This is a genomic window from Microscilla marina ATCC 23134, assembly GCF_000169175.1.
Classification (GTDB): domain Bacteria; phylum Bacteroidota; class Bacteroidia; order Cytophagales; family Microscillaceae; genus Microscilla; species Microscilla marina.
Genome location: NZ_AAWS01000045.1, coordinates 1 through 57,671, shown reverse-complemented (window position 1 = coordinate 57,671; position 57,671 = coordinate 1). Strand labels below are relative to the sequence as shown.

The 57,671-nt window shown below is 39.5% G+C and carries 53 protein-coding genes and 1 CRISPR repeat array (1 of these 54 running past the window's edge); of the genes, 31 read left to right on the top strand and 22 right to left on the bottom strand.

Annotated features, from left to right (window positions below):
• Window positions 1-27, bottom strand: partial view of a hypothetical protein gene (locus tag M23134_RS28930; protein ID WP_045114555.1) — the 5' end (the start) only. It extends 468 nt beyond the left edge of the window; the window shows 27 of its 495 coding nt (coding positions 1-27); the start codon lies at window positions 25-27; its stop codon lies off the left edge, out of view.
• A gap of 165 nt (window positions 28-192) precedes the next feature.
• Here M23134_RS28930 and M23134_RS28925 point away from each other — a divergent pair, with 165 nt between their 5' ends.
• Complete coding sequence (locus M23134_RS28925; RefSeq protein ID WP_157558702.1) at window positions 193-885, top strand: hypothetical protein; 693 nt, start codon at window positions 193-195, stop codon at window positions 883-885.
• Window positions 886-1,138: 253 nt separating this feature from the next.
• Here the strand turns inward: M23134_RS28925 and M23134_RS28920 are convergent, their stop codons facing one another.
• The 3 genes from M23134_RS28920 to M23134_RS28905 form a co-directional block, all read right to left on the bottom strand.
• On the bottom strand, window positions 1,139-1,633 hold the full coding sequence (locus tag M23134_RS28920) for a hypothetical protein (protein ID WP_002702457.1): 495 nt from the start codon (window positions 1,631-1,633) through the stop codon (window positions 1,139-1,141).
• A 608-nt stretch (window positions 1,634-2,241) separates the two neighbouring features.
• A CRISPR array of direct repeats spans window positions 2,242-2,930; the repeat unit is 30 nt; unit sequence ATATTAATCGCACCATATAGGAATTGAAAT.
• A 356-nt stretch (window positions 2,931-3,286) separates the two neighbouring features.
• Window positions 3,287-3,718, bottom strand: a complete 432-nt coding sequence (locus M23134_RS28910) for a hypothetical protein (protein WP_002702454.1) — start codon at window positions 3,716-3,718, stop codon at window positions 3,287-3,289.
• A gap of 399 nt (window positions 3,719-4,117) precedes the next feature.
• Complete coding sequence (locus M23134_RS28905; RefSeq protein WP_002702451.1) at window positions 4,118-4,690, bottom strand: SH3 beta-barrel fold-containing protein; 573 nt, start codon at window positions 4,688-4,690, stop codon at window positions 4,118-4,120.
• A gap of 437 nt (window positions 4,691-5,127) precedes the next feature.
• On the opposite strand from M23134_RS28905, the gene M23134_RS28900 reads away from it, so the two are divergent.
• A complete protein-coding gene (locus tag M23134_RS28900; protein WP_002702446.1) occupies window positions 5,128-5,409 on the top strand; it encodes a hypothetical protein in 282 nt (93 codons plus the stop codon).
• A 168-nt stretch (window positions 5,410-5,577) separates the two neighbouring features.
• On the opposite strand, the gene M23134_RS28895 is transcribed toward M23134_RS28900, so the two are convergent.
• On the bottom strand, window positions 5,578-6,075 hold the full coding sequence (locus M23134_RS28895) for a hypothetical protein (protein WP_002702444.1): 498 nt from the start codon (window positions 6,073-6,075) through the stop codon (window positions 5,578-5,580).
• Between the two features lie 421 nt (window positions 6,076-6,496).
• Here M23134_RS28895 and M23134_RS28890 point away from each other — a divergent pair, with 421 nt between their 5' ends.
• The 3 genes from M23134_RS28890 to M23134_RS42280 are packed head-to-tail and all read left to right on the top strand — an operon-like array spanning window position 6,497 to window position 7,164.
• Window positions 6,497-6,739 (top strand): hypothetical protein, encoded by a 243-nt coding sequence (locus tag M23134_RS28890; RefSeq protein ID WP_002702440.1) that lies wholly within the window; start codon window positions 6,497-6,499, stop codon window positions 6,737-6,739.
• A gap of 42 nt (window positions 6,740-6,781) precedes the next feature.
• On the top strand, window positions 6,782-6,961 hold the full coding sequence (locus M23134_RS42285) for a hypothetical protein (RefSeq protein WP_002702437.1): 180 nt from the start codon (window positions 6,782-6,784) through the stop codon (window positions 6,959-6,961).
• Between the two features lie 38 nt (window positions 6,962-6,999).
• Entirely contained in the window at window positions 7,000-7,164 is a 165-nt protein-coding gene (locus tag M23134_RS42280) for a hypothetical protein (RefSeq protein ID WP_002702435.1), read from the top strand.
• Between the two features lie 229 nt (window positions 7,165-7,393).
• Here M23134_RS42280 and M23134_RS28880 read toward each other — a convergent pair whose 3' ends face one another.
• Window positions 7,394-7,612 (bottom strand): hypothetical protein, encoded by a 219-nt coding sequence (locus tag M23134_RS28880; protein WP_002702433.1) that lies wholly within the window; start codon window positions 7,610-7,612, stop codon window positions 7,394-7,396.
• Window positions 7,613-8,045: 433 nt separating this feature from the next.
• On the opposite strand from M23134_RS28880, the gene M23134_RS28870 reads away from it, so the two are divergent.
• Window positions 8,046-8,333, top strand: coding sequence for a hypothetical protein (locus tag M23134_RS28870; RefSeq protein ID WP_002702430.1), 288 nt, complete (start codon window positions 8,046-8,048; stop codon window positions 8,331-8,333).
• A gap of 275 nt (window positions 8,334-8,608) precedes the next feature.
• Here M23134_RS28870 and M23134_RS28865 read toward each other — a convergent pair whose 3' ends face one another.
• From M23134_RS28865 to M23134_RS28850, 4 genes are all read right to left on the bottom strand, one after another.
• A complete protein-coding gene (locus M23134_RS28865) occupies window positions 8,609-8,863 on the bottom strand; it encodes a hypothetical protein (protein WP_002702428.1) in 255 nt (84 codons plus the stop codon).
• A gap of 408 nt (window positions 8,864-9,271) precedes the next feature.
• Window positions 9,272-9,502 carry a hypothetical protein gene (locus M23134_RS28860; protein ID WP_002702427.1) on the bottom strand — a complete coding sequence of 77 codons (231 nt, stop codon included), beginning with the start codon at window positions 9,500-9,502 and terminating at the stop codon, window positions 9,272-9,274.
• A 61-nt stretch (window positions 9,503-9,563) separates the two neighbouring features.
• On the bottom strand, window positions 9,564-9,779 hold the full coding sequence (locus tag M23134_RS28855) for a hypothetical protein (RefSeq protein WP_002702425.1): 216 nt from the start codon (window positions 9,777-9,779) through the stop codon (window positions 9,564-9,566).
• Between the two features lie 5,431 nt (window positions 9,780-15,210).
• Window positions 15,211-15,570, bottom strand: coding sequence for a hypothetical protein (locus M23134_RS28850; protein ID WP_002702419.1), 360 nt, complete (start codon window positions 15,568-15,570; stop codon window positions 15,211-15,213).
• A gap of 423 nt (window positions 15,571-15,993) precedes the next feature.
• On the opposite strand from M23134_RS28850, the gene M23134_RS28845 reads away from it, so the two are divergent.
• The 3 genes from M23134_RS28845 to M23134_RS28835 are packed head-to-tail and all read left to right on the top strand — an operon-like array spanning window position 15,994 to window position 16,991.
• Entirely contained in the window at window positions 15,994-16,299 is a 306-nt protein-coding gene (locus M23134_RS28845; protein WP_002702417.1) for a hypothetical protein, read from the top strand.
• 36 nt (window positions 16,300-16,335) lie between these two features.
• The gene (locus M23134_RS28840) at window positions 16,336-16,614 is read left to right on the top strand and encodes a hypothetical protein (RefSeq protein ID WP_002702414.1); all 279 of its coding nucleotides are present in this window, start codon (window positions 16,336-16,338) and stop codon (window positions 16,612-16,614) included.
• On the top strand, window positions 16,611-16,991 hold the full coding sequence (locus tag M23134_RS28835; RefSeq protein ID WP_002702413.1) for a hypothetical protein: 381 nt from the start codon (window positions 16,611-16,613) through the stop codon (window positions 16,989-16,991). The genes M23134_RS28840 and M23134_RS28835 overlap by 4 nt, the downstream gene beginning before the upstream one ends.
• Before the next feature lie 56 nt (window positions 16,992-17,047).
• Here M23134_RS28835 and M23134_RS41890 read toward each other — a convergent pair whose 3' ends face one another.
• Together M23134_RS41890 and M23134_RS28830 are read right to left on the bottom strand one after the other, a co-directional pair.
• Window positions 17,048-17,191, bottom strand: coding sequence for a hypothetical protein (locus M23134_RS41890; RefSeq protein WP_198144980.1), 144 nt, complete (start codon window positions 17,189-17,191; stop codon window positions 17,048-17,050).
• Between the two features lie 114 nt (window positions 17,192-17,305).
• Window positions 17,306-17,530 (bottom strand): hypothetical protein, encoded by a 225-nt coding sequence (locus M23134_RS28830; protein WP_002702412.1) that lies wholly within the window; start codon window positions 17,528-17,530, stop codon window positions 17,306-17,308.
• A 137-nt stretch (window positions 17,531-17,667) separates the two neighbouring features.
• Between M23134_RS28830 and M23134_RS28825 the strand changes: the two genes are divergently transcribed.
• The 3 genes from M23134_RS28825 (at window position 17,668) to M23134_RS28815 (ending at window position 19,283) form a co-directional block, all read left to right on the top strand.
• Window positions 17,668-18,105, top strand: coding sequence for a hypothetical protein (locus M23134_RS28825; protein ID WP_002702410.1), 438 nt, complete (start codon window positions 17,668-17,670; stop codon window positions 18,103-18,105).
• Between the two features lie 62 nt (window positions 18,106-18,167).
• On the top strand, window positions 18,168-18,581 hold the full coding sequence (locus tag M23134_RS28820; protein WP_002702408.1) for a hypothetical protein: 414 nt from the start codon (window positions 18,168-18,170) through the stop codon (window positions 18,579-18,581).
• A gap of 411 nt (window positions 18,582-18,992) precedes the next feature.
• Window positions 18,993-19,283 carry a hypothetical protein gene (locus M23134_RS28815; protein ID WP_002702404.1) on the top strand — a complete coding sequence of 97 codons (291 nt, stop codon included), beginning with the start codon at window positions 18,993-18,995 and terminating at the stop codon, window positions 19,281-19,283.
• A gap of 14 nt (window positions 19,284-19,297) precedes the next feature.
• Here M23134_RS28815 and M23134_RS28810 read toward each other — a convergent pair whose 3' ends face one another.
• The 5 genes from M23134_RS28810 to M23134_RS28790 form a co-directional block, all read right to left on the bottom strand.
• Window positions 19,298-20,002, bottom strand: coding sequence for a histidine kinase (locus M23134_RS28810; protein ID WP_002702402.1), 705 nt, complete (start codon window positions 20,000-20,002; stop codon window positions 19,298-19,300).
• A 212-nt stretch (window positions 20,003-20,214) separates the two neighbouring features.
• Window positions 20,215-24,918, bottom strand: coding sequence for a PKD domain-containing protein (locus M23134_RS28805; RefSeq protein ID WP_075164083.1), 4,704 nt, complete (start codon window positions 24,916-24,918; stop codon window positions 20,215-20,217).
• Window positions 24,919-25,323: 405 nt separating this feature from the next.
• On the bottom strand, window positions 25,324-26,088 hold the full coding sequence (locus tag M23134_RS28800) for a hypothetical protein (protein ID WP_002702398.1): 765 nt from the start codon (window positions 26,086-26,088) through the stop codon (window positions 25,324-25,326).
• 47 nt (window positions 26,089-26,135) lie between these two features.
• Window positions 26,136-26,693 carry a Pvc16 family protein gene (locus M23134_RS28795; RefSeq protein ID WP_002702396.1) on the bottom strand — a complete coding sequence of 186 codons (558 nt, stop codon included), beginning with the start codon at window positions 26,691-26,693 and terminating at the stop codon, window positions 26,136-26,138.
• Window positions 26,694-26,706: 13 nt separating this feature from the next.
• Window positions 26,707-28,179, bottom strand: a complete 1,473-nt coding sequence (locus tag M23134_RS28790) for an ATP-binding protein (RefSeq protein ID WP_002702394.1) — start codon at window positions 28,177-28,179, stop codon at window positions 26,707-26,709.
• A 207-nt stretch (window positions 28,180-28,386) separates the two neighbouring features.
• Here M23134_RS28790 and M23134_RS28785 point away from each other — a divergent pair, with 207 nt between their 5' ends.
• The 6 genes from M23134_RS28785 (at window position 28,387) to M23134_RS28760 (ending at window position 36,388) form a co-directional block, all read left to right on the top strand.
• Window positions 28,387-29,715: a hypothetical protein gene (locus M23134_RS28785; protein WP_002702393.1), complete on the top strand. Its 1,329-nt coding sequence runs from the start codon at window positions 28,387-28,389 to the stop codon at window positions 29,713-29,715.
• Window positions 29,705-30,274, top strand: coding sequence for a hypothetical protein (locus tag M23134_RS28780; protein WP_157558701.1), 570 nt, complete (start codon window positions 29,705-29,707; stop codon window positions 30,272-30,274). The genes M23134_RS28785 and M23134_RS28780 overlap by 11 nt, the downstream gene beginning before the upstream one ends.
• A 6-nt stretch (window positions 30,275-30,280) precedes the next feature.
• Window positions 30,281-30,772: a hypothetical protein gene (locus M23134_RS28775; protein WP_002702391.1), complete on the top strand. Its 492-nt coding sequence runs from the start codon at window positions 30,281-30,283 to the stop codon at window positions 30,770-30,772.
• 30 nt (window positions 30,773-30,802) lie between these two features.
• On the top strand, window positions 30,803-32,008 hold the full coding sequence (locus M23134_RS28770) for a serine hydrolase domain-containing protein (protein ID WP_045114551.1): 1,206 nt from the start codon (window positions 30,803-30,805) through the stop codon (window positions 32,006-32,008).
• Window positions 32,009-32,166: 158 nt separating this feature from the next.
• Entirely contained in the window at window positions 32,167-35,169 is a 3,003-nt protein-coding gene (locus M23134_RS28765; RefSeq protein WP_002702387.1) for a lantibiotic dehydratase, read from the top strand.
• 13 nt (window positions 35,170-35,182) lie between these two features.
• On the top strand, window positions 35,183-36,388 hold the full coding sequence (locus M23134_RS28760) for a serine hydrolase domain-containing protein (protein WP_002702385.1): 1,206 nt from the start codon (window positions 35,183-35,185) through the stop codon (window positions 36,386-36,388).
• Between the two features lie 30 nt (window positions 36,389-36,418).
• Here the strand turns inward: M23134_RS28760 and M23134_RS41450 are convergent, their stop codons facing one another.
• Window positions 36,419-36,685, bottom strand: coding sequence for a hypothetical protein (locus M23134_RS41450; RefSeq protein WP_045114550.1), 267 nt, complete (start codon window positions 36,683-36,685; stop codon window positions 36,419-36,421).
• Between the two features lie 1,663 nt (window positions 36,686-38,348).
• Between M23134_RS41450 and M23134_RS41445 the strand changes: the two genes are divergently transcribed.
• Window positions 38,349-39,464, top strand: a complete 1,116-nt coding sequence (locus M23134_RS41445; protein ID WP_157558700.1) for a triple tyrosine motif-containing protein — start codon at window positions 38,349-38,351, stop codon at window positions 39,462-39,464.
• Between the two features lie 435 nt (window positions 39,465-39,899).
• On the top strand, window positions 39,900-40,370 hold the full coding sequence (locus tag M23134_RS28745) for a helix-turn-helix domain-containing protein (RefSeq protein ID WP_002702377.1): 471 nt from the start codon (window positions 39,900-39,902) through the stop codon (window positions 40,368-40,370).
• 220 nt (window positions 40,371-40,590) lie between these two features.
• Here M23134_RS28745 and M23134_RS28740 read toward each other — a convergent pair whose 3' ends face one another.
• The 4 genes from M23134_RS28740 to M23134_RS28725 all read right to left on the bottom strand — a co-directional run bounded on the left by M23134_RS28740 (window position 40,591) and on the right by M23134_RS28725 (window position 43,100).
• A complete protein-coding gene (locus M23134_RS28740; protein WP_157558699.1) occupies window positions 40,591-40,848 on the bottom strand; it encodes a hypothetical protein in 258 nt (85 codons plus the stop codon).
• 47 nt (window positions 40,849-40,895) lie between these two features.
• Complete coding sequence (locus M23134_RS42275) at window positions 40,896-41,609, bottom strand: transposase (RefSeq protein WP_045114548.1); 714 nt, start codon at window positions 41,607-41,609, stop codon at window positions 40,896-40,898.
• 86 nt (window positions 41,610-41,695) lie between these two features.
• On the bottom strand, window positions 41,696-42,034 hold the full coding sequence (locus tag M23134_RS42270) for a hypothetical protein (protein WP_232296843.1): 339 nt from the start codon (window positions 42,032-42,034) through the stop codon (window positions 41,696-41,698).
• Window positions 42,035-42,584: 550 nt separating this feature from the next.
• Window positions 42,585-43,100 carry a hypothetical protein gene (locus M23134_RS28725; RefSeq protein WP_157558698.1) on the bottom strand — a complete coding sequence of 172 codons (516 nt, stop codon included), beginning with the start codon at window positions 43,098-43,100 and terminating at the stop codon, window positions 42,585-42,587.
• Between the two features lie 877 nt (window positions 43,101-43,977).
• Here M23134_RS28725 and M23134_RS39070 point away from each other — a divergent pair.
• The 11 genes from M23134_RS39070 to M23134_RS28670 all read left to right on the top strand — a co-directional run.
• A complete protein-coding gene (locus M23134_RS39070; protein WP_002702362.1) occupies window positions 43,978-46,677 on the top strand; it encodes an NHL domain-containing protein in 2,700 nt (899 codons plus the stop codon).
• Window positions 46,678-46,827: 150 nt separating this feature from the next.
• Entirely contained in the window at window positions 46,828-47,298 is a 471-nt protein-coding gene (locus M23134_RS28715) for a hypothetical protein (protein WP_075164085.1), read from the top strand.
• On the top strand, window positions 47,268-48,266 hold the full coding sequence (locus tag M23134_RS28710) for a transposase (protein WP_157558697.1): 999 nt from the start codon (window positions 47,268-47,270) through the stop codon (window positions 48,264-48,266). Before M23134_RS28715 ends, M23134_RS28710 begins: the two co-directional genes overlap by 31 nt.
• A 552-nt stretch (window positions 48,267-48,818) precedes the next feature.
• Window positions 48,819-49,097: a hypothetical protein gene (locus M23134_RS28705; RefSeq protein WP_002702356.1), complete on the top strand. Its 279-nt coding sequence runs from the start codon at window positions 48,819-48,821 to the stop codon at window positions 49,095-49,097.
• Complete coding sequence (locus M23134_RS28700; protein WP_045114546.1) at window positions 49,085-49,726, top strand: TauD/TfdA family dioxygenase; 642 nt, start codon at window positions 49,085-49,087, stop codon at window positions 49,724-49,726. Before M23134_RS28705 ends, M23134_RS28700 begins: the two co-directional genes overlap by 13 nt.
• 35 nt (window positions 49,727-49,761) lie before the next feature.
• Window positions 49,762-50,283, top strand: a complete 522-nt coding sequence (locus M23134_RS28695; protein WP_002702353.1) for a glycine-rich domain-containing protein — start codon at window positions 49,762-49,764, stop codon at window positions 50,281-50,283.
• Window positions 50,284-51,087: 804 nt separating this feature from the next.
• Window positions 51,088-52,527 carry a DNA phosphorothioation-dependent restriction protein DptF gene (gene dptF, locus M23134_RS28690; RefSeq protein WP_002702347.1) on the top strand — a complete coding sequence of 480 codons (1,440 nt, stop codon included), beginning with the start codon at window positions 51,088-51,090 and terminating at the stop codon, window positions 52,525-52,527.
• A gap of 116 nt (window positions 52,528-52,643) precedes the next feature.
• Window positions 52,644-52,859: a hypothetical protein gene (locus M23134_RS28685; protein WP_002702345.1), complete on the top strand. Its 216-nt coding sequence runs from the start codon at window positions 52,644-52,646 to the stop codon at window positions 52,857-52,859.
• 2 nt (window positions 52,860-52,861) lie between these two features.
• Window positions 52,862-53,548: a hypothetical protein gene (locus M23134_RS28680; protein ID WP_002702343.1), complete on the top strand. Its 687-nt coding sequence runs from the start codon at window positions 52,862-52,864 to the stop codon at window positions 53,546-53,548.
• Window positions 53,523-54,350 (top strand): DNA phosphorothioation-dependent restriction protein DptG, encoded by an 828-nt coding sequence (dptG, locus tag M23134_RS28675; RefSeq protein ID WP_045114545.1) that lies wholly within the window; start codon window positions 53,523-53,525, stop codon window positions 54,348-54,350. Before M23134_RS28680 ends, dptG begins: the two co-directional genes overlap by 26 nt.
• A gap of 6 nt (window positions 54,351-54,356) precedes the next feature.
• Window positions 54,357-57,671: hypothetical protein (locus M23134_RS28670; RefSeq protein WP_002702340.1), on the top strand; the 3,315-nt coding region annotated here is incomplete at its 3' end.

Below are 57,671 nucleotides of genomic sequence, written 5' to 3'. Positions count from 1 at the left end.
GGGTAGCGCGTTATGTGTAGTACTCATAGTGTTTTACTGTTTTTGCCTACTAAATTACAAAAAAGTTATCAAACCCTAATTCACTCTCTATCATACACTTAAATGTATCTATCCTAAAAAAAAGCCCCAAAAACGAGCACTTGTTTCTCTTAGCTTTCGCCTTGTTTAAAAATCAAAACAATGCAAACATTGATGAAACAAATCACACGCAAACACCTGGCAGTAATGCTGGGCTTGTTGTTATTGGGGACCAGCCTGGTGGTAGGCTGCAACAAAATCATCCGGGTAAGCAGAGCCCCAGATGAAAAACTTAGCCCCGAAAAAATGGTATTGCCTCGCTTTGTGGCAAACAAGCTCACCCAAAAACTACGGGAGGTGTTACCCGATACTTTTGCCCGCCTGGAAACTAACCAGGTGCTGCCCCTGGGCGACACCAAAACCATGCTCATTGAGGGCAAATATGCCGTAGGTGGCATCCAGTTTCTGGAGAAAGAAGGCAGAGTTGGTGTAGCAGTTTCTTATGACCTGGAACAGTTCTTTGCTTTTGTGGCAGCCAAACTCAAAAAAGAGCTCACTGTTAACGGCAAGACAAGCCCGGAGATCATAGAAGCCCTGGGTTTGTCGCTGGACATTTTGTTTGCTTATTACGAAACCAAAGCGAAAATACCCGTGCAAGGCAAGCTCAACACAGTTTTTCCGAACTCAGCAGCCGCCACTGCCCAGGTGTTTTTATCTCAGCTTCGCTTGCTTTACTTTCAGATAGTAAGCCGGGGTGATGGTAATGGGGTAATACTTAAAATGGGTTGGAATGCAGAGGTGTTTGAAGCCTTTTTGACCGATGTGTTGGCGGGGAAATATAAAGTAAAAATAGTAGAGAAGGAGTAAACACCACCAGTTGAGTTGCCTCTCCCTAAAGCAAAAAAAACTTGAAGGAAAGTAGATTAACATCTACCTATCCTCCAAGATTCTTCAATCAGCTATGTACTACAAACATACTTTTATTTTTAGTAATTTAAAATTGGGCAGCTCTTTTTTTAGAGCAGTTGGGGGGGTGAATGTTGCGCCTGTTAAACCAGCCAACAACAAAACGCTGGCAAACATAAGGAAGCAAGCAGGCGCAAGCCTGCATGCAGGTTGTTTAATTTATGTCAAGGCTCAAAGGAGTATTTGACACTCTTCTTGCTCCATACTTTATTTTGATTTGCCCTAAGCTTTTACCTGATGACCAGGATTTCTGACTTGCATGTCGCCAGTACCAGGCTTGCTTTTTCTTTGCCCAAAAAAAGCCTGCTTTTTTCAGCGTTTCTTTATGGGCACGGGTATCACCTGTCACCCAAATCCAGTTCCCCACCAGTTCAAAAATAAGAGGAAGATGGCATACCTTAAGATACATGTCCATAAACATTTGATCAATTTCTCCCTGCTCTTCTCCTCTTTTGAATTGCTCAAACCGTCCTTCAGTCTCCATCAAATGGGCAAGTACCTCATATTCGGCATTAATCATTTTAATCGGGGTATCATCTATACCAGGGTGGAAGTCAGGGTGATGTTGTTTACACAACGTCCGGTAGGCAATTTTCAGCTCCTGCTTGTTAGATATTTGCTCAATGTTGAAATAATTGATAGATTGCATTTCAATTTGTTTTATAAACCCGTTACTCAAGCTTGAAGGGGAGAGTAACGGGTTTCTTATTGTACCATTATTTACAGAACAAACATAAAACACAAGCTGTTGTATATCAAGTACTTACCGGTTTATTACTGCTTGTTTTTATAATTAAAAACAGCTTTATTTATAAGGTAAAAGATTTGAAGATATGGAGGGGTTTAAGGGCTAAGGGTAAGGTAAAGGACAAGGAGTGAGCAGTTAGTTGCCCTAAAGCAAAAAAACTTGAAGGAAAGTAGATTAGCATCTACCCATCCCCCAAGATCCTTTAACCAGCTATGCGTTGCAAAGGTACGCTTTTTTTGGTAAAAAAAAATAACACTGCCGTTTTTTTTAACATTTTAATCAAGTAAAAACTTTTTAAAATTAACTGTTGCCAAGGGATTGGATATAGGGACATACAAAAAAGGTTTTTTTTAAGAAGTGGCTTTATAGAAAAAATACAACACATCACCAAGTGTCGTCGCTCTTCAATGATACGATTAGAGACTGACGACATTTTTGCCCACTGTTACAGGTTTTTTTAAAAAAAATGTTATGTTTACCGTACAAACACGCACTCCTGCAAATTGAACATATTAATCGCACCATATAGGAATTGAAATTTGACAAGGTTTGATTTTTCGCGGGCAAGTGCCTTATATTAATCGCACCATATAGGAATTGAAATATCGAGGGGGTTTGAGGGGTTTCATTCATTGTTTTATACAAATCGCACCATATAGGAATTGAAATCCACTACTATAATGCTTGGAGTTATTTGCGGCTTCTATATTAATCGCACCATATAGGAATTGAAATCAGAGCGAATGGAGGGGTCACCTGACAGGCTCGATTATATTAATCGCACCATATAGGAATTGAAATACAGTATCAAGTATTGGGCAGCGGCAACGCCCCGGATATTAATCGCACCATATAGGAATTGAAATTGTATAGGTATATACAAAACTGCCTTGACATCAAACATATTAATCGCACCATATAGGAATTGAAATGAGTCTGTAGCGGAGCACAGCCCTGCCACATCACCATATTAATCGCACCATATAGGAATTGAAATAGCTTGCTTGAACAACTTTTCCGTCTACAGTAGTAAATATTAATCGCACCACTTAGGAATTGAAATCTTTGGCACAACGTATTCTCGCTCGTTCTGGTGACCAATATTAATCGTACCATGTAGGAATTGAAATTAGGCCTTGAAGTACACGACCACCTCCCAGCCACGCGCATATTAATCGCACCATATAGGAATTGAAATATATCTTGAACAACGCCTGCTGTAGTGTTGGTGAGAGTTCTTTTTTTGGAATAACATCCATCTGACTAAGTAGGGGTAGGTATTGGAGGTATGGCTACCTGGAAACTTTCTTGTTCGAATTGACTCACATCTGAGCCTACTAACCTCCAGGGCAGGGCAGAAACAACAAATCCGGCAGGTTTATCAATTAAATAATCGATCAGGGTTCAAGCTAATTGAATATTTATTTAAGGTAAAAGTTAGAAAAAATCCTGAATGGGGGATGTGTATCAAATTATCTAACATTGACAATATTTCTCAAAAGTGAAGAGCTCCCTGGATTGCATCTGGTTACATTGCAAATCAGGCAATACATACTATTGATCACATTCCTGAAGCCACTTCACCGCATGAACTTTGGCCGCAATAGGCATGATATGCAAGCAACCACTGGGGAACAGTTTATTCAAACGGCGTGAGAATCCAAATTGATAAATTACGTTTTCAGGAAAGGTAAAGGCAACGTAGTGTTTGCAGCCTATGGTTTTGGTCATTTTAGGAATCCATTCATTGACCACCCAATCAATGTCTTCGGGGCTTGCTGAAAAATGTTGTAAGTCTAAAAACCACTTGCCCACTTGGTATTTTTTGGCATGTTGCCCCACTTCTTGTAATAAACCTTTGAAATCTTTTCTGGGACAATGTCCTTTGCTTTTAATAATGAAAATCCCTTCTGAAGCCATTAAATCAGCGCTGATGTAGTTGCTTCTATAAATATCGGTCACCTTAATGTTTGCTGTAGTGTTCATTGCGAATGATTAATCGTCAAATTTTGTATTAAGTAGTTGATTTGATAATTGGCAAAGATCAAACAAAGAATATAAGCAACTGACTATTAAGTATTTAAATTAATAAGAACAAGTGTTAAAGAACCATTTAGAGAATAAAATTCCCTATTTGGGAATAAAAAGTTAAGCTTGGGTCTTTATTGGTAGAAGGTGGAGGCGGCAAACCTCTGGGAAAGATGATTTTTGTAGAGGAAGAATGTATGATGACAAATGTAAAAGCATCACACATCATTGTTTTAAGGAGTGAGTCCATGCTTCAAAAGAAGTTTGCATAATTTAGTCGTTGTGCTAAACCACTATATTAGCAAACTGCCCCATTTTATTCAACAATCAGCAATATACGCTAATAAAAACTGGAGTCTAAAACTCCAGTTCCTCCTCCTGATAATATAGCCTGAATATTTCGCCCTCTTGCAGGCTAAAGTTCCAGTCAGCCTCAAGGGTTGCCAGTTCCTGCATCAGCTCGCTTACCTTTTCCTGAGTTGCCCAATAACCTGCTTCACGCAGGGCTTTCTTTAGGTGCAGGGTAGTCAGTATTTTATGTTGGTTAAAGTAAGCCGTGGCCTGTTGTTTCACTACCTCATAGCTTAGTTTTTTGAAGCGCAGGGTGTGGTATTCAAACTCTTCGTTTACCGGGTTCAGCTCAAATAAAACATTCAATTCTTTTAATCGGTCGATGTGCAGTTTACGCCACTCTCCTTTGTCGAGGTCGTAATAATTAACCCAACCTTGGTCTTTGGGTGGGTTATACTCTGCCCCGTTTGGGTGATCCTTGGCCGGGATCAGGCTAAAGTTTAAAGTTGCTTTCCGCACGTTTAAGGTGCCATCTAACTTGATGTAGGCGACCTGTGCGATGCCTTTTCTTAAATCTTGTGTTAACTCCTCCTTAGTAAGGGAGTTGGTAGGGTTGATTTCAATGGTTGTTAAGGTCATTGTAGTAAGCGTTTTGGTTGTTGTTGTTGATTAATTAATTTATAAACCAAAGTACGACAAACATACATCCACTATCAAGCACTTAATCCCTTGATAACGAGGTGAATAAGATTAGTTTCAAAAGCGTACTTTTTGCCCCAAAAGCTGCCGTTTTGCCCCCAATATGTCCTTGCTTGCCCCAAAACACCCCTGGTTTTTTTATGATTTGATCAAATACAGCTACCACGTAGGCTCACCATTGCACTAATCCTATGCAAACCGCCCCAAACCTGCCCAAAAACGGCACTTTTAGAAGTACACAAAACGCCTCAAAATATCACTTTCTGCAAACTCTATTACATCATAATTACTTGTGCCACAGTGAGTTGCTAAGGGCACACAATTAGTCGTTCTTTGTATCATAATAATTAAAGAAGCAAACAAAAACATTAAAAAAGATGAATCAGATAAAACAAAGAACAATAGTAGCACTAAGCAGCGGAACAGTTCAAATTACCCTCAACGGAAAGATTGAAAAAGCCACCTTAAACCTTGATTTGATTCCAGCTAAAAAGCAACAGCAAATTGGTAAAGAAAAACACCAAGGCAAGCAGCTCACCTTTTACAGCCTCAGCGAAGAAAAATGGAAAGTAATTGATTTTGAACAGGTAAGCGAAATAAGAGTTCTTACCTACTTTACCCAGACAATGCCTGTAACCATTTTCAAAAAATTAAAATAGCATCAGACAAAACCAAGCCTTCGCCCTATCTCTACAGGTGGGGCGTTGTTTATTGGGGCAAACTACGGGCAGGTTGCTAATGGCCGTTCGTTTTTTTATCTTTTTTGGTTGCTCTAAAGCAATGCCCCACTGACTTCGTGTAAAATCAGTGGGGCTTTTTTTGTTGGCTTATATTGCATCCACTCTTTCTATTGAAAAGTCAATCACTGCCATGCAAGGCTTTTTCTCCCAGAATGCTTTCCCGTAATGGCTGATCAAATAAGTTTTAACGCTCTCCGCTGAGTCAGTCAAGTCATAAGCACCAGTTGAATAATTTTTATACCAATACTGGTTTCTTGGGTAGTTATATTGATCTACAGCCTTGAATACCTTAGAGTCAATATAATTTATATCCAGGAGACTCAGGATATGGCAAAACTTCCGAACCTTTAGAGTGGTCAGTTTAATAATCAAGGAAAGGTTGGTTCCTTCAATGGGCATTGATAACTGATCATTTAATTGAGCGAACAAGTCCTCCTGAACTTGTAGAATGTTTTCTCTGTTTTCATGTTGAATTTGTTCCCAACCAATGATTGGCAGGAAAATCCGTGAGATTTTCTGTCGTCCAATTATTTTATTGAACAAATCAAGCGAAATGCTTCGGTTTTGAATAGTTATATGATCCATGTATTCTCGTTTTATTTAGTAGTACGTTTAACTTTAATTATGAACCAAAGTACGACAATACCCTGCCCACTATCAAGCAATTAAATCACTGATAAAGAGGCGAATAAGGTTAGTTTCAAAAACGTACTTGTTGCCCCAAAACCAGCTAAAACACCCTCAATATGTCCTGATCTGCCCCAAAACACCTGCACTGTTTTTATCATTTATTATCATTTGCCTATAGCATAGCTACTCTATTGCATTATGGTAATCTAAACTGCCCCAAAACCGCCCACAAATGGCACTTTTAGAAGTACACAAAACACCTCAAAATATCGCTTTTCGTAGACAATATTACGCCATAATCACTTGTACCACAGTGAGTTGCTAAGGACACACAATTAGTCGTACTTCGTGATATAAATTATTAGAAAACAAGAAAATGAAAACAAGAAAAAGATTTCGAATACCCGGAAGAACCGTTTTTGACTGGAACCTGGAACAGCACCAGGTAATACTTGACATGGGCAAAATTCATGAAGGGTTGCTGAAGGTGACCCACGAACAACTTGGCTTCACCTGGTTACCCATCAGTGTGGTTCGAAACATAGAACCACTCAGCACCAGAAACTACAACATCGAAGTAAACCGGGATTACTGGAAGGATATTTTTTGGATGGGTTAAACCACCGAAATATGATTTTAAAACAACAAACCAAGCCTAAAGATGAGTTACGATAAAATACTAACCGAAGCGGATAAACTTAGCAGCAACGAACTACTCTGGCTAATTGCTGACCTTAACCACATGCAAAAAGTGAAGGAATACGATGAAGTACGTCCTAAGCTTCAGGGGCATACTAAAGGTGTGGTGTTGTCTGAAAAAACGAACTTGGTTTTATTCTGACTGACGAGCCGGAATACGATGAAGGAAAACTTCAGCTGATGGCAGAACCTTATGGAGATAAAATGATTTATGCCTTGTATACCCTGCACGGTATCGAAATTAAACACCTGTTTACCTTAACGGATGGCAGCTTCGATTGGGAGAAAAAACTGGCTCCGAAAATCAGACTGTTTTTTGAAAAAGGGGCAGCAGCATTTGAATAATAAGGAAGGAACCGGGAGCCTCCCTCGATGAGTCGGCTTCCAGGTTCTGATTTTTCGGGGGAGTCTTGCTTTGGGCAGGAGCAAAAACGAAACCCTATATCAGGTTTCGTTGACTGGTGTGATCGGTAAAGCAGGGGTAACAAAAAAATGTAAATAAGAGATAACACTTTTTGATTGCTTTCTGAATATATAAACGAGGCTGTATGACCAACCTCGTTTTACTGCCAACCTACCCCTCTTTTTTAGCCACTTCTTCCGCTTTTGCGATGCGATAGTTGAGCTGTCTCAACTCCTCAATCATCAGGGTTAAAAATTCCACTTGTTTTTCCTGTACCGCTACTTGCTCAATGGCTTTGGTAGCTTCAAGTGCTTTTTTTACCTGGGCTAGTTCAATGGCTAACTCATTTCTTCTTTCTATTATTACCCAGTATGCTTCGTTTGTAATCATGGCTGTTTTATTTAGTAATGCGTTTAACTTTAATTATGAACCAAAGTACGACAAACATACATCCACTATCAAGCACTTAAATCGCTGATAACGAGGTGAATAAGATTAGTTGCAAAAGCGTACTTTTTGCCCAAAAAGTTGCCGTTTCTCCCCCAATATGTCCCTGCTTGCCCCAAAACGCCCCTGTTTTTTTTCTGATTTGATCAAAAGCTCCCATCTGGTAGTTGCTTGATTGCACTACTCCTATGCAAATCGCCCCAAACCCGCCCATAAATGGCACTTTGCCTAGTGTAAAAAATGCCTCAAAATATCGCTTTTCGCAAGTTGTATTACATCATAATTACCTGTGCCACAGTGAGTTGCTAAGGGCACACAATTAGTCGTTCTTTGTATCATAATAATTAAAACAACCCCCAAACAAGATTAACAACAGATGAAACCAACGAATTTAAACCCCACGATATTAAAAAGTTTTAAAGCAACCGAAAGCTTTTATAAACACCAATATCCCAACCACAAAATAAGCCAGGAAGTATTTACAAAGGCTTTCATTCAAGGAATGAAAGAGGCAGCTAAAATGACCCCTGAAAAATTTAATACAATCAAAGAAGAATACATCATGGGCGGCAAAAAACTGGAAAACCTAGCCTCAAAAGCCAACAAAAACAAGCTAGATAAAAGAAGCTTTACCAGAGGGTTTGTTTCTGGATTTACTGCATAAAACCTACCCCCCCTTAAAAACTATTACCTGGACTAAAGACCTCCACCACCTCATCAACCCAAAAAAAAACTTCACTTTTAATTTTTCCGTTCTATGAATGCATCGTGATCAGTCAAAGCATTGCTGACCAGAGGCACGCAGCCACCGAACAGGTGGGCAAGCATCAAGGTTGCCTGAAGATGTTTTTTGAAGAAGAGTTGGGGGATGGATAACAAGCGTTGGTTTGTGATAGAGGCTGGACTGGATCATCAACCAGCCCCTTGATTTTGTCTGGGTTAGTTAATGCTATGGTCAAAATATGGGTGAGGCATCAATTCCCGAATATCGTTGTCCTTTACAAACTCATAATACTCAAGAACTCTTTTTCGGTCGCTGGATGAATGAAGAATATGCGTCGTAAGTTCGCCTGGTAATTCTTTTTCCCGGTTGAGCCTGAGCGCATCCACATATAATAATACCCCTGTATCGTTTAATTCATTGTTATCATCAAAGAAAACGAACTGTTTGAACATTAACTGGTCTTTTTTCATTTTGTCACATTATTTATCATTTACTGCCCGTTTTTGCGTGCACACCATAAATATACAGCATAAATCTGTATTTTTTATGCGCTACTTATTGAAAAGGAGTCAGGGTTTTATTTGTAATGCCAGGCAAGCACCAAACCCAGCAGTTAAGTTGAATTACCGCTGGGTTTACTTGATGACGCTTACTTTTACTACAAACTACCTTTGGTGCATTCAGTAGCGATTTTGTTTACCCAAGCGATGCCTGTGAAATAAACACCTACCCAGACCCAGAGGTGAGTGAGGCGTTGGGTGCTTACGCAAGTAGCTGAGTAATTGTCGTTCGTTGTGTTAATTCTACCTTTTTATGGTTGAACCTATCCAAAGCAAAACCCCACCAACTTCATAAAATTTGGTGGGGCTTTCTGTTGATTATTTTACTTCACGATTTGCTTCGGCAAGTTGCTCGGCTTGTTCCATTAGGAGGTGGAGTTCTCCATCCAGTCTATCGATGATCTCCAGCTCTTTTTCATAAAAGGCGACATCTACCAATGTGCGGGAATCTTTGGCGTGTTCCAGGGCTCTTTCGGCAAGCAGGCGTTCCTTGCTGAGCTCTTCGCTTCGTGTGGTCAGCAAGGCATACAGTTCTTTCTGGGTATTCATTTGATCTCTGTTTTATAGTTTGTATAAAAACACCGGGACAAAGCCGCCCTGGTGGTGTTAATTATTCACTGCCTTTGGCACCAGCAGTCACTAGTTTTGATTTGAGTTTCATCAACTCAAATACTGCCCGATCGACATTACTTAGTTCAATTTCGCAGCAATCAGCCTCATTGCTCTTGCCTGCCTTTACACAGGCTTTGAACTCCTGACTCGTGGCTGCTTTATGCTGTTGTAATGCTTCAATTTGGGCTTCTACAATTTGAATGGCGTTGTCCATGTCGTTGTTTTATTTAGTAATTAATTTATAAACCAAAGTACGACAATACCTTGCCCACTACCCAGTACTTAAACCCTTGATAGCGAGGCAAATAAGATTAGTTACCAAAGTGCACATTCTGCTCTGAAAGCTACCAAAAGGCTCCCCAATATGTCCTCATTTGCCCCAAAACACCTCCACTCTTTTCACCATTTGTTATTATCTGCCCATAGCATTGCTACTCTATTGCACTATGGTAATTGAAACTGCCCCAAACCCGCCTGGAAATGGCACTTTACGGGGGGCACAAAACCACTTCAAATATCGCTTTTCGCAGATAGCATTACATCATAACCTTTTGTTTAACAGCGAGTTGCTAAGGGCTGATCATTGCTGGCACTTTACGCTGAAGTTATTGATTAACAAAACATAAAACAGATGGAAAATTTAGATTATACCAATTACGATGGAAAGAGAGCCATCAGGCTCTTTTTCTTTGCTGCTGGTAGCCGTGCGACACTTTAGGCATAGACTAAAACCCTGGCACTAACCAGACTCTTGGCATTAAACTATTCAAGGTAGCCGTACCACACTTTCTAATCCAATAGGCACCTTGGAACCAGACTCTTGGCATTGAACTATTCAAGGCGGACACGTCACACTTTTAGAGCTGGTAAATATATTTACTTTGACAAGACTCTTGGCATTGAATTATTTAAGGTAGCCACCACACACTTTGAGCACCAGCGGACATTCCGGTATTGACAAGACTCTTGACATTGAATTATTCAAGGTAGCCGTGCAACACTTTAGGCACAGACTAAAACCCTTGTATTGACAAGACTCTTCACATTGAACTATTCCAGGTAGCCACCACACACTTTAGGCACAGACTAAAACCCTGGTATTGACAAGACTCTTGACATTGAATTATTCAAGGTAGCCGTGCGACACTTTAGGCACAGACTAAAACCCTGGTATTGACAAGACTCTTCACATTGAACTATTCCAGGTAGCCACCACACACTTTAGGCACAGACTAAAACCCCGGTATTGACAAGACTCTTGACATTGAATTATTTAAGGCAGCCACAACACACTTTAGGCGTAGACTAAAACCCTGATATTGACAAGACTCTTCACATTGAACTATTCCAGGTAGCCACCACACACTTTAGGCACAGACTAAAACCCCGGCATTGACAAGACTCTTGACATTGAACTATTCAAGGATGGTACATCACACTTTTAGAGCTGGTAAATATATTTACTTTGACAAGACTCTTCACATTGAACTATTCAAGGCAACCACAACACACTTTAGGCACAGAATAAAACCCCGGCATTGACAAGACTCTTGACATTGAACTATTTAAGGCAGCCACATCACACTTTTAGAGCTGGTAAATATATTTACTTTGACAAGACTCTTGACATTGAACTATTCAAGGCAGCCACAGCACACTTTCTAATCCAGCAAGCACCTCGATATTGATAAGACTCTTGGCATTGAACTATTCGAAGCAGCTCTCCTACACTTTAGGCACAGACTAAAACCCCGGCATTGACAAGACTCTTCACGTTGAACTATTCAAGGCAGCCACCACACACTTTAGGCACAGACTAAAAACCCCGGCATTGACAAGACTCTTGACATTAAACTATTCAAGGATGGCACAGCACACTTTTAGAGCTGGTAAATATATTTACTTTGATAAGACTCTTGACATTGAACTATTCAAGGCTGCCGTACCACACTTTCTAATCCAGCAGGCGCTCCGGCACTAACCAGACTCTTGGCGTTGAACTATTCAAGGCGGCTACGTCACACTTTTAGAGCTGGTAAATATATTTACTTTGACAAGACTCTTGACATTGAACTATTCAAGGCAGCCACAACACACTTTAGGCACAGACTAAAAACCCCGGCATTGACAAGACTCTTGGCATTGAACTATTCAAGGCGGACACGTCACACTTTCTAATCCAGCAGGCATCCTGGTATTGACAAGACTCTTCACATTGAATTATTCAAAGCAGCTGTCCTACACTTTCGGCACAGACTAAAACCCCGGTATTGACAAGACTCTTGACATTGAACTATTCAAGGTAGCCACAACACACTTTAGGCACCAGCGGGAATTCAGGCATTAACAAGACTCTTGACATTGAACTATTCAAGGTAGCCACAACACACTTTAGGCACAGACTAAAACCTCAGGATTGACAAGACTCTTGGCATTGAACTATTCCAGGCCGCTGTACCACACTTTCTAATCAAGTAGGCATCCTGATATTGACAAGACTCTTGACATTGAATTATTCGAGGCAGCCACAACACACTTTCTAACCCAGCAGGTGCTCCGGCATTGACAAGACTCTTGATATTAAACTATTCAAGGATGGTACAGCACACTTTCTAATCCAATAGGCACCCTGGCATTGACAAGACTCTTGACATTGAACTATTCAAGGAGGGCACATCACACTTTTAGCAACCAACGAGCATCCCTGCACTAACCAGACTCTTAGCATTGAACTATTCAATGGAGCCACATCACACCTTTAGCGCCAACGAGCATCCTGGCACTAACCAAACTCTTGGCATTGAATTATTTAAGGTAGCCACCACACACTTTGAGCACCAGCAGGCATCCTGGTATTGACAAGACTCTTCACATTGAATTATTCAAAGCAGCTGTCCTACACTTTCGGCACAGACTAAAACCCCGGTATTGATAAGACTCTTGACATTGAACTATTCAAGGTAGCCACAACACACTTTAGGCACAGACTAAAACCCCGGCATTGACAAGACTCTTGACATTGAACTATTCAAGGTAGCCACAACACACTTTAGGCACAGACTAAAACCTCGGCATTGACAAGACTCTTGACATTGAACTATTCAAGGATGGTACAGCACACTTTCTAATCTAATAGGCATCCAGTATTGACAAGACTCTTGACATTGAATTATTCGAGGCAGCCACAACATATTTTTTAACCCAGCAGGTGCTCCGGCATTGACAAGACTCTTGATATTAAACTATTCAAGGATGGTACAGCACACTTTCTAATCCAATAGGCACCCTGGCATTGACAAGACTCTTGACATTGAACTATTCAAGGAGGGCACATCACACTTTTAGCAACCAACGAGCATCCCTGCACTAACCAGACTCTTGGCATTGAACTATTCAATGGAGCCACATCACACCTTTAGCGCCAACGAGCATCCTGGCACTAACCAAACTCTTGACATTGAACTATTCAAGGCAGCCGTACTACACTTTCTAATCCAGCAGACACCCCGGTATTGACAAGACTCTTGACATTAAACTATTCAAGGGGGCACAGCACACTTTTAGAGCTGGTAAATATATTTACTTTGACAAGACTCTTGGCGTTGAACTATTCCAGGCAGCCGTACCACACTTTAGGCACCAGTGGGAATCCAGGCATTGACAAGAGTCTTGGCATTGAACTATTCAAGGCAGCCGTACCACACTTTCTAATCCAGCAGACACCCCGGCATTGACAAGACTCTTGACATTGAATTATTTAAGGCAGCCACAACACACTTTAGGCGTAGACTAAAACCCTGATATTGACAACACTCTTCACATTGAACTATTCCAGGTAACCACCACACACTTTAGGCACTAACAGGCACCCCGGTATTGACAAGACTCTTGACATTAAATTATGCGAGGAGGGCACAGCACACTTTTAGAGCTGGTAAATATATTTACTTTGACAAGACTCTTGGCGTTGAACTATTCCAGGCAGCCGTACTACACTTTCGGCACAGACTAAAACCCCAGGATTGACAAGACTCTTGGCATTGAACTATTCCAGGCAGCTGTACCACACTTTCTAATCAAGTAAGCATCCTGGTATTGACAAGACTCTTGGCATTGAACTATTCAAGGCAGCCGTACCACACTTTAGGCACCAGCGGGAATCTAGGCATTGACAAAACTCTTGACATTAAACTATTCAAGGGGGCACAGCACACTTTTAGAGCTGGTAAATATATTTACTTTGACAAGACTCTTGGCGTTGAACTATTCCAGGCAGCCGTACCACACTTTAGGCACCAGTGGGAATCCAGGCATTGACAAGAGTCTTGGCATTGAACTATTCAAGGCAGCCGTACCACACTTTCTAATCCAGCAGACACCCCGGCATTGACAAGACTCTTGACATTGAACTATTCCAGGCAGCCACAACACACTTTTAGAGCTGGTAAATATATTTACTTTGACAAGACTCTTGGCGTTGAACTATTCCAGGCAGCCGTACCACACTTTAGGCACCAGTGGGAATCCAGGCATTGACAAGAGTCTTGGCATTGAACTATTCAAGGCAGCCGTACCACACTTTCTAATCCAGCAGACACCCCGGCATTGACAAGACTCTTGACATTGAACTATTCCAGGCAGTCACAACACACTTTTAGAGCTGGTAAATATATTTACTTTGACAAGACTCTTGGCGTTGAACTATTCCAGGCAGCCGTACCACACTTTAGGCACCAGTGGGAATCCAGGCATTGACAAGAGTCTTGGCATTGAACTATTCAAGGCAGCCGTACCACACTTTCTAATCCAGCAGACATCCTGGCACTAACCAGACTCTTGACATTGAATTATTTAAGGGGGCACATCACACTTTCTAATAGAGCAGGCGCTCCGGCATTGACAAGACTCTTGGCGTTGAATTATTCAAGGCAGCCACCACACACTTTAGGCACAGACTAAAAACCTCGGCACTAACCAGACTCTTGGCATTGAACTATTCAAGGGGGCACAGCACACTTTTAGAGCTGGTAAATATATTTACTTTGACAAGACTCTTGGCGTTGAACTATTCCAGGCAGCCGTACCACACTTTAGGCACAGACTAAAACCCCGGAATTGACAAGACTCTTGACATTGAACTATTCAAGGTAGCCACAACACACTTTAGGCACTAACAGGTACCCCGGCATTGACAAGACTCTTCACATTGAACTATTCGAGGCAGCTACACCACACTTTCTAATCCAGCAAGCACTTTCATTTTGACAAGACTCTTGACATTACACTATTCAAGGCAGCCACATCACACCTTTAGCGCCAACGAGCATTCTGGCACCAACCAGACTCTTGATATTGAACTATTCAAGGCAGCTACACCACACTTGCAGCACCAGCAGATGCTCCAAGAAGTATTTTCAATAACTTTTGACCCAACAAAATGTGGCAAAAACTGACGGCTCAGTTTAGATTCTGAAGTTCAGAAATTCTTCAAGGCTTAACAAAGTATTCCTGCCAGGATTATTTCTGGTGGGAATGCCTTTGTCAATTCCTCACAAGTCCAGTACAAACAGCTTTTTGGTTTCTTACCAGGAAGACAAAAAACGAAACCGGGTATTAGGTTTCGTTGGTAAATTGGGGTTGATTGACTACTTCCAAAAAAAGTAATATACATCACCCTTTCTCCTGGTTAACCGCCATTTACTTTTATAAGAAGCCGCTGCCCTGCCAGTAAGCTTTAGGCATAATTTAGCAGAGCTGTTATACATCTTTGCGTAATGAATCACTCTGTTTCTCTGCTCTTCCGGAATAGCCTTTATTGTGGAAATAGCTTTGTCTGAGCGTAAAGCCTCAGCTGCTCTGATAACCCAAAGAGCATAGGCCGCTGTGCCGTAGTCTTTAGGAACCTTAATTACCACAGGGTTTTCGATGATGTGTCTTTCAAATATGCTTGACTTAGCTCTTAAGCAAGCTTCTTTTACACTTTTACCAAATATTTTAACTTCCATGTTGTTCTTGTTTTATCCTTTAATTATGAACCAAAGTACGACAAACAAACGCCCACTACCCAGTACTTAATCCCTTGATAGTAAAGCAAATAAGATTAGTTATCAAAGTGCACATTACGCCCTCCAAACCAGCTAAACCACCCCCAATATGTCCTCATTTGCCCCAAAACACCTCCACTGTTTTTACCATTTGTTATCATTTGCCTATAGCATCGCTACTCTATTGCACTATGGTAATTGAAACTGCCCCAAAGCCGCCTAAAAATAGCACTTTTAGAAGCGCACAAAACCACTTCAAATATCGCTTTTCGCAGACAGTATTACATCATAATATCCTGGGCAAGAGCGAGTTGCTAAGGGTGTGCAATTAGTCGTGTTTTGTATCATAATAATTAAAACAGTAAACCAAAAGATTCAATACCAATGGAAAATTTAGCGCATATCGCCCTTGAAAAATTTAAAATGTATCAAAGGTATTTTGACCGAAAGCAACTCCCATATCAACTCAATCAGGCAGACTTTACCGCTGGGTTTAATGCTGGGGTAAGCAAGGCAGCAGCTACCGACAAAGTTGCTTTACAAAAAATGCTGGATGAGTTTATCCTGAACGCTCAGGAACTGGACACCCTTGCTTTGAAAGAAGCAGACAACAGTCACCCCTCTCTGGATAAAATAAGTTTTACCAAAGGTTTTGTTGCAGGTTTTACCGAGCAAGGCATCAGTAATTAAGACCTAAGGAATAACTACTAAAAAAACACCATAAAAATGAGCACACAATCACCCACAAACATTTTTGACCAGAATTTGGTCACCCAATGGGTAGCAATGGATTTAGGAAAAATTCAGGAGGGCATTATCAAAATAAGCCACGAAGCTCACGGCTACGCCTGGCTACCCGTTACCGTTATTCGTAATCCCCGGCTTTTGACAGGAGTAACCTCTGATAACCAGGGGGAGGGGGTTTATCGCATCGAAATCAATCAGGATTATTGGGAGGACATTTTTTGGATAGATCATTTGTTTTACTTAAACCGGAAAAAATGAAATACGCTACCATCATAGCCGCCGCCGAAAAACTGACCGACGAGGAGTTAGGCTACCTCATTGCCCGGTTGGATGATATGCTGAGTGCCCGCTACTACCACCAGGCAGACCAGGTGCCTCAACCACAGGAATACCAAAAAGAGGTCATTCCGGCTTCAGATAGTGCATCAGGGTTTATTCTGGAGGAGTTTAGTGAATACACCCAGGGGCATTTGTACCTGATGTGTCTGCCCAACGGCGACTGTTTCAACTACGCCCTGTTTACCATTACCGAACAGGGCATGGAGGATATTTTTATCCTCGTAGATGGCAAACAGGATTGGCAGGAACAGCTTGCCCCCAAGATTCAACAGTTTTTTGGGCAGGCGAGCACCTAAAGCAAGATAAAAACGAGGCTTTACAACACATAAAGCCTCGTTCAATCATTTTAATACTAATAAAAGTCCCGGTCGCTCACCCCAAAGTCTTTGTCTCCGTAGTTAGGTTCCCACCCCCAGGGATCAAACCCTTCCTCTTCTTCTTCGGTACTCCATTTTATGTCGGTTGGGGTTGCTTTTTTCAGTAGGTTGTTTGACATTTGCATTGGCTTTATCTTTTAAAGTTAAAAACAACGGGTTTGGGAGCTGTTACCTTCCAAGCCCTTTTTTATTATACCTCTAAGTACCTCAATCTTTGGGGAACTATCCAGTACTTAATCGCTGAATCGCAAGCCAAATAAGCTTATCCGCCAAAACGTAGACTTCGCCTCCAAACCAGCTAAAATGCCCCATAAACTGTCTTCGTTTGCCTGAAATTCCCCCACTTTTTTCAACGTTTGCCTGTATTCCTCCATTCTGTAGCTCCCTGTTGCATTATTGCCCGCATAGTTGCCTGAAACCCGCCCAAAAATGGCACTTTTCCGGGCACAAAAACTCACGCTAAAAATCGCTTTTGCCAGATAGTATTACATCATAATTACCTCGCCCACAGTGGGTTGGCAAGGGGGTAAGATTAGTCGTACTTCGTGCTGTAATTATTTATTAATCAACCCATTAAGCCAAACAGAAACAACCTATGGGAGCAACAAATTTTGAACGCTACGCCTTCGGGAAAACACTGGAAGAAGCTTACCGCAGGGCTTACGAAGAGGCCGAAGATTTTACCGGGATCATCGATGGGGAGAGCGGAGACCTCAACTCCAAACCAGGCTGCATAGAAGTAGCCGTACCCGAAGGGGTGACCCCTGCCAGGTACCTGCGCTGGATTGAAAAAGCAGATCAGGCTTTTACGGGCTATGGCATTAGCCAAAAGCAAAAAGACAAGCTGCTGGGCTCCATTCCTGACAGGCATCAGGCAAGGGTGTTTACCTACGCTAATTACTACGCTGACACCAGTGCCAAAGCACTGGCCATCAAAATGACCGGAAGAAAGGCACAGGAGTTTCGCCGGGGGACAGTGTATGCAGGCAAACCAGGCAATGTGTATGTGTTTATTGGCTGCGCCAGATGTTAAGGAAAGACCAGCAAAGGCTGGTTTCCTTATTTATACCACAGATTTAAACCATCAATGAATCAATGAAAATGACTTATTTTGAAAGACAAAGCTTTGGGGCAAGCGCAGGTGAGGCTTTTTGGGCTGCCTATAAAGAAGCCTACGAACAAGCCGGGGCAAACAGCGACTTGCACATCAGAACAAACTTTGAGGTCGTCCAAGCTCCTGCCGGAGTAACCCCGCTCAAATACGCAGATTGGATCAGGCAAGCCTGCTGTTCGCTGAAAGCAGATGCCAGCGAGTGGGACAAAAAACGTTACCTGCTCTTTGTACCCAAGGCACGGCAGGCAGAAGTACTCACCCTGGCCAAAACCCTGGTGTACGAGAACAAAACCCTGGGACTAAGGCTCAAGGGACCAGCGGCCAGTGCCTACCGGATCAAACACGGAATCAAAGGCAAACACGGGAAAGTGTTTTTGTTTATAGGGGTTGGCTAAGCCCTCTCTTGTACGCTTCTATTTCTCCAAAGGTGAACCTATCTTAGCTGGTTTGCCTTTGGGGGGTTGGGGCAAATAAGAAAAACGGCCTAAGTGCATATAATGCCCCCAAACCACCCTATTTGCCCTCAATATGTCTCAGTTGCCCGAAATTTCCCCTTGATTGTATCATTTTTTGCCTCCTTGGGTTTAAGGAATGTTTCACCATTGCATTATTACTGGAATAAATGCCCACTATCCGCCCAAAAACCTGCACTATTCTGAGTGCTCTAAGCTGCGTCAAAATATCGCTTTTGGCAAGCTTTATTACCTCATAATTCACTGCTCAACAGTGAGTTGATAGTCGGACTGAATTAGTCGTCCTTAGCAATATAATAATTCAAACAAGGACTTACTAAATCACTTAAAACAATGACTACAACAGACACAAAAACTACTTGGACAGCCCGCAATATCTGGATCAAAAAATGGAACAAAGAAGCCGTTTTTATTGAAGACAGGCTCGATAAATACCGCTCGGTGTGGGTACCCCGCACTGCCATCCGAAACCCTCAATTTAAGAGCAAGCGTGACTTTGGCAAAGACAGCATCCACTATATATATGATGTTGAAATAAACAATGAATGGTGGAATGCCAACGTACGCTACCGGGGCTTTGAGTTTGAAACCAACAATGGGCACAGAAAAAGCTGGTGGAGTTAATCACTCTGCCAGCTTCAACAAAACACATGCTCCCCCTCCAGCAAAGATAGCTTTGCCTCCCCTAAAGGTTGCTCACGTAAATGGGGGCTTGTCGTGCCTGGCAACAAAAAACACAGCTTTAAGCCACTGCCCACTTTGTCGACGGGGCACACCTTGCCCCCTACCGAAGTTGCCCACTGCTGGATGGCAGCGAGCCCTACTCCCGAAATAGCCCCGGTAATCCGTCGCTTGAACGAATGGTCGAAAATATCGGTATTGCTGGTCGGATACAGGCCATTGTCTTCTATATACATCGCAACGGTTTGGGCATTGTAGGCAGCCGCTTCAATGCTGATAAAACGCTCTTCATCGGGGTGGGCGTGCTTGCCCATATAGTGTACCAGGCTAAAGAACATTCTAAAAAAACTCATCTTGTCTACCTTCACGTGCAGGTTTGCCACATAGCTCGAAAAACGAATGTCTTTACGGGTAAAGTAGAGATGGTACATTTGGTAAGCCATGTCAATGAGCGCCTTCAGGCTGCACTTCTCTATGTGAACAGCTTCGGTGGAGATATTATTGACATCGTCAATGCTGCGAAGGGTGTCTTCGAGTTCGCTGATTCTTTTGAGCAAATCGGTATTTGCCAATTTGTAAGCTTTTTGCCTCATTGTCTGCACCAGTTGCCTGGCTTCCTGCAAGCCTTCTGATATTAATGATTGTTGGATTGTATCGATCATTTGAATATTTGCGAATTAAGAATTATCTAAAATTAATCTGTCAGTATTTGAAAACTTGTGGCTTGTTGCTTGAATCTTGTCACTTTTTAAAAAAAAGAAGGACAGGCTCAGTAAACCTGCCTTCTTGGTTTATCCCTGTTATCCATCCATCACTAACCAACATAAGTTCTATGAGGGTAAAAACAGGACACATTAACTACATTACACTGCTATTACTTTACTTTCTCAACCCTACACTCAAAACTGCTTCGCCCAGGGTTTGTGGCATCATATACTTTGATTACATACACCCCCGCCGGGAGTTCGTGCAGGTAGATTTGGTGCTTATGGGTTCGACTTGCCCAATGCCCCCTGATTACTACCTGCCCTTGCAGGCTGATGACCTGCCAACGGATGTCGGGCGAAGGCGTTAGGCTTTTGGGCAATGTCAGGGTCACTGCTTCCCTCACCGGATTGGGGTAGGCAAGCAGTTTAGTAGCATTTGGTTTTGACTGTCCATTTAACCCGGTGACCGTATTTTCTTCCTGATCGCGCTTAGCCTGGGCGGGTACGTTTGCTGTAGCTACCTGATAGATGCCCCTACTTTGATAGTCTGCCACAAACACAATGACTTTTAGCCTTGTAACTTGCGCCACATTTGTGGGAGCGTTCCAATTAAAATCGAGCACTTGGGTTTCACCTTTTTGCCAAGCCTTGGCTCTAAAAATCCCTGCCGCATCGGGCAACATTTTGCGTAGTACCTGAAGGTAGTTTTCTCCTGTGTTATTAGCCACCCGACTACTGTCTACAATGGTGGTGTGAAAAATAAGGGGCTGGTTGAAATCAGCCAAGGCGGTGATTTTGGCGCTTATGCTGAGTTGCCCGTTTTGCCAGTGGGCGGGGGTCAGTTCGATGGCAAAAGCTGCTGGCAGCAAGGTTTGCCTGAGCAAGCTATCTTTGAGTCGTGCTGTAGACAAGGAATCTTTTACCCTGCCGTTTACCACCGTAGCGGGCACCTCACGTAATCCGTAATGCAAAGCTCTGCCACTGGGGTCTTTAGAGTTTTCGGTGTTGAACTCATCTACTGTGGGGAAGCTGGTGTGGTAATGAATACTTACAATTTCGCCGCCACTGTTGGTACTCATTGCCTGGGCTAGTGCTGTGCTTTTACCTGCTGCATTTGCTATGCCTTGGTTGGTAAAATATTCCAACAGTGCTGTGCGGTTGCGGTTACGAAGCTCGAAGTTGTCAAAAGCAATGCCTTGGTACTTGCTGCCCGGAGGGTTATCAGCGTTGGAGCCAAAGGCAAACCGGAACCGAATAATCGCGCCATTAGCAGCGGGTAAACCAGCAATGGCTCTATCTAAGGCAATGCGTGCCGTACGCCAACCTTTGAGCTTGCCCGACCAACCTTGAGCGTCACCGTTGTCTGTAGTGTAATCATTGCCAGGTTTGCCCAAAATGGGTGTGGTATTGTACCAGTCAATGCCCTGCCCCAACGCACCGAGGCGTTGCCAAGTTTTGCCATCGTCAAGAGTGTACAACAACACCACGCCATCTGCCCCCGCATCGGTGTCTAATTTGTAATCAAAAGAAAGCACGGGGCGGGCTAGTTCGCCAATTTCAAAAGCAGGGCTTGCCACATACGATTGTTCTTGATTTGCATAACCTTGAGGCATTTGCCAAGTCGCTTCCGCTAATTGCCAACTGCTGCCTTCCTTCTTGTTGATAGTGCCATGACTCAACCAACCACCGTTTACCTCAAAACCAGTATTATAAGGCTTTGCCTCGCTTACCTGAATGAGTGGAAAAATATCAATGCGTCGATGCAGTGTGTACTTGGCAACTGTAGTATGAATGGTAAGGCTGACCTCGTAAGTACCTGGGCTTTGGTACTGGTGCGTAGGGTTTTCGTCAGTAGAAGTCGCTCCATCGCCAAAGTACCAATTATAAGCTACAATAGAGTCACCCACCACCAGTGACAAGTTGGTAAACTGAGTTGGTCGGGGGTTTAAGTCCCCCTTTTCGCCAATGTATTGCCCTACAAAATCAAAATCTACCTTGAAAGCTTGGCTAATTTGCTCGCTGCACCCTGCGGAATTCGTGGCATGTAGGCTATAATTCAGTAATGGAATGCTTCCACGCATGTCGGGGCTGACGGGATAGGCTACTTGGGGCGAGTTCACCAACAAATTACCAAAATTCCACGCCCAACTTGTCACGGGAGTGCCAGCAACCGCGGTAATACGGAGAGTGTCTTCGTTCCAACGCCTTTCGGCAACCACTTTTAGCCCAGTAGGTGGGGCAATTACCTCAAAATACACCGTTGTATCACGGGTAGAACTATTGGCGCAGTCGGTGCCGCTACCCGCGAGCGCCAAAAACAGCTCATATTTACCTGCCTCGAGGTCAGCTGGGTCAAGACGGCTACCTTGTAACGACTTAGCCTCGCCCGTTGCCGTGTTTCGAGCCGTAAAACCAGGTGAAAGGGAAGTGAGTACCCCATTTTTGAAAGCCGAGAGCGTTACAAGGGCGTCATTCTGACAATAAGCCTTGGCAAGCCCTGTAAAACTAAGGGTAGGCAAGGGCTTAATAGTGACTTTATAAGCATCAGAGTAGTTTACGCAACCGTTGGCGTTGGTATAAGTATAACGAATGAGGTACTCACCCGCATTGAGGTTGAGTTTGTTTGTGTTGGCATTCGTTGGAATGGCAGCTTCATTCGCCCCAATAATAGGAAAAGCAGGCAACCAGCGATCAGTAAGCGCTCCACTTTGTGCCACCAAGCGAACAAAGGAAGCTGACGCTGGTCTGGTGCCTGCTATGCGTTTGATTTCAAATTTACCTGCGGTGAGGTAATCGGCAGGAGGCGTAGTACTGCCGCCAAATACGGGGGTGAGCACCACCGGGGTAGCATCGCCTGCGCAATAACTCCGTTTGGCGTTGAATCCTGCAATACTCAGGGTGGGCAACGCCTCAATTTTGGTGACTACCTCAGCACTTTTGGTGCAACCATTTAGGCTTTGGGTCACTTTGAGGTTGCCGCTACCGTTTGAATTACCCCACTTGATGGTTACCTGAGCTTGATTGCTTGCCCCTACAATTTGTCCGTTTTCTACCTGCCAATTGTAAGTGACGCCTGTGCTACCAGTGTTATTTAGGCTATAGGTCACGGTTTCCCCCGTGCAGGGGTTCAAATCCCCCACAATACTGGGTGGGGGCAGGGCAAAAACTTTCACTGCATAGTCAGTAATGGTAGTGCAACCATTGCGGGTTTGGGCGAGGCGGAGGATTTTGTTGGTTCCCGTAGGGGTGCCCCCTGACCAAATTACCGATACCGTCGCCTGGCGATTAATCCCCCCTACAAAAGTAGCTCCTCCTGCGGGTGCCGACCATTCAAATTCGTCAGTGGTAGCGGGTACGCTGGAACTATAATTATAAATGGTACTGCCATCTCCGCATACCTGGGCGCTGCCTCTGGTAATGTTTTGAGCAGGTGGGGTGGTAATTTGAAAGGCTACTTTGATGGGCACGCTTGCCCCGACTTGGGTTGCCTCAAAACGGTATGCCCCGGCGCCATATTTGAGAAATAAATCTTGGCTACTAAAAGTATAGCGATAATCATTACCACTAATCAGTTGGAGATTGAGTGGAATCGCTGCATTTGTAGGACTATAAAGTCTTGCCCCCAACGCCGAGCTCAAATTGGCAATGGTGACGGTTTGAGAAGCCGCTACATTGCTGCAATAGCTTGTGGCAAGCCCCAATACTACGGCATCGGCATCGTACACGCTAAAAGTGGTGCTCACCGTCACCGTGCAATTGTTGATGGCATAATCATAATACACCTTGTAGCCTGTACTTGGAAAGAGTAACCCTGGATACAATTTATTGCCTACTACTCCATCGCCCCGAAGCACACCCACTCCCCCCGCCGGGTTGTTGGTGACGGTAATGTTTACGGGTGAGAAGTTATCATCAGGAAAACTCGTAGCGGGTAAACTTACCTTGGGGTTGGGTGGAACTGCTACCCGAATGGTTTTGCTGCGTGCGGTAGTACTTATTTTGCAATCATTTACGCTTTTGACCTGTAGCAGTTTGTTTCCCACACTTGCCGAAGTTGCCATGTCCAGGGTAATCATATTGTCAGCAGTGTAATACTCGTGTGCCGATACTTGAATTGCCTTGGGATCATTGTTGGCAAGAAAACCCACAGGCAACGCCCATAAATAACCTGTGACATCGGGCACCGGAGCTGCCGTGTAGGTAAAGCCATTGCCCCCCGCACAGACTACCCCAAAGCCACTCACACTGGCAGGGGCATTGAGGGCGTTGCTGCTAGTTGTATTGATGCCTCGCACGGTGGCAAATACCTCATCGGGGTACAATCCCTCGAAATGCTCATAACCACTCAAGGGCTTTAGCTGAGCTACTGTGCCTTTATTTTTACTTTTTGACCTCACCTCCAGCCCGCTCATCACAATACCTGCTACCTTGGTGGCACCCACAAAACGGTAGCTTATATAGAGTTTGCCTGAATTGAGTGACACTGTTGGGGCAAGAAAATCGCCTGGGACACCTGTGATAGTTACCTTGGGCAGCTTGCTTACCACAAAATCGGGATGATCGAAACCCAACACCAACACTCCTTTACCTACCGCAAACGACCCCACGCTTTGCTCGCTGATGATGATGGGCGATAGAGTGACTGCTTTACCACTGTTGCAGGCATCTACCGGGTCTGCAGGGATGATGATCACCGGATCGGGAGTTGGGTGACTATCGTCTACCGCAGAGGCACTTTCTTCTATATAAGCAGTCGCAGCAGTCAGCGTGCTAATGGCAAAGCTGGTACCCTGTCCACGCAGTTGGGTTTGGGCATAGGAAGGCTGGGCAAGGCTCCAGAGGAGCATGCAAAATAGGGTGAATGTTTTCATTTTAGTTTTTTAGTTGGTAGTCGGTAGCTTATGCTGGCTTTTTTAAGCCTTGGTTAGCTTCATGTAGTGGATTTACTTTAGTCCACTGTCTACGGTCGACAGTCCATTGCGACTACACTGGGTTGGGTTTAGAGTTTGATTCTTTTATTGGTCTATTGTTGGTAGCCTATGGTAGCTCCCGACTACCGACTCTCAACTCTTGACTTACTAAAAAACAGCACCTTGCACTATGGGAAACAAATTTAATCGCTGAAACAATTGAAATGCGGCAAGGTGCTGTCAAATCATTCATACACAAAATATTTTATTTTAAATATTTTGTGTATGAAACAAGGCTAAAAAAATCCGATTGTAGGAGATGTATCCTGCAAACGGGCTACGATACCTTCAGATAAAACAGACGACTTAAGTCAAGTGTATCGCTGTTTTATCAAGCACTATTTTGCTACCTGATTTATAAAATAATACAATGTCAGGTAATTGTATCATAAAAGTAGTTTGGACACAAAAAGTATAAAAAGCATCCTTTATTGCCACCAGTTCAAGCCAAATATTCTTCACTTGATAATGTTGTGCTGATGTACTTTTAGGTACAGGAGCTACAATGTCTCCTTGCAAAGACGTACCCAGATGTAATTCTTTAGCACGAATGTTAAGCCTGGTAACCACTGAGTTTTCTTGAATGCGTTTTTTGATTCGGTGCACATTTTGAGGGCGTCGTGGTTTTACATCAACTATAGAAAGTCCATATAAATTTTTATTGTCTTTGGCTTTAGACACTACTGGTATTGCCTTGGCAGCAGGCTTTCTTGTAAGCATTGAAGGCTCATGTTTTACCAATGAATCTATAGAAAAAACAGCCTTTGGTTGCTCTAACACTCTTGCATTTAACAGCTTTGCTACTTCAAATATTTTTTGAATATAAGGGTGTGCTTGCGACAACCCAGTATTTTGAAAACTAAAAGCCCCTTGCTGATTGAGTTGCCAGTCCATTCCTTGAACATCTTGTCGGGAAGCAAAATACACCGCCGCCTTATTCTCTTCTGGCAGGTAACCTGACGATAACCAGTGCAAGGTAGGGTCATTATTTACCAACCGTTGCCATTCGCCAATGTTGATAGGCTCTGGGCGATGATTTTTTGATGAAAGTCGTACAATGTGGAAATACATAGTTGATAAGTATTAAGTAATATTATGTTTATAAATATAGTATAATTTTATAGCACTGATACTCCATTTACTATTCGTGAAACCCGTTGAGTAAGATAATCGCCTATAGGCAAGCTACGCACTTTATAAAGTACCGAGGGAGCATGTTTGGCTCCCGTCATTGTCCAAATAAAACTGTTTTCGCGCAGGTCTTCAGTAGTCAAGTCAAACTTCAAGTATTCTATACCTTCGGGTAGTTCATTATGAGTTTGTGGAGTAAATACTGGATATCGCTGAAAAAAATGAATGACTGCATTAAGGTACTCCCAGGTTCTCAAGTATCCTTCTGGTTGCCGATCTTCTTCTTTTTCATAAGCCGAAAACAGCAACAATAAATTTAAATAGTAAGGCTGAGCAAGGTCACTGGTACGGCTATGCTGTACATCTCGTTCTTGTTGGATATCCAATAGTGTAATTACTAATTGGTTGTTGGTTCCATCTATGGTAGACTTGCCATTTAACAACATTAACTTGTCTACCAATACTTTTAGCTGATCCTGGACAAACTGGCTGTTTAAGAATTCAGCAAGATCATCTCTTATTATTTTTAATACAGATGCAATCATGGCACTCACTGGTTTAATGAAATTTTTTAATAAATAATTGTTGGCAATTGTGTCTGAAGTACCCTCTTTCGTGGCTATACCAGGTCAGGTAGTTGCGCATATCATTCGCCGAAATCTCAGGTGAACCTTTAGCGGTTACTTGCATCAGACAATACTGGTAAAACTTTTCTACCCAGGCTGCGGTCACTTCTGCTCCCTGGGCAAGTTCGCGCCAATTGGCACTATAGACTTCTTCTGCCAATTGTAACTGGGGGCTATCGGCAAAGTAATGAGCCCACAGTTTGCGTCGGGTAAACTCATCTGGTTTTTGAAACTCAATCAATGTGTCGAATCGCCGCTCGAATGCCTGATCAATGGCTCCTTTATGGTTGGTGGCCAGAAAAATCATCCCTTGATGTTCTTCGAGTTTATAAAGCAAATAACCTACCTCCTGGTTGGCATAACGCTCGTTGCTACTGCCTGAGTCATTGCTTCGTTTGCCAAACAAGGCATCACCTTCGTCAAAAAACAAAATCCAATCTTGGGCAGCGGCTTGGTCAAAAACCTTTGCTAAACGTTTACTTGTTTCGCCCACGTACTTGTCTACAATATTAGAAATATCGATGCGGTAAACAGGCTTGCCTGCTTCTTTACCCAACAAGGCAGCGGTCAGTGTTTTGCCCGTACCCGATGGTCCCGACATGAGCAATCGGTAACCTTGCCTGGAAGCACTATTGCTTTGCTGTAATTGATGATAATACTTTACCCACTTACGGGCTTGTTGCATTACCTCCTCTACTATGTCATTTAATATCAGTTCGTCCCACGTTTTATGGGTGGTTAACAAGGTAGCAGGGAAATCGGCTGAGTATTGAGGCGTGTAAGGTTGGTGATTGATTAAACGCTGTATATACTCTATGCTTAGCTCAAGAGATGAGTCTAACTTATTAGCAACCGAAGGTTTAAGTATGCCTTGGCTATACAAAAAATGTTGAGGGCTAAATATACGAGTGATCAATTGACGACGCACAAGTGATTTGCCTGCCAGTAAATAGAGGGCGGTTTGTATTGTGGGTACAAAGCAAGCATTGCTCTGCCAGGCACCACCAAATTCGGCAAAGTAATGCCCTTGGGCATCTTTTACCTTGAATGTATTGAGCACCTCTGGGCGGCTATGAGGCAATAGAGCCAGTAATAACACCACTCTTTCGGCAGTTTTTAATACCTGAAGCAATGCAGCACCTTGGCTTGAGTCAAGCCCAAAAAAAGCAGCAGTATGCTGGTGCATGTTCTCAAGTAATGTTGCATAAGGACTTGAACTTTGGGGTACTAAATCAGGAAGAGTAATCAATGGGTCAGACAGCAGGTCTTCAAAATAATAGGGTACCTGATCGTTGTTAAAAAACCACGCATCACGGGCAACTATTAACGAAGCTATCCACTCAAGGTCTTGCTCTAGTGTTTTAAAGTGATCTTCGTCTGCTAAATGTGCATTAGAATATAACATATTACAATTTATCAGGTATTTTTTTTACAAAAAAGAGACTTTCTATTTATAAAAACAAATTTTTATTTAAAAATAATTATTTTGTGTATAAAAAATCAAGTTAAAACAATGGAATATTTTATTAAGACTATTTTTTTACATAAGTTTGTGCCAGCACAAAACAAACAACCACAACTTAATTTGTGAAATCTTAAAAATGACCTTTCAATGGAACCCATTCACGAAGACAAAAAAACTGAGCCCGTAGTACAAACAGCTACACCTCAGACCAAACAAACTAACCCTGAAATGCTGCAAGCAGAAGGCAAACCTGCTACTTACCAAAGTGTAGGCGTAGGGAGACCCTCGAAGTACCAAAGTATAGGGGTGGGCAGGGCACAGAAATATGAGAGCCTTGCCTACCAACTACAGGAGGCAGTAGGCAAAATACCTCGCCCCGATTTGCAAGCAATGGCAAAACACCATCCCAATAATTCTATAGCTTTTGTAAATGCAGTAGTAGACTATTACCGCAAGGGGATTGTGACTTATAAGGCAAACCCTTCAAAATTACTTACTGATGAACGCATTATTCAAGTGTATTTTAAAATACACTTTGGCTTATATGTAAAGGTCACTCGTATAGGAGTAGAGTTTACCCATGATCCTGGCAGTAGGGTGCGCCCCGGTGTGCAAGTATTGGTAGATGCTATTCGTCAAGCTAAACGCCAAGCCAACAATATAGTGGCAAAAGCCAGGGCAGGCAATCAATATACAGGTAAAAAATCGGTGAACTATCGGGCTGCTGCCAAAGATTTGGTAACAGGAACCTATCAGAAACCTAAACGGAAGCTTCGCCCATCGACCCCCAACCTGGTAAAAAGCAAAACTTACGACCGCCACGACAAGCACTATAAAGAACCTTTTGAATCGTATGGGATGAGTTTTTCGGGCAATGGAGACTGGCCAGTGATACACGGCATGGATGGGGAAGTAGATTTGATGATTGACCTCAAAGAAATTATGCCTGCAATGGGGGCGGTATTTTCAGACCGAAAGTTTTTTTACAAAACTGGCATTAAGTTTATCCATCATCTGGATGAGCTTGCCAAGGTATACAAAAACCTGCGGTCGGTACATAGCAAACTTAAACAAATAGGCGATAATAGCCCCAATCATGCCCAGGTTGCCGCAGCATTGGCAGGGGTTACCCAAAGTATTTCTGAATCGGTGATTCAGCTTGGCAAGCGGATTAGAGAAGTAGAAACCCCTGCTCAAAAGCAAGAATTGATAAAATCTTGTAGTAGTACATTGCAAAAACATGGGTTTCCAGGGATAAGTCATGAGTTGTATACTTTAATTATGGTGCAAAACGACGAAACAAAAAAGAAAAAAACAAATCCAATGTATAGAACATCTAAAAAACACCCAGGGTACTTTCTTAGGGTTAACTATAACGGCAAAACTAATGATGAAAATGATATAAATACCGCTTTTTATAAAGTTAAAAAAGCAGGTATGAAACCACACTACTTAAATGATGAGAATGATGATTAAATTAACCAGAACTCTAAGCCTGTTGTTCAGTATATCTGTGATTATGATAGGATGTAAATTAACAAACACTAACTACAATAATCACAAATCTAAACAAACAAATGAAATAATTAATTCATCACTTTGGCTTTATAGAAAAAGCATTGATGATAACTTTAAGCATTTTAAAAAAAATGTAAAAACAAGAAAAAAGCTTTGGAAAATTCAGAGCACGGAAGAACTTATTAGAAGAACAATGTTAATAGACAATAAGATTCGGAATATTAAAGCAAATTGGGATAAAAAACTAACTGACACATTATGTCTTAACTTAGAACAATATAATAACTTCTTGCAAATAAACCACGCTTCCTACCTGCGAGACACCACCTCTTGGAGCAAACGCTACTTGAGGGTATTGCCCCAAGTCCAACAAGCCAATCCGCCGAGTTTTGCCGAGTTTTATTTTAAAGGCACTAGCCAAGAGGAGGCAATTGCCATACTCAGCACCTTGCAATTGGGCATTTTACAAGAGGCGCTGGCAATACAACGCCGTATTTTTAAGGAGGCAAACGATTAAAAAACTATGAACCAAGAAACCATACTGAAATACAACATTTGGAAACAAGTCGTCAGTATATTACTTGCCTCTATAGTTGTACCTGGGTTATTCTGGGTATTCAGTATTTATATCGATATAGGCGATTGGCAAGGCTATTTTTGGCTAATTTTCGCCTTAGGTGTGGTAGCTGCTATTGGAGCGGTGTGGCATTCAGAGCGTACAAGTCATCGGTTTGGGCTGCGCCCTGAGGGTATCAGCATCAACTTTGAGTTTTTTTCCTGGCAAGCCATTCAAGAAACAAGACTTACTCAGCGAGGACACGAGCTACCTATTATTACTTTATACCTGGACAATGAAAAACGGGCTTATTTGGTACAGTTGAGTAAGGCACAATATGCTACCTTGCTAGAGGCGCTGAAGGTGGGACTGGGCGATAGGCTCAAGGTAAGCCCAAGGGCACACAAGGCAAACTACCCTCATATAAATACCAATATTTACCACAACCCTAACCAATAAACAAACTTTCATTCAAAAACTACCATACCCATGAGAAAATACTACAGCACTATACTTTGCATGGTTTACCTGATTTCTGTTACCCAAGCTCAAACCCTCAAAGAATGGAAACGCACAGTGGTGCCCGAATTTAAAAAACTGGCTAAAGAACATAGCTGGGTAGGCGCGTCTTTGTGTTTAACCCAAAATGGTCAGGTGGTAGACTTTAGAACCGCTGGGTATATGGACAGAGAAAATAAGAGGCTCAATACAAAACGTACCATTTTTAACTGGGGAAGCATTACCAAAACAATCACTGCGGTGTGTATTATGCGCCTGAGAGATGAGAACAAACTAAAACTTGAGGACCCAGTAACAAAACATATTCCCGAATTTAGATGGCTCAGGAGCGACAGCATAGGAGTAGATATTGAAACTGTTACAATAAAACACCTGTTGACTCATACATCAGGCATTGATTTAAGGAAAAACTGGGTCTTTTACAATGATTTCGCCGACAAACATCACCGCCCACTTCGTTGGAAACAAATAGCTGCCATATTGCCTTATTGCAAATTAAAACGTATACCAGGCAGTAAGTTTGAGTATTCAAACTTTGGCTTTATTTTGCTTGGCAGGGTAGTAGAAAACGTAATGAGAGAGCCTTATACTTCTTATGTATATAAAAATATATTCATGCCCTTGGGAATGAATACAGCCCATTTTGGCATCAGTCCTCCACATATCAAAGCTCTTAGGAGTATTTCTTATTATCAATCTGGCAAAGACGCTACAATCAAAAGGGCTGAAAGAATCAAACACCACAATTATGGAATTGGAAACCCAGTGGGAGGATTATATGCGTCTATAGATGATATGACAAAGTATATTATGTTTCTTGCTGGAACAAGTGATGCTAAATTACAGCAAAAGTATAATTTAGTATTAAAGAATGAAACCATTGGTGAAATGATAAAAGGCGAGGTTTACCTCAGAAAGCCCAGAGACTTTCATTCCAAGATAGGGCTAGGTATATATAGCACAGAGTACAAAGGACAGAAGGTTAATTACCATGATGGAGTTCAGTTTGGGTTTTTATCCTTCATGTTTTTAGATAGAAAAGATAATGTAGGCGTTTTAATGGTTACAAATACTCAGACGAGAAAAATACTAAGACAATTTTACCGAACCGCACAGTCGCCCATTAACGGACAGTTTTTCCTTAGGTGGACTCCTTCAGCTAAGAAAAAAAAGTAGGTATATATTACTACATAGCTTTTCAATAAAGAAACAGTTTTGTATCAAACTTTCAAATACAATAAAACTTTATGGCTATAGGGTTTTAAGTTACTTCTTAAAGTGAGTACCACTCAATTGATTTACAAGCTTCTTGATTACCAATTCAACTATTAAAGATGACAAAAAAAAATAGCGCTATCATAGACAGTTTTGGTTGGTATATAATTAGATCGCCGTTATTTCCAATCTCAAATACGGATTTAGCATATCAGGCGCACACCTCTGATGATTATAAAAAACTATTTGACAATGACTTTTTTAAGGAGGCTATTTACTTGGCTTCACACCATTTATATTACCAATTTGATAAATGGTTAAATAACTCCAGAGAATGGCAAAATAAATCAGAGAAAGAAGAAAGTAAACTTATAAAAACTTTACTAAAATACTGGTTAAGGTCAAGTTATCGTTGTACCCCCTTTGGGACCATGGCAGGAATATCTAAACCAGCTATATTTAGCCATAAGACGGAAATAATATTGAGTGACTTTACGAAATATAGTAGAATAGATGCTGAATATTTATTTTTAAGTACCAATGAGTTAACAGAAGACAAAAGTGCTATAAAGTTTCACCCTAATACACACATTTATAACTTCACTCAAGAGCGACTACGCTACTTTGAACGTATAGTAAAAGCAACACCACAGGGTAAGTTTAAATACCAATATCATCTTGCGGAAATTGATGATCAATTCTACATAAAATATGTTTTTTCTAAGTTTCCTGCTGGTGCAACTAAAGATGAGTTAACTAATGCCTTGCTGGAGGAAGGGTTAAATAAGTCCGATGTTATAGATTTTATTCACCAGTTGATTGATAACCAAGTATTAAACGGAACCTCTTTTTTCTCGACTGTTGGACAAGAGTATCAAGAAAAGATACTTCCTCGTTTCAAACAAGGTAATTATATCCTACAAAAAACTAAGCAAGCTCATAAACTATCTAATTTTCTCCAGTTAGAGAAAACACTCGTAAAACTTATCCAAAAGAAGTTGCCTAAGGCAAGGCAAGTATTTGATAACTTCTTCCATGTAGACACTATTAACAATTACAGCAGTAATACCATCCACCATGATATAGAACACAAGGTAAATAAAGTGATTAAAGCTTTAACACTATTCCCTGAAAGAAAAAACCCATACTTAAGTGAGTTCAAGAAGAAATTTCAGGAAAGATACCAGTCTGAATTTATTCCCATAAATGATGCTTTAGACCCTGAGAATGGAATTTTATATGCGAACTATGCCTTAAGAGAGCCTTTTATATTAAGAAGATTGCCCAATGATGAAAAAAAACATATTCAAACAATTGAGTTGAATAACGACTGGAATCAGTTTTTGATGGAGATTTATTCAAGGAACTTGTTAAATAATAAAAGGGTAGTTAATCTTTCAAGCAAACAACTTAAGACACGATTCAGGGAAACACCCTATTCTCATATTGCAGATACTATAAGCGCCAATGTATCAATCATATCTGAAAATCAAATATACCTAAAAAGCCTAACACAAGGAGCGGCTAATTTAATAGGTAGATTTAGCCATGTCAATAAGCAAATACTAAAGGGTATACAAGAGATCACCACATTTGAGCAAGAGTCAAACCCAAACAGCATCTGTGCAGAAATTGTACATAACCCTGCAAATCCAAAATCTTACAATATTCTTAACCGTTCTGGTCAAATACGAAAATATAAAATACTTTTATCAGCAAACTTGTCTTACTTCACTCCTGATGAAGCAATTTCCTTAGATGATTTGTTAGTAGGCATCATTGATAACCAAATAACACTTTATTCTAAAACACATCAAAAACAAATTATTCCTAAACTAACAAGTGCTCACAATTATTTAGGCAGTAATTATCCTATATATCAATTTTTATGTGACCTATCCCAAGGAGAGTATCTGGCACCTAATTGGGTGTGGGGAACTTTGGAAAAAGTAGACTACCTACCTAGAGTAGCAATAGATGGTGTTATTGTATCACCAGAAAAATGGAAGCTCAAAAATATTGAAGATTTAGAACTATTGAATGTACCTAAAAAAGTACTCTTGGTTAATGGTGATAACAAACTCTTAATTAATCGAGAGCATAAGTTATCAAATGAAATACTAATAGATAGCATAAGTAAACTATCGAGCTTTGATAAGGTTAAAGCTCATAGAGTACTGTTAGAAGAATATATAGAAAGTAAACCTATAGTAAGGGATGGCTTAAACAGACATTACTCTAATGAAATTATAATACCTTATAAAGTACACAAGTCTCGTGTTTTAACTACTCCAAGTATTAATAGCCCTCAAAAACACCATCTAGGCAGCAAGTGGACTTATTTCAAAATATACTGTGGAGTATTAACTGCTAACCATTTAATAAAGTATGAGTTATCTGATTTAATTAGCAAACTTGAGAAAAGTGGAATCATAAGCAAATGGTTCTTTATAAGATACCATGATGAAAATGGGCATCATATAAGGATCAGGTTTCAAACTATCAAAGGGGTTCAAGAAATCTTCGATCTTATACAGAAGATACTAGGAGAATACCTTAACTCAAGCAAAATTAAAGTAGTTCTAGACACCTATTATACAGAAACAAAACGATATGGAGGAGTAAAAACATTAAGTCTATGTGAAGATATTTTTTGGCTAGATAGCCAGACTATTCTCAAAGCTTTACATTTACTAGAAAAAGATGACGAAAGACTCTCAATAAGAATTGCAATGAAAAACATAGAGTGCCTAGCAGATGCATTTTTTCAAAAAACTGAGAAAAAACAGGTGTTAATCAGTAGGCTGGCCAGTAACATGAAAAATGAGTTTAATATACCTCAAAAACAATTATCCAAAAGGTACAAAGAATACCTTGAATTAGATTTCAAGTCAGACTTGTATGATCACATTTTTCAAGAAAGGACTTACAAATTATTGCCAATACTATACAAAATAAACGAATATATTAATGCAGGGATTTGCAATCAAACAATGGAATCTTTATTTGCAAGCATTAGTCACATGACCCTAAATCGTTTTTTTATTGAAAAAGCAAGAATTCAAGAATATATCACATACGATTTCTTAAATTTACATTATAAATCTAAAAATAAATACTAAGAATAATACCTATATGCAAAAGCGATTCATCATTATCACAACTATCTTACTATCCATTATTTGCATAAATAACCTAAAAAGTCAAACCCTAAATGAGTGGAAAAAGAAGGTTGTTCCTGAGTTTGAAAAAAGAGTAAAAAAGATACCCGTAGTTGGAGCATCCTTATGCCTGGTTCAAAATGGGAAAATAACCGACTTTAAAACGTATGGGTACATAAATAAAAAGGAACAAATTGTTAATACGAAAGAAACAATATTTAACTGGGCTTCAATAACTAAAACTTTAACGTCTGTAGCTGTAATGCAACTAAGGGATCAAGGAAAGTTAAAATTAGATGATCCTGTGATTAAACATTTACCAGAGTTCCGTTGGGTAAGCACAGATAGTATAGGAATCCCAATTGAACAAGTAAAAATAAGGCACCTTATTACTCATACGTCAGGTATCTCAAGGGGTAAACTTTGGCAATATGATAATTATTATGATGCTCAAGACTACAAGCCTACGGGTTGGAGCCAAGTAGCCGCTATCTTGCCTTACTGTAAAATAGTACGAAAACCAGGAGCCAAGTTGGTTTACTCTAACTTTGCTTATGTTTTATTAGGTAGAATTGTTGAAAATGTCTCAGGAGATGTATATGTAAATTATATCAACAAAAATATATTTCTTCCGCTTAAAATGTATTCAGCCCATTTTGGGAAAAGCCCAGCACATTTAGCAAATTATAAAAGTTGGTCTTATACCAAATATGGTAAAGACTCAACGTTTAAAGTAATTCAACCTGAACACAATAGAGGTGCTTACAACCCTGCTGGTGGTTTTTACTCAAACATTCTTGATCTTGTAAAATACGCTAACTTTTTGTGTGGAGTAGGTAATGCTCAGGATAGACAAAACTTTAATCTTGTATTAAAGTCTAAATCCTTAAAGGAGATGTTTTCTCCTCAAATAAAAATTATCGATTCACAAGGACAAAGGTTAGATATGACGCTTAGCTTTTACTCATTTAAGTATAACAACAAAGATATACTCTACAAGGATGGTAATCAGTTTGGTTTTAGGTCTTATCTTTATTTTGATACTTCAACCAATACATCTGCTATCATAGTGTTTAACACAAAAAGTAAAAAAATAGATCAACACTTTATGCGCCTATCTCAATATGATATCAATGCGCGTTTTTTTCATTTTTATAAAGCAAAAAAAGGCAAGAAATAAATGTTACTTGCCTTCTTTAACTAAAATTTATTAAACAGGTGGTGGTCCACACTTATCAATTGGAATGCTCGCCCCAGGGCTATCACTTGTTGCTGCTGCATTGCCTGGACAAGAACAAGTATTATTACCAGCTTTTGCATTTATCATTTGATCATCGGACAAAATGCCTAGCACTTGCTTATTCAACTTCTTTAATTCCCGCTTTTTCATGATATTCTTTAAAAAATTATGTTCGGGCAAAAATAATAATTTCAGAGTTCTAATTGCACTATTTACAGTTTTTATTAACCCTCTCATTGCACAAAACAGCCCTTATTTAATAGCATCCTTTTCAGAAAAAGAAACGAATGCCTCCAAAGACAACTATCTTGTCGACCAAACGATAGGTGGAGAAATGGTTTTTGCAAATGTGTATGGCTTGTTGGAGTTTAATGGTAGTAAGTGGAATAGTTATTATTTTAGGGATAGCTTGGGGAGGCATATAACCTTTACTCAGGTTCTCGCTCACAGGGATATTATATATGTGGGAGGGAATAATAATTTTGGCTACTTGACAAAAAGTAACAATAAATACCATTTTACTTCTTTAAAAATGGGTAAGTATAAAAATGAAGTATTTCATAATGTCACCCAAATAGTTCAATATCAAGAACGAATATTTTTTGCATCACGCACCAAAATATTTGTAACAGACGGAAAAAAAATATTAAATATCATAACTACCAAAGGTAATCAGCTATTTGCATACCTGTTTAATCTAAACAATAAAAAGCTAATTCTTAACCAATCACACACAGGTCTTTTAGAATGGAGTGGCGACAAATTTATTAAAAATGATGATAGGGATATATTTAAAAAAGATCATGTAAACTTAATTCATTCAGGTTCAGACGGCCAATTAATTGTGTTTCACAGCCAAGGCATTTGGCTGAAAAGTTTGGATGGACACTTACAGAAAATGTCTTTTGGCAAAAAGATAGATTCGCTAATCAAAACGCAGAGGATTTATTGCTCATCAATATATGGAACTGACTCTGTAATTTTAGGCACAGCTAATGGTAGTGTATACAAACTACATATCAAAAATAACAGCATCGAAAGAGTTTACTTTGGTAATAGCTATATAAGAGATGTTTTCGTTGATAAGGCTCATAATTTATGGGTTATAAATAATGAGAAAGTATCACACATTGAAATAAGCTCTCAATTTAATATTAGTTTACCTAAGTTAGATGTACGCGATATTATTGCCACAAACGCAGGTGTGTTTGCAGCCACTTTATCAAAAAACAAATCATTATTTCAAGTTAAAGGGCAAATAATTGAGGTAGACACCCTTTCGCAACAAGGAGAGAGCTGGGCTCTGTGTAATATAGGGCAAGGAAACTTATTAATTGGAACTATTAAAGGAGTTTTTTTGGTAAACTATTTAAATCGAAGCAGCAAGAAATTATTAAACCTTGGTGGTGTATACAGCATTAATACTGATAGGTTTAAAAAGAACATAATTTATATATCTACGATAAACTCATTGTATACTTTTGAATATAAAGATAAAAAATTAATAAAACACAACAAGATAAAAGACTCTTCTGGTGGTGTAATCAGTTTACTAAGGACAAAAAAACACTTGTGGCAAGGATCAATTCGAGCTGGCATCATAAAATATACATTTGCTAAAAATAACTTCCCTCAAGTTATAAAGAAAACGTACTATGGTACCTCAAATGGACATTTCTCTGGGGATGATAACGCTTGTAAAATAAGAGAAGTTAATGGAGAGGTTTGGATTAATAACTCATCAGGTATTTATAGATATAATGAAAAGGTCGATTCCTTTAGTAAAATTAATTTAGGTGTTTTAAACACACCCAACAAAGCACTTTATACTTCTCGTCTTGCTACAAATGGAGATACACTATTCATTTGTGGACAAAACAACAAATTTTCACATTTTGGAATGATTCACCAAAAAAATGAAGAGTTGTACAGCTGGTATGATACCCCATTTAGGCGTTTGCCTAGCTATGAAATAAGAAAACTACTTGTACATAACAATAAATTATATATAGCCACTTCAAAAGGTCTACTCAGGTATGACCCCAACAAAAAGAAAAACTATCACATCCAGTACCCTACTTTAATAAAAGTAAGTAACATGAATACCACCTATCTTCCCCCTCGTGTTAGATTACCCTATCAACAAAACCAAGTCACCTTCGAATACTCTGCTCCTTTCTATGAAGCCCCTGACAAAACCTTGTTTTCTTATCGGTTGATGGGTTTTGACAAAGAATGGTCTGATTGGGGCAAAGACACTAAGAAAGAATATACGAACCTACCAGAAGGTAATTACACATTTCAGGTAAAAGCAAAGAATGTATATGGTACAGAGAGTACAGTAGCCTCCTACACCTTTACTATACTCCCCCCTTGGTACCGCACTTGGTGGGCATATATCTTGTATGGGCTGGCTGGGTTTGCTTTGTTTATTGGGGGTAGCTATACCTACAACCATTATCGGAGCAAACAGCTCTATAGACGTAACCAGTTGCTGGAACAAGAGGTGACAGAACGCACCGAAGAGATACTTGCCCAAAAAGAAGAAATTACTCAGCAAGCCGATATGTTGAAAACAGCCAACGAAGGGTTGAAACAAGCCAACGAAAAACTACATCAGGTAAACCAGATCATAAAAAAAGAAAGTGATGATAAGGTAGGAATTTATGCCCAGGAGGTAACTGATGCTATGATAAGGCTGGAACAAGTGCGCGAGGTGTTCGAGAGTAGTGGTGCTGAAACTGCCAAACGAATGCTCAATGTAGAGCTCAATACTACGGGCAAACTCACTGTGATTCGCCAGAAGGTGAGCGATGCTTTTCCTGAGTTTGTGGTAAAACTGGACAAAGCGTTGGCCAATAAGCAAATCAATAAAACGATTTGGCAGGTAGCTCATTGTCTAAAGCTAGGCATGAAGCCCAAAGAAATAGCAGAGATTTTACCAGTACAAGCTCGGTCGGTGTCTACCTTTGGCTCTAAGTTACGCAAGTTGGGGCTCTTGACAAAAGAGGGGTGATTTAGTCGATAGTTTAGTGCTGTTTACTTAAGTCTTGATTGGCTGAAAGTAGTTGGTGTGTTTTAGTCTATAGTCAATGGTTGATTGTGCAACGCTGTTTACTTAAAAAGCAGTTGGTGTGCTGCCACAGCCAACAGTGCTGACGCATACCATAAAACCTCCCATAAGGAATAGAATTTATAAACTCAACAAAGTAAAACAAAGCGGAAATATTTCTACTTTTTCTTATCCCTATTGCTTACCTCTGCCAAAATATAAATATCGATCGATTCCAAAATACCTGCATTAAAATATAATTATAAAAACATAATGTATAACTAAAACAGTTTTTATTAACGTTATTGACATTTCATTGATATGCCACCTTTGCTTTTGAGGCTACATGTGTCGTAAAATTGCCTCATCAACATACTTTATTAATCCCTGAGAAATACAATGAAAGATCAACGTTTACAACTAGGAAAGTTACTACAGTCTTTGCGTCAAAAGTTTCCTTATACATTAGAAGAATGGGCATTATTGTTCGAAGTGAGCCCCACTACTATACAACAACTAGAACAGGGTATTGAGGTAGCAGTGCCCTGGAAGTTTTGGGGAGCATTGGTAAAATGGACATTGAATATATTAGATAATGATGCTCCTACTAGCGACTTGCCCAGACACTTGCTGGAACTACTACGTGATGTACAACAACAGCAACAAACTGTAGATATACAAAGCCAACATATAGCATTTGATAACCAAACCCGTGAGTGGCATCAACAACATCTTGAGTTTTATAAGAAAGTAATAGAGAAGCAAAAACAACAGATAGAAAAGCTTACCCAACAACAGGCAGCTAACCACCGCATTAATACTGGTAAAGTAAAGGGTAAAGGAGCAAAATTGGGTAGTATTGCATTATAGTATAAGTCCGTCCATAGTTCCGAGAGGGGGCAAGTCCTTAGATGCCAATGCATATCGATGCTACTCCCTGTTTAACTCGTATATTTGAAAAAAAAGATAGGGTTTCCATTGAGCTCATCACAGCAAGCTACCCCGATAAAATGAATCGGGGTTTAGAAACAGAGTCGGATCGCAGGTAACTAGCAAATTTATAGTATATTCATTTTCAATAGATTACGAGTTAGGAGGTAGGGATAAGGCTACGTAAGTACTCCACTTCCTTTCTGAGAAACGCAACCTCAGCTTGCAACGATTCATTGTATTTTTCCATCACCTTTAAGGTTTTTTGTTCTTGTTTGGTGGGGCGAAGTAAGGTTCCATTGCCGTTGAGCACATAATCAGGGTCTATTTCGCGGTATTTTTTTACCAGCGAAGCAATCATCCACGCATTTACATTTGACCTGCCCGATTTAATATTAGATACATGCTGATTTGACACCCCAATGGTATCGGCAAAGGCGCTTTGTCTTTTAAGTTGTAATTATTTCATTGTTTATAACTATTTGATTTACAAATGTTTGCTATTAATTTTTCTTGCAAAAGGTCTAAAATATCCGGGTCTGAATTAAGGGTTCGCTGTATGGTAATGAACCCTTTTTTGTTAAAACCCTTCATTTGTTTTCTGATCCATTTCACCAGTTTTTGTGCGTGCAAGGCTACATAAGAAAATCGGTATAACTTGAATTCAAAACCTTTTTTGTCTTTTGTTCTGGCTTCCCCAATTTGGAGCACATGTTTGAGTAATTTGAAAAACTGTTCAATATAAGTTCTCTGAAACCAGTGTCTTCGCAAGGTTTTGGCGAAAATATGTTTACTTGTGCTATAAATAACACTTACTTTCTTTGATCCATTGAGCCGAAAAAACAGCAAAGTTACAGCTTGTTTCTTGCTACAATAATAGGCACTTATTCTCCTTTTAAAAGTGGTTTTATCTTCCTCAGGAAGCATTTTTTGACTCGCTTGATGAGCTTGCTCTGCTGGGATAAATTCTTTCTCAATCCAATCAGAGAGCTTTACCTTTTGACCCTCTATTACCACATAATGAGATTTTTTGGTTACACTGATGTAACAAAGTCCATTTTGGGCACAACTTTCTGCCAAAGCCTCATTACTATATCCATTGTCACAACTCAGGTGAAGTGTAGGAAAATCATACCCAGTTCTAGTCAGCTTTTTGCGATATTCTCCCCAGCGCCTCACAAGCTTTTGAGCTACTTTTGCTGGTTTCTGATAAGCGTTGGAGGTTTTCTTCTTGATAAATCAAAGAAAAGTGGGTAAATACCCCATCAATGCTCACCCCAAGGGTCAACACCCGAAACCATACACACTTGTACCAAACTGACCACTAAAAATTTCCCGTAGCACTCCTCAAAATCTTTCAAATGATTCTGAGAAGATAGCCAACACCGAAACACGCTATCATCCAACACAACAGTGACCGTTGTTTTTGACCAACAACTTGAATCTTTTTCACTCATTTCTTGGAGTACCTGACCCAACTGAGCCGAAAAAACCTCTTCAAATAGCTTCCGAATGGTGCTAATAGATAAATTAGAAGCCAACTTTTGATAGCTGATTTGAGCAGAATTGCTCACAACCCCATGCTTCACTAAGATACTGTTCAAAGTAGGTAAACCTACCAATTGACCCAAATAAAAAACCTGCAGAAGCTTTTCTAGTTTAGTGCATTCCTCTAAACTCAAACACGATTTATCAAATGTTTCCGAAATGGTAGTAAATATGTTGACCTCCTCACAAAAATGACCACGAAAATATTTTTTTACTAAAGAGGATAGTTCTTTACGAAAGTTTTTTTAAAATGTATATTCATTGTAAAAGCTATTATGATGTTTTAGGAGATATAATAATAACCTTTTGCAATGAATTATGGGTATAATTAATTGGAATTCAATTTTTTATACCCTTTTTAATTTCTACAATTTAAGTTGGTACTTCTCAGTAACATAGCTCTCAGCCTCAAGAAAACGTTTCGTGATTTCCTCTTTATTCTCAACAATCATACACAGTTTATTTGAAAATTAATTACCTCTATATTTTTACAGCACAAAAATACACAAATTTATGTTTTTTGTGTATTAAAAATGTTTTTTATCATCATTTATTCATACCTACTTTTACAACTTGACTTAAGTTTGGGCAGAGCCAAGGGCAGTTTTAAGGCCAACCAGGTTTGGGTATAGTATAGAGAGAACCATTGGTTCGCCAACAAATGCGAAAACCTCTTATGTAGATTTCTTCTAAAATGATGGGGTAACGAGAGATAATTGTTTGCGTAACCAATTCCAGTTTTTGTGTTACTTTAGCTTTGTCCTGGTCGGGAGTTTGTGCCAATATGTTGCTGTGGTGTTTGCCCTTTACGGCATTATTGAATGCGTTCACCAACTCACGGGTAGTACACTGTGTAATGGGACGAAAAGCCAAAGGATAATGGCAAAACTCGTAGGGAAGAAAGTAAAGCCAGTGGTAGGGTAACATTAAATCGCATACTTGTTGGTCGAGGGGTGGCTCAAGACAAAGCAATAATAAAGGTTTGTGATTGACTACTTTGATGATACTGTTTAGCATCACAATGGTTTCATCCTCATTTGGTTTTTCTTGATAAATACTGTCAACAATTGCCTTGATCTTGTTGGTGCGTTGGTTACTTAGATATTTGTTTTTTTGAGACAAAAGATGCTTGTTTTTGTGAAGAAACAACCTCAGTTTTTAGTAAAAGCTGAGATGATTGCAAGTTACAAAATCAATCTGTTAAATGTGTCATAATATTGGGCGATGTAGTGGTTGTACCTACTGAACAGGTCTGTGCTTTTCTTTTCCAATCTGGTCAATTGATTTTGATATAATGGACAACTATTAATTTATAAAGTTCGCCTGTTTGTTGTCTTCTTACTGGTGTTGCAAGCTTGCCAGATTGTCCTCGAACCTCGCCAAATTGTCCCTGAACCTTGCCAAATTAGCATGCTTAGCTTGACAATTTGGCATCATAATGAGTCACTTATATAAGTCAACTAATGTAATCTATAGATCATTAGAGGATTTTTCTTTTTTATTTAAAACGTTTTTCATTGGTGGAAAACAACTTTTTAAATACCCCTCGATAACATAATTGTATTATCAAGAGAAGTAACAAATTCCAGATAGGTAAAAAAATGACAATATGCATCACTCCATTTTTACTCATTTTGCTACGTTAAAGACAGTGAACAACAGTTTAGTTTGACTGTAGGCTTCAAATTCCTTCATAAAATCTCCTGCTATTGCACATATTTTCGTTAATTTTGTAGCATTCAGAACAAGCATAACACAATAACTTCTCTATAAAGCACAATTATAAAAATGCTATTTTTGTTAATTACTCTGTTTTTAATAAAGTGATATAAATCAGAGGGCTAACTCTGAAACTCACATTTATAGGCAAGTAGCTAATAAAGTTCCTTTTGTGACGATTAATTTATCAAGTGAATCAGACATTGCCAAATAATTAAAATCAAGTGAATAAAACTTCTTTGCAATAAAGGATGTCTGTTCTATTTTAAATCAGGTTTTTATGAAACAAATTTTTAATTTAGGTTTACTCCTATTACTCATACCATGGTTATTTTCTCAACCAACTTCTGCACAAAACGCTTACAATATTGCTGACTTTGCAAGTGCAAGGTCGTTAGGTGGTGGATATGAAGGAGATGGTGGACCAGCATTGAATGCCAAATTTACATCGACGCATAAAATGGCATCAGATGCTCAAGGCAATATTTATGTAACAGAACGATTACGTGTACGTCGCATAGATGCTGCAACCAATATCATTACTACAGTAGCAGGAGATGGGTCAGGTTCCCCTGATACACCCACACCGTTTGAAGTGCTTGATTTAGCATTAGATGATGCAGGTAATTTATACATGGCCAACAGCAGGGGCAATCAAGTGTTACGCATGAATCGTACTACGGGTGTTATCACACCTGTGGCAGGTACTGGAGTCGCAGGTTTTGCTGGTGATGGTGGACTTGCTACTCAAGCCCAGTTAAACACCCCTAAGGCCATTGCTTTAGATGCTGAAAATAACCTCTATATTGCAGATCATATCCGGATTCGGAAGGTGGATGCAACAACAGGTATTATTACTACTGTAGCAGGTTCAGGTACGTTAACTACTGATGGAGTACCAGCTTTAGAGGCTAATCTTGCACCTATACATGATTTAGCGCTGGATGCTATAGGTAATATTTATGTGGTTGAAGTTTTGAAGCATAGGATACGAAAAATAGATGCACAAACTAATATCATTACCACAGTAGCTGGTAGCGCGCAACAGACAAGCAACAACCCTATTGGACCTGCAACTCAGGTCAAATTGAAACTTCCACATGGAGTAGATGTTGATGCTGAGGGCAATATATACATAGTAGATTATTATTATGCAAGAAAAGTAGATGCAGTGACTGGTATGATGTACCCCATAGCAGGACAGCTGTTTACTTTATCAGAACCAATTAATGGGAATGCTACTAAGACTGATTTTTCAATGGGAATGGCAGTGTTAGTTAAAAACAGCAAAGAAGTATATATAGCAGAACGACACTGGATTCGAAAGCTTACTTCCTTTTATACCGATGGCTTGATTGTAGCCGATCATATAGAAGCAATGGCAGGCAATACGGTAAAAGTACCTGTAAGAGCCAAAGATCTAAGTGCTTTGGCGGGTATTCAATTTGATATCAACATTCCTTCGGACAAGGCAAGTTTTGTAGGTTTGACCAACATCAACAGTAAGTTGACTGATTTTGGAACAGACAACTACAACGAAGTATCGGCTGGTAAAGTAAGAGTGCTTTGGGCAAATGCTACTATGCAAGAGCAAACTTTTCAAAACAATGAAGTTTTGTTTGAACTAGAGCTCAACATTCCAGCAAATGCTACTACAGGCGACAAGTTCTTCCTCACTTTTGATAGCTCTATTGTGGTTGATCAAGAGGTGAAGACATTGAAAGTAGGGCATAAAACAGGTAGTGTACAAATAGTGGCTTCATCGAGCATTACAGGACTTTTTAAAACACCTGCCGGACAACCCATTAAGGGGGCTTCTATGACCTTGAGCAGGACTGACGGAATTTTTGATACACACAACGCTGCTGATGGTGGGACTTATATTATCAACGGTTTGGTACCTGGTAATAATTATCAGCTTGTGCCTAACAAACCTGCCAATAAAATAGACAACGGGGTAGATGTAGGGGATGTTATAGCAGTACGTCGCCACATTTTGCAAAAAGAGTTGCTTAACTCACCTTACAAGCTCATTGCAGCAGATATAGACTTATCTAAAAGCATTAATGTAGCAGACATTTTATTAATGAGAAGAGCTATTTTAGGGATGCCAGTACCTTTGTTGGTTACTTGGTGCTTTATACCTGAGAGCTTTACTTTTACTGACCCTACCAACCCTTGGAATCCTTCTTTTGTAGATTCGTATGCTTTTACTGCTACCAGTACTCAAGCAACACAAGATTTTATTGGAGTAAAGCTGGGTGATGTAAATTACAATGCTACACCGACCTTAAGAACCTCCACCCAAGCAGTGGAATTAAATACACCAGCTGTAGAGGTAATAAATGGCGATGTGATTCGGGTTCCTGTGGTGGTAGGGGCTAATTATAACCAAATAGCAGGTTTCCAAGGTTCATTAGAGTTTGACCCAAAAGTGTTGCAATACCAAAGCGTAGAAGCCGCAGCTTTGTCCATCAACGCGAGCCAGCACTTCAATGCTGCTAATGTAAGGCAAGGGGTGATCTCTTTCCTGTATGACCATCCACAAGGTGAGTCTAATAGTTTTGAAAACGGGCAAGTGTTGTATTACCTTACATTCAAAGCAATAGGCAATGCAGGACAAACCGCTGCCATCAAACTTACAAGTAGCCAAACTAAAGCCACAGCTTATAGTCAAGCATTCAAAGGCACCTCAGGGCTAATTTTAAGCGCAGGTGAGGTAAAGCTGATAGAGCCAATAGTAACTATATTTCCTAACCCTGCCAAAAACTTCAATGTACAGTTTGGTGTAACCATTGATGAGAGTAAAGTAAACTTTATCTTGAAAGACCAACAAGGTAAAATCGTGGACTCACGCGAAACTAATTTTGCCAAGGGGCAGCACACCATAAGTTTTGAGCCCAATGTGATCGCAGGGAATTACTTCTTGACTATTGAGTATAACCAACACAAAATCACTAAAAAAGTGATGATTAAATAGTATCTGCCCGAAAACCCTAAAAAAGGCATTTCTGAGGGCTTAGGCTGTAAAACTCGTCATTTTATCTTCTAAAAATGCCTCAATATTTTGAAAAAGGGTTGAATTATGAGCATTTTACGCTCATGGTTACACCTTAAAAATAGTACAAAATTGAGAAAACGTTTACCAGACATAGCCTCAAGTGGAGCATTGCCCATTGAAACCATCAAAATCAGTAAAAATGCTCGGAGTAGTCGTGATGCTCTTCCCCGTTTATTATTTGGTCTTCAGGAGTTGTATTCTAACAAGGAGATTCTGGGAAAAGTACTTGATTTAATAGAAAAGGAAATATTATCTGATAAAATGGCTACTGGTCGCCCTGGTCTGAGCCTTTGGCAAATATTAGTTTTAGGTGTTGTCCGAGTTGGCAAGGGATTGAGTTATGCCAGTTTGCTGGACTTGGCTAATAATCACCGTGCTTTGCGGGGAATTTTAGGGTTAGGTGGGCTGGAGGATGAGTTTAGTGAGCAGACTTTACTCGGTAATGTCCATTTATTGACAATAGATTTACTCCAGAAAGTTAACGGGGTGTTGATGGGAGCCGAAAGTCATTGGTTAAAAAAAACGGCTCAAAGGTACTAAACCTGAAAACAGACTCCTTTGTAGTAGAAAATAAGGTGTGTTTTCCGACAGATTTAAAGCTTTTGTTTCAGAGTCTGGATAAATGTTTAGCATTAATAAGCAAAATAGATCATAAAAATCCACTGTCTGGTTGGGGGAAACATTGCTACTGGTGTAAATCATTGTCTATGAGTAGCTTAAGGGTATCAAGGATATATCGCAACAAAGGAAAAAACTACCAAAAACGCCTTAAAAAGTCTGTAAAGGTACATTTAGGCTTCTGTGATAAGATAAGAAAGAAACTGGGAGTTAGTTTGTTGGAAATCAAGGGTTTAATTGAGGAAGCAGCCATGGGTAAAGAGCATCTGACGCCCTTATATGAAGATTTAATTTTATTTATGGCTTATTTTGACAAGCACGTGGACTTGGTAACCCGTCGTATTCTGCTGGAAGAAAAGATTCCACATGAGGAAAAGATATTCTCACTACATGAGCCTCATACTGAGTGGATTAGTAAAGGAAAAAGCAATAAAAAGGTGGAGCTTGGTCATGCAGTGTGCATCACCACTAACCAAGAGCATTTTTGTTTGCACTGGCAGGTGATGGAAAAACAGGTTGATGTTGACATGCCACTCATTATCAAAGAGTTCATTCAGGAAAATTATGCAAAATATCGGATTGCTTCCTGGAGCTTCGACCGCAACTTTGGTTCTAAAGAGAATAGGGAAGAGCTTAGTAAAGTCGTGGATTACCTGGTGATGCCCAAAAAGGGGAAGGTTTCTAAAAAAGAGCGCGAAAAACTAAAGCAAAAAGAATATAGTAAATACAAGCGGCAGCATGCTACAGTAGAAGCCAATATTAACCAGTTGGAGTGCTTGGGGGCAGGAAAATGTAGAGATAAAGGCATTGAGGGATTCAAAAGGTATGTAGGTTTAAGTGTTTTAGCTTATAACCTACATAGGGTTGGAAAAAAACGCAAGCCTCAGTAAATTGTACTTTTTTTATTTTTACAACGTTTCCGGGCAGATACTAAATAACCGTAGCCGATAATAAAATACAAATCCCGTTTTTCAAGAATGCTTGAAAACGGGATTTTTTGTTTTAGATTAACTTTGAAAACAATCATGCCTTCGAATTTCTACACATACACTTCAGAATTTTTAAAATTTAATCAGGGATTTATCAACATAAAAATATTAAAGTAAGAATTATATTCTAAGAAAGTGTCTTAACACCTACTCTACCCCGCTTTTTTCTGAGCTTGATTTCATTAATACTTCTCTTAAGGTAACATACAAATAGATTAGTTTTTGACTGGACATTTGCAAAAGTACACTAATTTTTTTGGGAATAATTTGGAAAAGAAAGCATAAGAAGAGCCATTTTGAGGTGGAAAAACTATTTAAACTACCCTGTGATCGGTAACCAAGAGGTAACACTTTTTAATTACCGAGTACGTATGCCTTCTGAAATTTGACTTTTCACGAAAAAAGCCCCATTTTACATACATAATATTGTAAGTTTATTTAGTCCTCCAACTAATGAAAGAAGATATCGTTCAAGACGAAAAATTAAGCCTAATTGGAAAATTGGCTTTTGCCCTTTACAGTCAAAAAATCCAAATTACTTATGGTGCTCTCAAGAAAATTCTTCAGGATAAAGGTTATGAATATAGTGAAATGAGTAATCAGGGTTTAGGAGCTTCTGTAAGTGCTGCTTATCGTGCCTGGAATCAAGATGGCAAAGGAGATGTAGAAGTATCTAATGCTATTGCTTATACCTTTACTGATAAAAATGGTGATTTAATATGGCAGAAATGAAAGATGCTACTCTCTACTCAACACTCTCCTGGCAGGATCAACTAAGCAATCAGGGATACTGTTATCTGCCTAATCAAACAGATGCTCAATTGGATGAGATACTAAACGTACTAGGTCAGGTAATTCAAGAAACCGATGTGATAGCAGATGCTAAAAGCCCAAATCTAGTGACCTCAGACCAGGCACTTGACTTCCACACTGACAATCATTTAGCTCGTTACATTGTATGGTATTGCCAGCAACCAGCACCAAAGGGAGGCATGTCTCTTCTCTGTGATGCTGAGTTAGTATATGCTCAACTTAATGAAGAAGAAAAGAACCTACTTTCTAAAATTCATGTCTATGAGCATAAAGTATTTCCTGAAAATCGTAACTCCAACCCCATTGTACGTGAAACTGGTGGTCAACGTAAATTTTATTATTCATTTTGGCTTGCCAGGAAAAAGTACCGTGAGATGCCTGTATTTAAACACTGGTGTAACCTTATCAAAGCTACCCCCGCCATAAAAATCCACCTTAAACAGCACGATACACTAGTGATAGATAATCATCGTATGTTTCACGGAAGAACAGCGATTGAAGGTAATCGTTTCTTGAAAAGGTACTGGCTAAGCCTAAACGCAGAATAATTATTAATGATAACCTGTAATAATCCCTTGAACCAATGATAGAAAAAATAACTCACTCCCCCAATCTAATTTATCCTGATACCATTAGTCAAGATAGAATTACTTTTCTAACTAAAATAAAACGAATCACTGCTAATATTGCCTCGGTTGACTTAGAGATGGTTAAAATGAAACTTCAGGATTCCGATGAAGGTTTAGGTTGGACTTTTGATCAATGTGAAGAGGCTGAGATAGAATACAAAAGGTTTTTAAATCTTTGCCTAAAATATGGTAAAGGCATTGTACCTAATAAAGTTATGGATCAAATGTGGCATTATCATATACTGGATACCCTGGCTTATCATCAGGATTGTGAGAAGGTTTTTGGAGGGTACATGCACCATTACCCCTACTTTGGTATGAGAGGCTCACAAGATGCCCGGAATTTAGCGGATGCTTTTGAAAAAACTAAAGATTTGTATCTTGAGTTATTTGATGAGGAAATGGTTCGGGAGGATCAAAATAAATGCTGGCATGATTGTCAAAACCGTTGTTGGCACGCCTGTTCTTCAAAGTAGATTTTTTTAGAAAAGTTGCTAAGTTTTTTGGGTAAGAAGGTGTTCTATTGGCAGGTTGTTTTTTGCAAAGCTTACAATAAACACGGTTCTTTATAAATGGGTGGTTTTTGTGAACTCTCTTGAGTTGTACCATTACACCTGAGCAAATTGTTCTCTTTAAGCCACAATTTGCTCGGAAGTAGTATTGGAAGTTGAAAGGATAAAATAAGCTGAGCGCTGTACTTCTTTTCTTGCTTGCTGGTGTTGCAAGCTTGCCAAACTGTCCTTGAACCTCGTCAAACTGTCCTCGAACCTTGCCAAATTAGCATGCTTAGCTTGACAATTTGGCATCATAATGAGTCACTTATATAAGTCAACTAATGTGATCTATAGATAGTTAGAGACAGGTTTTTCTTTTTTAGTTAAAACATTTTTATTTAGTAGCTGCCTAACCTAGGACTTACCCCTGTTTCGCCCACACAGGCGCAACACGCGCCAAAGAAAAACGGGTGGAGCAAGGGTTTATTACAGGTTAATTTTGAAGGTGTTGGGGCGGGGTTTGGTTTATGACTCCTCATTAATACCGATTACTCTTTATCATTCCACACAAGTTATTTACAAACCCAATGAGACATTGAAGGTCGTTCTTAATATCTAAAAACTTACTAAAAGCCTTTTTTACTGTTTTGTTTCCTTCTATTTGCAAGTTTAATACCTACCTTTTCTATACAAAAAATTTGAAACCTCAGATTTTTACGCTAAAATTGAACAATCCATTCATAACTCGTCGGTATACTATACTGTTTTATCCTTTGTTTTTAGACAATGCACAACCCTAAAGAACATCAGTGCCTAAAGCCTATCTTGGGAAATCTACAAGAAGCTTCACGCGAAGCTGTTGTAGATGGTTCTCAGGTATTACCAGAAAATGGCTTTAAAGAATATTTTCACGTCAAACGCCCCATTCAAGAAGAACTTGAAACAATTATTAAAACTGCCAACAAGGGTAAACAACTTGTACTAGTTTGTGGCAATGTAGGAGATGGCAAATCTCACTTGCTATCACTATTGCATCAACAGTGTCCAGATGCAATGAAAAACTTTACTGTACATAATGATGCTACAGAAAGCGATAACCCTAAGGAAACCTATCTGGATACTCTAGAAAAATCACTGCATAACTTCAAAGATGAAAACTTACAAGACCAAGTCATGGATAAAATCATCTTGGCGGTTAACCTTGGAACTTTGACAAACTTTCTTGCCGAAAGAGGAACCAACTTTGGACAACTACAAGCATACGTAAAACAAAATAATATACTGGATACTGATACCGAGAAAGACACTAAGAAAGTTTCGGATGTGTTTTCTCATGTAAACTTTGCAGACTACCACCTATATGAACTGACCGAGCAAGGAGCCAACTCTGAGGTTATTTTATCTCTGTTCAAACGACTTACTCAGAACACCCCCACCAACCCTGTTTGGGCAAGTTATCAAAACCACTGTGTGAGCTGTGAACTAGCTGAAAAATGTCCTATCAAGTTCAATTATGAGTTTGTGATGGAAAAGCAGGTACAAGAAAAACTCACTCACTTGCTTATCAAATGTATTGTGCAATACAAACACTTGATATCGGTAAGGGCACTACTTAATTTTTTACACGACTTAGTTGTTCCGTTAGAGCTTGCCCCACTGAGCACAGCCGAGGTATACACCAAAGTAAAACGTTATCAGGTAAAAACGTTTATCAATAATATACATCCCAACTACTTGTTTGAACATCCAGACTTATCAGCCATTTACAAACATTTACACTTGCTTGACCCAGTAAATGAACGTAAAGAAGACTTGGATCAAACCATTATTCAACTAATTACAACAGACAAAGTAAAAGATACATTTGAAAGAGAGGCAGGCTTGCCTAAGGAAAACTCTTTTTTTCATAGATTTTTAACTGAGGGGTTTCAAGATAAAACGCACAAAAAAAGTAATTACACGCTACTTATTAATCTTTTTACTCGTTGGCATTACTTCAAGACCAATCAGCAAAATGAGGTATTGGGAAATCAAATATATCAAAAATACTTACAAAGCCTTTATTACTTTAATAGTGAGGCTACCCCAGAAAGTGCTCCCTACCAACAACTATATAAAGACATAAAAGAAGCTATTTATAGGTGGAACGGCAATGCTTTTCAAGCAGACATGGTCAATGTATTTATTGGTCATAAACAAGATACATATAGAAAGTCAGCGTCTTAGCTAACCAAGGTCACCCTCGTGATATTCAGTCCTCAAAAACCTCAAAAATTTAAGACAAAATACCTATACTATGGCGTAGAGGGTACCCAGAAGAAAGATAGAGATATCAATAGATTATGAATTGTACCAACTTTGCAAAAAGTATCAAAGGATACCGCCCTAACAAGCTTGATAAGAGTAATCATATCAACTTTGTACATATCGTAGATAAAATCATTGGCCTAAACAGTCAAAACACTCCACTCATATTCCATGAAAATAATGGTAAATCAAAAAATGGTTATCGTTTAAGCAAAGACGATTTTGGTAAGTACCAATTTGAAAAAATATAGCTATGGACTTTGAAATAAAAACTAAAGAATTAGAGAATAACTATCTGAAAGACAGAAAAGGAAAGAAAGAGTTTAGGCACACTACTAACAAAAATTTCAAGCTACTTCCTTTTGTAACCAAGGATAGTAAAATTAGAGGAGAAAAAAACAGTGTTAAAAAAGACCTTACGGCTTTTCAGGGCATTGCTAGTGAGTGTTATCGGATGATCCATAATCAAGAAAAGCCTGATAAAAAGCTACTATATAAAGAAGAAATCATCGACAAGGTTTTAACTAAATCACAAGTAAAGGCTGAAGATAAGCCACAAATAGAAACTATACTTAATAAAGTGGCTTTTGATACTCAGGGTAACCTGTTTATATTCGATGAACGTATTTTTTCATACATCAACTTTCAAAAACCAACTGGGATTCTTGAAAATATAAGCTTGTTTTTTTACACTATATTTTTTGATGAAAAATTAAAAAGTAAAGCCTCAAAAAAAACGAGTCAAAAATCGGTAAGCAATATTTATTACCAACTTATACTGAGCAGTTTACCCGAAGTAAAATCCAATAAAAATAACCATAAAGGCTTTGATATTTATCAGAATTTTGTACCTGAAATTACAGAGATGTTCCGCCAGGATTTAGCCTTTATGTTGGAAGATAAAAGTTTTTTCATTGCTTATTCCTGCTTTGCTCATTAAGTATTACTACTTTAACTATTTAAAGCAGCTCACGCTCAGCCTAAATCATTTTTTTGATGACTTTAATCAAAGTATATTTTTTACTTTGGAATGGGAAACCTTATCTAAGTCTAGAATAAGCCATCAAAATGGCTGGAGTTTATTTGAAAGCAAGGCTCGTAATATCTTTTCCTTTGTAAATTTCTTTGAGCTTATTAGTTATATTGAATACAAAGGGGAATCATTTTTTAAAGGCAACTTTCAGCAGATAAAAGTTAAAATAGAAGCACTTGATTCCGCTGAACAAACAGAACTTACCCAGAAGCTTGAAGAAATCACCCAATTCTATCAACAAAAAATGGAAGCCCATATGGATAAACCTTTTAGACCAGGGAGCAGTTGGGCAGATTTTGAACAAACATACCAGCCTCGTTATAGCCTGGCTGATGCACCTGTACACCATCACCTCCATAAGTTATGGACAGCCATTGACTATCAATTTATCCATAGTGAAAGGGATAGTCCTTATAGTAGGTATCAAGCTTGGATCACAGAATTTTGTAAGCTGAACTTTGTTCGCAACCGTGGGCGTTTGGGGCAGTCCTTAAGCCTTGACCAACACACTTTGTTGTTTATTACTAAACTTTGTCTGGGAAAACATCCAAAAATAAGGCTTAAAAATCTATGGGTTGAATATAATAAGCGAGGACTTTTTTTTGACCCAAGCAGTCAAAAAGAAATTGTTAAGTTGTTTGAAAAAATCAATCTTTTGGAGAAAAAAAGTGACAGTGGGGATGCCCAATATGTAAAGACCATACAATAAGAAGCTATGAACAAGGACTTAATTCATCAATACATTACAAGTGCAGTACTGGAACACTTTAAGACCAAAGGATTAGCACCAGGCGATAGATATAATATTTACTTCGAAAAACCTGAACAAGTACAGGGACAATTTGAAGCTTTTGACTTAGAGGCATTTGATTATACTGAGGCATCTTACAAAGTTCATTACCTGCCAATTGATAACATCAAACTCATTGTAGCTTGTAACAATGCTGAAACTACGGAAGACTTCCTAACCAAGCTCAGGAATGAAGTCAGTAAAAACGAAGGAATCTTCACTGATACGGCCATTCTGTTTATTCATAATACCCAACTAGACAGCCTTACCGGAGGAACCGAAAGTCTGTTGAAGGAAGGAATGCCTTTACACATAGATGTAATCAAGGAAACTATCAAGGAAAAAATCAAAGAAGAAAAGTTTCTAAAAGGCCATGAACGAAAAATACTCTTGAACACCTTAGAGCAACAAAAGTCTGATTTATTTGAAGATAATCATTCCCTGTTTGATTTTCGGGTATTCTTAGAAATATTTGCAGCTCAGGAAATTTCTGACACTCAATATAAATCTCTGGGCTTATTTAAAGACAACGAGCTGCATTCTATCAAAGAAGAAAAAAATATCAACAAAAGGATTCAGTCAAACCGAAGGCTCTTTGATACAGTAGACCAGACACACAAATACGGAAACCCATCGGACGATCTGGAGAAACACTTTGCATCTGCTGGGGTAAATGCCTTGAGTAAAACTGGGGAGAAAAAACAAAAAGATGGTTCTCAGGAACAACCTTGGTTTTCGGCAAACTTTGAACAGGTACATGAATGGGAAGAACAGAAAAAGAAAGGGGATAAGCCAGAGTATATTGAAACCACACTCAAGAATCAATTAATAATCTGGGAAAAGCCAGAAGGAAATACCAAGGCCAAACAACGTCAGCGCAATATCATTATATTTAACCACTTGCCTGATGCAAGCACTCCTAAAGACCCCATTGAGCTTACCTGCCAGTTTAATGTAAATCCTAAAAAAAGTGATATAAGCTGTCCTATTGATAGTAATCTAAGTGTAGAGTATGCCAATACAAAAGATAAGATTAACCTAAAGCTTGCTCCAAAAGATGCCCAGGATACTGCCTATTGTAAGGTTACTTACACTCATGTTGACAAAGTAAGCAATGACAAAACCAATTTTGAATTTCGTGTTTTTATACTCCCCCTGCCAGAACAGTTACTCAAAAGCATCAAAACGAATTATGTAATAAACATAAAAGCTAATGGACAGTTTATTGAGATCAGGACAGATAATATTGATGACGTTTTAACCTTTAACGAAGATCAGGAAGGTATAGACTCAGAGGGTTTGATAGCTGACGGAACCTATCATTTGTATGAAGACACTCGGTTAGAGTTGAAGCCTGATTCAAATTATGATGAAAGCTTTGTAAACTTTACTCTAAACTATAAAAACACGAGCATTCCATTTCGCACCAGGGTGGATTACGAAGAGCTCAGAGGTATTACAGGTCTGGAAGTATGGCAACAAAAGCGAGTGAAAAAAGATAGTTTTAAATACTCTCATGAGGTTAAAAACAACAAAGATGTTATAAAGCTCAAGCAAAAGAATAATGAATATACTGTTCGAGATGATTTCCGGCAAAGCCTGAAGCTGGAAGCAAAACTGATAAGTTTAGGGGGATGCTATTGGCAAGAGCAAAGTAGTGAACATATCAGTAAACAACACTTAGATATTGCCCCATCTGTGGCTGAGCATTTTCACTTGATTGTTAAATATTACCAAGATAACAAGCTTTTGCCTAGTTTGACTTTTTGGAATGATACGCTACGCCAACTTATCAAAGACTTTCTACACTGCTATCTCAAAGAGCTTAAAAGTATTACCAAAGGTGCTCCGCTTACCAAACAACAACAGAACCTGGAAAACATTGGAGTGATTAAAGAGCTACATGGCCAGGAAAGATTTAAATATACTCCGTTAAACCCGATCAACTTAGTTTATCAACTAGCCTTGTATGAAGAGTTGGATACGCTGGAGTTACCCAAAGAAATTGCGGGTAAATTAACCCCACTGGGTATTGTACCTTACATCTACGGGCAAGGTGAAGGTAGAAGTATTGAACTATATGCACCAATAGAACAGACCCATTCTCAGGAGTGGTTGTATTACCACAGTGCGCAAGTAGATACTTCTTCTGCCTCTAAACGCTACGCAGCCAACCTTATTAAAGACAAAATAAATGAATTTATTGCTCACTTTCACTATCTCTTTATTAAAGGCACCCACGCTCCACTAAAAATAAATTTGATTAACCTGGGTGATTGTAAAGAAGCATTTCAAGGTATTTTTAACTATTACAAATCTGTCATTCAACAATCGACAGTTTTTCCTATTGATGTATATATATACGGCTCCGACGATTATATTACCAAATTCGAAGAGTTTTCTTTTCATGATGATGTGGATGCCATTCAAGATGAGTTTGGTATTACCCTAAGAACAGAGCGTTATGATCCAGAAGATATACTCAATGTATTTAGGCAAAATGTACACTTCTATACCAAAAAACTAGATAAGGGCGTAGAATACGCTCACCTTTCTTTTTATCAGTTTAAGCCCAAGGAAATGAGAGTAGCCCATAACACGGCTACTGACGTAGCTACCGGACTCTCGCTACATGGATTGGTAAACGACATTCCTTCTGTTTTTACCAATGGCAGTTACCGCACTGGGTTTGGTTCTATGAATCTATCACTAAAGCAACTTGACCTGCTTGAAGAATTGGCAGTGTATTACAACGCGCTTATCGATGTTGCTAAATCTGACAACCCTTTTAATGTAGAGCAGGCAATATGTACGATCATCAGTGAAGAGTCTAAAAAAGACCTGGAACAACTCTACAATCACTCACAATGGATTACATTTATTGACCCAAAGGTTGACCTTAACTACTTTAAAGGGAACAAAGACATTGTAATTATTCATTACAGCGATCAGTACAGCAATACCAGTGGCTATGATGCAATTACTGTAACCCGTAAAGCAAAACAGTACCAATTTGTAATTGAGGAGTTTCTAAATAGTAAACCTAATATCGAGGTTCAAACTGCTCAGACACTTGACATCATCAACATGTTCAACGCCCTGAATGGAGACTGGTTATTACAACTGATTTCGCACTCAGAGTATTCACATTTTGACCGTGAAAAAATGAGTATTCTATCTGCGGTTAAAGTAGGTTTAGGCTTTTTATATCATGAAAACATCATCTGGGTACCCATATCA

Excerpts from the sequence above, each read along its gene's own strand:
- M23134_RS28925 (WP_157558702.1), top strand. The coding sequence starts at position 193 with ATGAAACAAATCACACGCAAACACCTGGCAGTAATGCTGGGCTTGTTG.
- M23134_RS28920 (WP_002702457.1), bottom strand. The coding sequence starts at position 1,633 with ATGCAATCTATCAATTATTTCAACATTGAGCAAATATCTAACAAGCAG.
- M23134_RS28910 (WP_002702454.1), bottom strand. The coding sequence starts at position 3,718 with ATGAACACTACAGCAAACATTAAGGTGACCGATATTTATAGAAGCAAC.
- M23134_RS28905 (WP_002702451.1), bottom strand. The coding sequence starts at position 4,690 with ATGACCTTAACAACCATTGAAATCAACCCTACCAACTCCCTTACTAAG.
- M23134_RS28900 (WP_002702446.1), top strand. The coding sequence starts at position 5,128 with ATGAATCAGATAAAACAAAGAACAATAGTAGCACTAAGCAGCGGAACA.
- M23134_RS28895 (WP_002702444.1), bottom strand. The coding sequence starts at position 6,075 with ATGGATCATATAACTATTCAAAACCGAAGCATTTCGCTTGATTTGTTC.
- M23134_RS28890 (WP_002702440.1), top strand. The coding sequence starts at position 6,497 with ATGAAAACAAGAAAAAGATTTCGAATACCCGGAAGAACCGTTTTTGAC.
- M23134_RS42285 (WP_002702437.1), top strand. The coding sequence starts at position 6,782 with ATGAGTTACGATAAAATACTAACCGAAGCGGATAAACTTAGCAGCAAC.
- M23134_RS42280 (WP_002702435.1), top strand. The coding sequence starts at position 7,000 with ATGGCAGAACCTTATGGAGATAAAATGATTTATGCCTTGTATACCCTG.
- M23134_RS28880 (WP_002702433.1), bottom strand. The coding sequence starts at position 7,612 with ATGATTACAAACGAAGCATACTGGGTAATAATAGAAAGAAGAAATGAG.
- M23134_RS28870 (WP_002702430.1), top strand. The coding sequence starts at position 8,046 with ATGAAACCAACGAATTTAAACCCCACGATATTAAAAAGTTTTAAAGCA.
- M23134_RS28865 (WP_002702428.1), bottom strand. The coding sequence starts at position 8,863 with ATGAAAAAAGACCAGTTAATGTTCAAACAGTTCGTTTTCTTTGATGAT.
- M23134_RS28860 (WP_002702427.1), bottom strand. The coding sequence starts at position 9,502 with ATGAATACCCAGAAAGAACTGTATGCCTTGCTGACCACACGAAGCGAA.
- M23134_RS28855 (WP_002702425.1), bottom strand. The coding sequence starts at position 9,779 with ATGGACAACGCCATTCAAATTGTAGAAGCCCAAATTGAAGCATTACAA.
- M23134_RS28850 (WP_002702419.1), bottom strand. The coding sequence starts at position 15,570 with ATGGAAGTTAAAATATTTGGTAAAAGTGTAAAAGAAGCTTGCTTAAGA.
- M23134_RS28845 (WP_002702417.1), top strand. The coding sequence starts at position 15,994 with ATGGAAAATTTAGCGCATATCGCCCTTGAAAAATTTAAAATGTATCAA.
- M23134_RS28840 (WP_002702414.1), top strand. The coding sequence starts at position 16,336 with ATGAGCACACAATCACCCACAAACATTTTTGACCAGAATTTGGTCACC.
- M23134_RS28835 (WP_002702413.1), top strand. The coding sequence starts at position 16,611 with ATGAAATACGCTACCATCATAGCCGCCGCCGAAAAACTGACCGACGAG.
- M23134_RS41890 (WP_198144980.1), bottom strand. The coding sequence starts at position 17,191 with ATGTCAAACAACCTACTGAAAAAAGCAACCCCAACCGACATAAAATGG.
- M23134_RS28825 (WP_002702410.1), top strand. The coding sequence starts at position 17,668 with ATGGGAGCAACAAATTTTGAACGCTACGCCTTCGGGAAAACACTGGAA.
- M23134_RS28820 (WP_002702408.1), top strand. The coding sequence starts at position 18,168 with ATGAAAATGACTTATTTTGAAAGACAAAGCTTTGGGGCAAGCGCAGGT.
- M23134_RS28815 (WP_002702404.1), top strand. The coding sequence starts at position 18,993 with ATGACTACAACAGACACAAAAACTACTTGGACAGCCCGCAATATCTGG.
- M23134_RS28810 (WP_002702402.1), bottom strand. The coding sequence starts at position 20,002 with ATGATCGATACAATCCAACAATCATTAATATCAGAAGGCTTGCAGGAA.
- M23134_RS28805 (WP_075164083.1), bottom strand. The coding sequence starts at position 24,918 with ATGAAAACATTCACCCTATTTTGCATGCTCCTCTGGAGCCTTGCCCAG.
- M23134_RS28800 (WP_002702398.1), bottom strand. The coding sequence starts at position 26,088 with ATGTATTTCCACATTGTACGACTTTCATCAAAAAATCATCGCCCAGAG.
- M23134_RS28795 (WP_002702396.1), bottom strand. The coding sequence starts at position 26,693 with ATGATTGCATCTGTATTAAAAATAATAAGAGATGATCTTGCTGAATTC.
- M23134_RS28790 (WP_002702394.1), bottom strand. The coding sequence starts at position 28,179 with ATGTTATATTCTAATGCACATTTAGCAGACGAAGATCACTTTAAAACA.
- M23134_RS28785 (WP_002702393.1), top strand. The coding sequence starts at position 28,387 with ATGGAACCCATTCACGAAGACAAAAAAACTGAGCCCGTAGTACAAACA.
- M23134_RS28780 (WP_157558701.1), top strand. The coding sequence starts at position 29,705 with ATGATGATTAAATTAACCAGAACTCTAAGCCTGTTGTTCAGTATATCT.
- M23134_RS28775 (WP_002702391.1), top strand. The coding sequence starts at position 30,281 with ATGAACCAAGAAACCATACTGAAATACAACATTTGGAAACAAGTCGTC.
- M23134_RS28770 (WP_045114551.1), top strand. The coding sequence starts at position 30,803 with ATGAGAAAATACTACAGCACTATACTTTGCATGGTTTACCTGATTTCT.
- M23134_RS28765 (WP_002702387.1), top strand. The coding sequence starts at position 32,167 with ATGACAAAAAAAAATAGCGCTATCATAGACAGTTTTGGTTGGTATATA.
- M23134_RS28760 (WP_002702385.1), top strand. The coding sequence starts at position 35,183 with ATGCAAAAGCGATTCATCATTATCACAACTATCTTACTATCCATTATT.
- M23134_RS41450 (WP_045114550.1), bottom strand. The coding sequence starts at position 36,685 with ATGAGAGGGTTAATAAAAACTGTAAATAGTGCAATTAGAACTCTGAAA.
- M23134_RS41445 (WP_157558700.1), top strand. The coding sequence starts at position 38,349 with ATGATTCACCAAAAAAATGAAGAGTTGTACAGCTGGTATGATACCCCA.
- M23134_RS28745 (WP_002702377.1), top strand. The coding sequence starts at position 39,900 with ATGAAAGATCAACGTTTACAACTAGGAAAGTTACTACAGTCTTTGCGT.
- M23134_RS39070 (WP_002702362.1), top strand. The coding sequence starts at position 43,978 with ATGAAACAAATTTTTAATTTAGGTTTACTCCTATTACTCATACCATGG.
- M23134_RS28705 (WP_002702356.1), top strand. The coding sequence starts at position 48,819 with ATGAAAGAAGATATCGTTCAAGACGAAAAATTAAGCCTAATTGGAAAA.
- M23134_RS28700 (WP_045114546.1), top strand. The coding sequence starts at position 49,085 with ATGGCAGAAATGAAAGATGCTACTCTCTACTCAACACTCTCCTGGCAG.
- M23134_RS28695 (WP_002702353.1), top strand. The coding sequence starts at position 49,762 with ATGATAGAAAAAATAACTCACTCCCCCAATCTAATTTATCCTGATACC.
- dptF (WP_002702347.1), top strand. The coding sequence starts at position 51,088 with ATGCACAACCCTAAAGAACATCAGTGCCTAAAGCCTATCTTGGGAAAT.
- M23134_RS28685 (WP_002702345.1), top strand. The coding sequence starts at position 52,644 with ATGAATTGTACCAACTTTGCAAAAAGTATCAAAGGATACCGCCCTAAC.
- M23134_RS28680 (WP_002702343.1), top strand. The coding sequence starts at position 52,862 with ATGGACTTTGAAATAAAAACTAAAGAATTAGAGAATAACTATCTGAAA.